General features: G+C 71.4%; 47 protein-coding genes (2 of these 47 only partly in view). 13 read left to right on the top strand and 34 right to left on the bottom strand.

The window, feature by feature from the left end:
- On the bottom strand, nucleotides 1-1265 hold the 5' portion of the coding sequence (locus ACWEVP_RS34465; protein WP_452066761.1) for a cytochrome P450. Its footprint begins 25 nt before the window's first position; 1265 of the gene's 1290 nt are visible here — the first part of the coding sequence; it begins with the start codon at nucleotides 1263-1265; the stop codon falls past the left edge of the window.
- A gap of 85 nt (nucleotides 1266-1350) precedes the next feature.
- Between ACWEVP_RS34465 and ACWEVP_RS34460 the strand changes: the two genes are divergently transcribed.
- Nucleotides 1351-1938: a TetR/AcrR family transcriptional regulator gene (locus ACWEVP_RS34460; RefSeq protein ID WP_452066760.1), complete on the top strand. Its 588-nt coding sequence runs from the start codon at nucleotides 1351-1353 to the stop codon at nucleotides 1936-1938.
- 7 nt (nucleotides 1939-1945) lie between these two features.
- Here ACWEVP_RS34460 and ACWEVP_RS34455 read toward each other — a convergent pair whose 3' ends face one another.
- The gene (locus ACWEVP_RS34455) at nucleotides 1946-2815 is read right to left on the bottom strand and encodes an NAD(P)H-binding protein (protein ID WP_452066759.1); all 870 of its coding nucleotides are present in this window, start codon (nucleotides 2813-2815) and stop codon (nucleotides 1946-1948) included.
- Nucleotides 2816-2894: 79 nt separating this feature from the next.
- Between ACWEVP_RS34455 and ACWEVP_RS34450 the strand changes: the two genes are divergently transcribed.
- Nucleotides 2895-3449, top strand: coding sequence for a TetR/AcrR family transcriptional regulator (locus ACWEVP_RS34450; protein ID WP_452066758.1), 555 nt, complete (start codon nucleotides 2895-2897; stop codon nucleotides 3447-3449).
- Between the two features lie 49 nt (nucleotides 3450-3498).
- On the opposite strand, the gene ACWEVP_RS34445 is transcribed toward ACWEVP_RS34450, so the two are convergent.
- Genes ACWEVP_RS34445 through ACWEVP_RS34425 form a run of 5 tightly spaced genes read right to left on the bottom strand, consistent with a single transcriptional unit; the run spans nucleotide 3499 to nucleotide 7391 of the window.
- Nucleotides 3499-3777, bottom strand: a complete 279-nt coding sequence (locus ACWEVP_RS34445; protein WP_452066757.1) for an HPr family phosphocarrier protein — start codon at nucleotides 3775-3777, stop codon at nucleotides 3499-3501.
- A gap of 11 nt (nucleotides 3778-3788) precedes the next feature.
- Nucleotides 3789-5237: a PTS fructose transporter subunit IIC gene (locus ACWEVP_RS34440; RefSeq protein ID WP_452066756.1), complete on the bottom strand. Its 1449-nt coding sequence runs from the start codon at nucleotides 5235-5237 to the stop codon at nucleotides 3789-3791.
- A 2-nt stretch (nucleotides 5238-5239) separates the two neighbouring features.
- Entirely contained in the window at nucleotides 5240-5692 is a 453-nt protein-coding gene (locus tag ACWEVP_RS34435; RefSeq protein ID WP_452066755.1) for a PTS sugar transporter subunit IIA, read from the bottom strand.
- A complete protein-coding gene (pfkB, locus tag ACWEVP_RS34430) occupies nucleotides 5689-6633 on the bottom strand; it encodes a 1-phosphofructokinase (protein ID WP_452066754.1) in 945 nt (314 codons plus the stop codon). The genes ACWEVP_RS34435 and pfkB overlap by 4 nt, the downstream gene beginning before the upstream one ends.
- Nucleotides 6630-7391 (bottom strand): DeoR/GlpR family DNA-binding transcription regulator, encoded by a 762-nt coding sequence (locus ACWEVP_RS34425; protein WP_452066753.1) that lies wholly within the window; start codon nucleotides 7389-7391, stop codon nucleotides 6630-6632. Before ACWEVP_RS34425 ends, pfkB begins: the two co-directional genes overlap by 4 nt.
- 103 nt (nucleotides 7392-7494) lie before the next feature.
- Between ACWEVP_RS34425 and ACWEVP_RS34420 the strand changes: the two genes are divergently transcribed.
- Entirely contained in the window at nucleotides 7495-9066 is a 1572-nt protein-coding gene (locus ACWEVP_RS34420; protein ID WP_452066752.1) for a phosphoenolpyruvate--protein phosphotransferase, read from the top strand.
- Here the strand turns inward: ACWEVP_RS34420 and ACWEVP_RS34415 are convergent.
- Nucleotides 9059-9613: an NPCBM/NEW2 domain-containing protein gene (locus ACWEVP_RS34415; RefSeq protein WP_452066751.1), complete on the bottom strand. Its 555-nt coding sequence runs from the start codon at nucleotides 9611-9613 to the stop codon at nucleotides 9059-9061. The genes ACWEVP_RS34420 and ACWEVP_RS34415 overlap by 8 nt on opposite strands.
- 854 nt (nucleotides 9614-10467) lie before the next feature.
- Here ACWEVP_RS34415 and ACWEVP_RS34410 point away from each other — a divergent pair.
- Complete coding sequence (locus tag ACWEVP_RS34410) at nucleotides 10468-12234, top strand: HEXXH motif domain-containing protein (RefSeq protein ID WP_452066750.1); 1767 nt, start codon at nucleotides 10468-10470, stop codon at nucleotides 12232-12234.
- A 25-nt stretch (nucleotides 12235-12259) separates the two neighbouring features.
- Here the strand turns inward: ACWEVP_RS34410 and fxsT are convergent, their stop codons facing one another.
- The 5 genes from fxsT to ACWEVP_RS34385 form a co-directional block, all read right to left on the bottom strand.
- Entirely contained in the window at nucleotides 12260-16696 is a 4437-nt protein-coding gene (gene fxsT / locus ACWEVP_RS34405; protein ID WP_452066749.1) for an FxSxx-COOH system tetratricopeptide repeat protein, read from the bottom strand.
- Nucleotides 16639-17682, bottom strand: a complete 1044-nt coding sequence (locus ACWEVP_RS34400) for an AAA family ATPase (RefSeq protein WP_452066748.1) — start codon at nucleotides 17680-17682, stop codon at nucleotides 16639-16641. Before ACWEVP_RS34400 ends, fxsT begins: the two co-directional genes overlap by 58 nt.
- On the bottom strand, nucleotides 17679-19217 hold the full coding sequence (locus ACWEVP_RS34395; RefSeq protein ID WP_452066747.1) for a VMAP-C domain-containing protein: 1539 nt from the start codon (nucleotides 19215-19217) through the stop codon (nucleotides 17679-17681). Before ACWEVP_RS34395 ends, ACWEVP_RS34400 begins: the two co-directional genes overlap by 4 nt.
- A 216-nt stretch (nucleotides 19218-19433) precedes the next feature.
- A complete protein-coding gene (locus ACWEVP_RS34390; protein ID WP_452066746.1) occupies nucleotides 19434-20387 on the bottom strand; it encodes a 3-oxoacyl-ACP synthase III family protein in 954 nt (317 codons plus the stop codon).
- Entirely contained in the window at nucleotides 20384-22192 is a 1809-nt protein-coding gene (locus ACWEVP_RS34385; protein WP_452066745.1) for a ThiF family adenylyltransferase, read from the bottom strand. The genes ACWEVP_RS34390 and ACWEVP_RS34385 overlap by 4 nt, the downstream gene beginning before the upstream one ends.
- A gap of 383 nt (nucleotides 22193-22575) precedes the next feature.
- On the opposite strand from ACWEVP_RS34385, the gene ACWEVP_RS34380 reads away from it, so the two are divergent.
- The gene (locus ACWEVP_RS34380; RefSeq protein WP_452066744.1) at nucleotides 22576-23139 is read left to right on the top strand and encodes a dihydrofolate reductase family protein; all 564 of its coding nucleotides are present in this window, start codon (nucleotides 22576-22578) and stop codon (nucleotides 23137-23139) included.
- Nucleotides 23140-23184: 45 nt separating this feature from the next.
- Here the strand turns inward: ACWEVP_RS34380 and ACWEVP_RS34375 are convergent, their stop codons facing one another.
- The 4 genes from ACWEVP_RS34375 to ACWEVP_RS34360 all read right to left on the bottom strand — a co-directional run bounded on the left by ACWEVP_RS34375 (nucleotide 23185) and on the right by ACWEVP_RS34360 (nucleotide 28633).
- Nucleotides 23185-23838: an Asp23/Gls24 family envelope stress response protein gene (locus ACWEVP_RS34375; RefSeq protein ID WP_452066743.1), complete on the bottom strand. Its 654-nt coding sequence runs from the start codon at nucleotides 23836-23838 to the stop codon at nucleotides 23185-23187.
- A 238-nt stretch (nucleotides 23839-24076) separates the two neighbouring features.
- Entirely contained in the window at nucleotides 24077-25294 is a 1218-nt protein-coding gene (locus ACWEVP_RS34370; RefSeq protein WP_452066742.1) for an SGNH/GDSL hydrolase family protein, read from the bottom strand.
- Nucleotides 25291-27588, bottom strand: coding sequence for a beta-xylosidase/alpha-l-arabinosidase (locus tag ACWEVP_RS34365; protein ID WP_452066741.1), 2298 nt, complete (start codon nucleotides 27586-27588; stop codon nucleotides 25291-25293). The genes ACWEVP_RS34370 and ACWEVP_RS34365 overlap by 4 nt, the downstream gene beginning before the upstream one ends.
- Nucleotides 27589-27622: 34 nt before the next feature.
- Complete coding sequence (locus ACWEVP_RS34360) at nucleotides 27623-28633, bottom strand: LacI family DNA-binding transcriptional regulator (protein WP_452066740.1); 1011 nt, start codon at nucleotides 28631-28633, stop codon at nucleotides 27623-27625.
- A gap of 133 nt (nucleotides 28634-28766) precedes the next feature.
- Between ACWEVP_RS34360 and ACWEVP_RS34355 the strand changes: the two genes are divergently transcribed.
- Genes ACWEVP_RS34355 through ACWEVP_RS34340 form a run of 4 tightly spaced genes read left to right on the top strand, consistent with a single transcriptional unit; the run spans nucleotide 28767 to nucleotide 34863 of the window.
- Entirely contained in the window at nucleotides 28767-30062 is a 1296-nt protein-coding gene (locus tag ACWEVP_RS34355) for an extracellular solute-binding protein (protein ID WP_452066739.1), read from the top strand.
- Nucleotides 30059-31030: a carbohydrate ABC transporter permease gene (locus ACWEVP_RS34350; RefSeq protein WP_452066738.1), complete on the top strand. Its 972-nt coding sequence runs from the start codon at nucleotides 30059-30061 to the stop codon at nucleotides 31028-31030. Before ACWEVP_RS34355 ends, ACWEVP_RS34350 begins: the two co-directional genes overlap by 4 nt.
- Complete coding sequence (locus tag ACWEVP_RS34345) at nucleotides 31030-31854, top strand: carbohydrate ABC transporter permease (protein ID WP_452066737.1); 825 nt, start codon at nucleotides 31030-31032, stop codon at nucleotides 31852-31854. Before ACWEVP_RS34350 ends, ACWEVP_RS34345 begins: the two co-directional genes overlap by 1 nt.
- 15 nt (nucleotides 31855-31869) lie before the next feature.
- Complete coding sequence (locus ACWEVP_RS34340) at nucleotides 31870-34863, top strand: glycosyl hydrolase 115 family protein (protein WP_452066736.1); 2994 nt, start codon at nucleotides 31870-31872, stop codon at nucleotides 34861-34863.
- 208 nt (nucleotides 34864-35071) lie between these two features.
- Here ACWEVP_RS34340 and ACWEVP_RS34335 read toward each other — a convergent pair whose 3' ends face one another.
- Nucleotides 35072-36133, bottom strand: a complete 1062-nt coding sequence (locus tag ACWEVP_RS34335) for a LacI family DNA-binding transcriptional regulator (protein ID WP_452066735.1) — start codon at nucleotides 36131-36133, stop codon at nucleotides 35072-35074.
- 70 nt (nucleotides 36134-36203) lie between these two features.
- On the opposite strand from ACWEVP_RS34335, the gene ACWEVP_RS34330 reads away from it, so the two are divergent.
- Entirely contained in the window at nucleotides 36204-37223 is a 1020-nt protein-coding gene (locus tag ACWEVP_RS34330; protein ID WP_452066734.1) for an endo-1,4-beta-xylanase, read from the top strand.
- On the opposite strand, the gene ACWEVP_RS34325 is transcribed toward ACWEVP_RS34330, so the two are convergent.
- The 7 genes from ACWEVP_RS34325 to ACWEVP_RS34295 form a co-directional block, all read right to left on the bottom strand.
- On the bottom strand, nucleotides 37210-37752 hold the full coding sequence (locus ACWEVP_RS34325; protein ID WP_452066733.1) for a polysaccharide deacetylase family protein: 543 nt from the start codon (nucleotides 37750-37752) through the stop codon (nucleotides 37210-37212). The genes ACWEVP_RS34330 and ACWEVP_RS34325 overlap by 14 nt on opposite strands.
- A 55-nt stretch (nucleotides 37753-37807) precedes the next feature.
- A complete protein-coding gene (locus tag ACWEVP_RS34320) occupies nucleotides 37808-38740 on the bottom strand; it encodes an acyl-CoA desaturase (RefSeq protein WP_452066732.1) in 933 nt (310 codons plus the stop codon).
- Between the two features lie 288 nt (nucleotides 38741-39028).
- Complete coding sequence (locus tag ACWEVP_RS34315) at nucleotides 39029-39232, bottom strand: cold-shock protein (RefSeq protein ID WP_086680104.1); 204 nt, start codon at nucleotides 39230-39232, stop codon at nucleotides 39029-39031.
- Nucleotides 39233-39331: 99 nt separating this feature from the next.
- On the bottom strand, nucleotides 39332-40627 hold the full coding sequence (locus ACWEVP_RS34310; RefSeq protein ID WP_452066731.1) for a class I SAM-dependent methyltransferase: 1296 nt from the start codon (nucleotides 40625-40627) through the stop codon (nucleotides 39332-39334).
- The gene (locus ACWEVP_RS34305) at nucleotides 40609-41991 is read right to left on the bottom strand and encodes an FAD-binding oxidoreductase (protein WP_452066730.1); all 1383 of its coding nucleotides are present in this window, start codon (nucleotides 41989-41991) and stop codon (nucleotides 40609-40611) included. Before ACWEVP_RS34305 ends, ACWEVP_RS34310 begins: the two co-directional genes overlap by 19 nt.
- A gap of 86 nt (nucleotides 41992-42077) precedes the next feature.
- The gene (locus ACWEVP_RS34300) at nucleotides 42078-42611 is read right to left on the bottom strand and encodes a hypothetical protein (protein ID WP_452066729.1); all 534 of its coding nucleotides are present in this window, start codon (nucleotides 42609-42611) and stop codon (nucleotides 42078-42080) included.
- Nucleotides 42608-43030 (bottom strand): DUF6292 family protein, encoded by a 423-nt coding sequence (locus ACWEVP_RS34295; protein WP_452066728.1) that lies wholly within the window; start codon nucleotides 43028-43030, stop codon nucleotides 42608-42610. The genes ACWEVP_RS34300 and ACWEVP_RS34295 overlap by 4 nt, the downstream gene beginning before the upstream one ends.
- A 184-nt stretch (nucleotides 43031-43214) precedes the next feature.
- Here ACWEVP_RS34295 and ACWEVP_RS34290 point away from each other — a divergent pair, with 184 nt between their 5' ends.
- Nucleotides 43215-43631 carry a DUF6292 family protein gene (locus ACWEVP_RS34290; protein WP_452066727.1) on the top strand — a complete coding sequence of 139 codons (417 nt, stop codon included), beginning with the start codon at nucleotides 43215-43217 and terminating at the stop codon, nucleotides 43629-43631.
- A 25-nt stretch (nucleotides 43632-43656) separates the two neighbouring features.
- Nucleotides 43657-45552 (top strand): S9 family peptidase, encoded by a 1896-nt coding sequence (locus ACWEVP_RS34285; protein ID WP_452066726.1) that lies wholly within the window; start codon nucleotides 43657-43659, stop codon nucleotides 45550-45552.
- Here ACWEVP_RS34285 and hpaD read toward each other — a convergent pair.
- The 6 genes from hpaD to ACWEVP_RS34255 all read right to left on the bottom strand — a co-directional run bounded on the left by hpaD (nucleotide 45535) and on the right by ACWEVP_RS34255 (nucleotide 52626).
- The gene (gene hpaD, locus ACWEVP_RS34280) at nucleotides 45535-46578 is read right to left on the bottom strand and encodes a 3,4-dihydroxyphenylacetate 2,3-dioxygenase (protein WP_452066725.1); all 1044 of its coding nucleotides are present in this window, start codon (nucleotides 46576-46578) and stop codon (nucleotides 45535-45537) included. The genes ACWEVP_RS34285 and hpaD overlap by 18 nt on opposite strands.
- Nucleotides 46575-48083 (bottom strand): 5-carboxymethyl-2-hydroxymuconate semialdehyde dehydrogenase, encoded by a 1509-nt coding sequence (hpaE, locus tag ACWEVP_RS34275; protein ID WP_452066724.1) that lies wholly within the window; start codon nucleotides 48081-48083, stop codon nucleotides 46575-46577. The genes hpaD and hpaE overlap by 4 nt, the downstream gene beginning before the upstream one ends.
- Nucleotides 48080-49027 carry a 4-hydroxy-tetrahydrodipicolinate synthase gene (dapA, locus tag ACWEVP_RS34270; protein ID WP_452066723.1) on the bottom strand — a complete coding sequence of 316 codons (948 nt, stop codon included), beginning with the start codon at nucleotides 49025-49027 and terminating at the stop codon, nucleotides 48080-48082. Before dapA ends, hpaE begins: the two co-directional genes overlap by 4 nt.
- 18 nt (nucleotides 49028-49045) lie before the next feature.
- The gene (locus ACWEVP_RS34265; RefSeq protein ID WP_452066722.1) at nucleotides 49046-49714 is read right to left on the bottom strand and encodes a GntR family transcriptional regulator; all 669 of its coding nucleotides are present in this window, start codon (nucleotides 49712-49714) and stop codon (nucleotides 49046-49048) included.
- Complete coding sequence (locus tag ACWEVP_RS34260) at nucleotides 49696-51117, bottom strand: fumarylacetoacetate hydrolase family protein (protein ID WP_452066721.1); 1422 nt, start codon at nucleotides 51115-51117, stop codon at nucleotides 49696-49698. Before ACWEVP_RS34260 ends, ACWEVP_RS34265 begins: the two co-directional genes overlap by 19 nt.
- Nucleotides 51118-51189: 72 nt before the next feature.
- On the bottom strand, nucleotides 51190-52626 hold the full coding sequence (locus ACWEVP_RS34255) for an aldehyde dehydrogenase family protein (protein WP_452066720.1): 1437 nt from the start codon (nucleotides 52624-52626) through the stop codon (nucleotides 51190-51192).
- 138 nt (nucleotides 52627-52764) lie between these two features.
- Between ACWEVP_RS34255 and ACWEVP_RS34250 the strand changes: the two genes are divergently transcribed.
- On the top strand, nucleotides 52765-54198 hold the full coding sequence (locus ACWEVP_RS34250; protein ID WP_452066719.1) for a GMC family oxidoreductase: 1434 nt from the start codon (nucleotides 52765-52767) through the stop codon (nucleotides 54196-54198).
- Here the strand turns inward: ACWEVP_RS34250 and ACWEVP_RS34245 are convergent.
- The 3 genes in view from ACWEVP_RS34245 to ACWEVP_RS34235 are tightly spaced (at most 8 nt apart) and all read right to left on the bottom strand, a layout consistent with a single transcriptional unit that may run on beyond the window.
- Nucleotides 54182-55018 (bottom strand): alpha/beta hydrolase fold domain-containing protein, encoded by an 837-nt coding sequence (locus tag ACWEVP_RS34245; protein ID WP_452066718.1) that lies wholly within the window; start codon nucleotides 55016-55018, stop codon nucleotides 54182-54184. The two genes, ACWEVP_RS34250 and ACWEVP_RS34245, sit on opposite strands and share 17 nt — an antisense overlap.
- On the bottom strand, nucleotides 55015-55962 hold the full coding sequence (locus tag ACWEVP_RS34240; RefSeq protein WP_452066717.1) for an aldo/keto reductase: 948 nt from the start codon (nucleotides 55960-55962) through the stop codon (nucleotides 55015-55017). The genes ACWEVP_RS34245 and ACWEVP_RS34240 overlap by 4 nt, the downstream gene beginning before the upstream one ends.
- Nucleotides 55963-55970: 8 nt before the next feature.
- Nucleotides 55971-56973: the 3' portion of a zinc-binding dehydrogenase gene (locus ACWEVP_RS34235; protein ID WP_452066716.1), read on the bottom strand. The gene runs 107 nt beyond the window's last position; 1003 of the gene's 1110 nt are visible here — the last part of the coding sequence; the start codon falls outside the window, past its right edge; its stop codon occupies nucleotides 55971-55973.

Below are 56973 nucleotides of genomic sequence, written 5' to 3'. Positions count from 1 at the left end.
CGGCGCACGACCGCGCGGCCGCCCTTGGCGGGTGCGTAGGCCACGCCCCGCGAATGCCAGCGTTCGCCGGGCTCGGTCGTCGGCACCAGCGTGAAGTCCCGCAGCAGGGTCCGTAGCACGACGGTCATCTCCATGGTCGCGAAGGCGGCGCCGAGGCAGCGGCGCGTGCCGCCGCCGAACGGGATCCACTGGTAGAGATCCGGGCGCGCGCCCGCGAAACGGTGCGGGTCGAAGGTGGCCGCGTGCGGGAAGACGGCGTCGTCGTCGTGGATCAGCGCGATGCTGACCAGCACGTTGTACCCCTTCGGCAGCGTCCAGCGGCCGAGCCGGAAGCCGTCCTGCTTGACCTGGCGGGCGGTGAGGTCGATGACCGGGCGGGTGCGCTGGACCTCGAGGATGGTGGCGTCGAGGAGTCCGTCGTCCGTGTGCAGCTCGTCCAGCAGCGCCGGGTGGCGGCGGAGCCGTTCGACGGCCCAGGCGAGCGTGGTCGCCGTGGTTTCGTGCCCGGCGGTGAGCAGGGTGAGCAGCTGGTCGGAGATCTCCTCGCGGCCGAGCCCGGAACCGTCGTCGTAGCGGGTCTGCAGCATCATCGAGAGGACGTCGTCGCCGCCCGCGCTCGCCTTCGCGATCAGCCGGTCCACGATCGCGTCGTACTCACGGCGCATCCGTTCGAAGCGGCGCCACGGGTTGAAGCGGCCCTTCTTGGTGATCGGCGCGACGGCCAGCCGGGAGCCGAGGGTGACGAACGGCGGCAGCAGCGCGCGCAGCTCGGCGAACTCGGCTCCCTCGGCGCCGAACACCGCGCGCAGGATGGCGTTGAGCGTGATCCGCATCATCGACGGCAGCGTGGCGAACGCTTTCCCGTCCGGCCAGCTCGCGAATTCCCGGACGGCTTCCTCTTCGACGATCCGCTCGTAGGCCGCCAGCCGCTTCCCGTGGAAGGGCGGCACCAGCAGCTTGCGCTGCCGTTTGTGCTCGTCGCCGGAGAGCGCGAACATCGAGTGGGGGCCGAGCACGCGGCCGAGGTTGACCTCGAGGTTGTCGACGAGGTCGGGGCCGGAGGTGAACAGCTGCTTGATCTCGGCGGGGTCGCTGAGCACCACGGCGTGGCCGAAGATCGGCACGTTCACGGTGAAGGCGTCGCCGTACCGCTCTCTGAGCCGCCGCATGCCCCGCAGCGGTTGCGTGAGCGCGTACGCGCCTTGGACGGCGCGGGGCGCGGTCGGTCCCGGCGGCAGCGTCACCGCGCTTGTCATGGTCGTCATCGACCCTCCCGAGAGGTGGTACGCGAGCGTACCGTCGGTACGGTACGCCGGTGTACCATCCCCGTTCAAGAGGGAGGGGTATAGCGTGACTTCCGTGGACGTCGACACCCGCCGGCACCGGCAGCGGCTGCTGGACGGCCTGGCCGAGTCGATCACCGAAGACGGCTTCCGCGACACGACGGTCGCCGGCATCGTCCGCAGGGCCCGCACGTCCCGGCGGACGTTCTACGAGCACTTCTCCAGTCGTGAAGAGTGTTTGATCGCGCTGCTGGCGGACGCGAACCGGTCGATGATCGAGCAGATCTCCGACGCGGTCGACCCGGGTGCGCCGTGGCGGGAGCAGGTGCGCCAGGCGATCGAGACGTGGATCGCGTGCGCGGAGTCCGAGCCGGCGATCACGCTGAGCTGGATCCGCGACCTCCCGGCCCTGGGCGCGGCGGCCCGGGAACTGCAGCGCGACGTGATGGAGGCGTTCATCGCGATGACGCAGCGGCTGACCGACACGCCGTCCCTGCGGGCGGCGGGAATCAGCCCGCCGTCCCGCCAGCTGGCGATCATGCTGCTGGGCGGGTTGCGCGAGCTGATCGCGACGACCGTGGAGGACGGCGGCCGGGCCGGCGACGTCACCGAGGTCGCGGTGCGGGCGTCGATCGCGCTGCTCGGCCCGGCCTGAACCCCGGTCAGAGCGCGGGCTGGAGGACCTCCCGGCACCACGCCCGGAAACTCGTCGGCGCGATCGCCGCCTTCGCCCAGTCCGCGTCGTAGATGCCCTCGTCCTGGGCGGCGAACATCGCGACGGCGTCCTCGACCACCCGCTCGCTCGCCCCCTGGGACCGGCGCATCGCGGCGAACTCGGCGAGCGGGATGCGCTGGTAGCGGATCGGCCGGCCGAGCTCCTCGCCCAGCACCCCGGCCATGCCGTCGGGGGTGAGCCGATCGGGACCGAACAGCGGCAGGTCCGCTTGTCCCGTCCAGGAGAGGTCCGTCAGCAGGCCGGCGGCGGTGCCGGCGATGTCCCGCGTCGCGATCGTGGCCAGGGGCCGGTCGCCGGCGCAGGTCAGGGAAAACACGCCCCGCTCGCGGATCGCGGGGAGCTGGCCGAGCAGGTTCTCCAGGTAGAACGGCGGGGACACCGCGCGGTAGGCCGCGCCGGACTCCTGTAGCTCGGCGTCCATGGCGAAGGCCGCGGACAGGACCCCCGCCGGCTTGGGCCAGCCGTGTCCGGCGCTGCTGACCGCCACGACGTGCCCGACGCCGTGGCGGCGGACGGCTTCGCCGCCGGCCCGGGCGAAGGTGCGGTAGTGCTCGTCGGCGCTCGCCGCGGCGGGGTTCGGCGGCACGAGCCAGAACAGCGCGGCGGCTCCGGGCAGTGCCGCGTCGAGCACGGCCGGGTCGGCATGGCTTCCCTCGACCACGTCGACCTGCTCGCGGACGTCGTCGTCCAGGCGCGCGGGGTCTCGGACGACGACTTTGACCTTGCTGCCCGCGGCCAGCAGGTCGCGGACGAGCCGGCGGCCGACCTGCCCGGTCGGGGTGGTCACGACGATCATGGCGGCTCCTAAAGTGAAGGTGAATTCCGCTTCCGAATATAGCGCGGAAGGCACCGCGGTCAAGTACGCTGAGGCGACCATGACCGCTTCCCGACGTGTGCTGCGCGCCGATGCCCGGCGCAACCGCGACGCCATCCTCGACGCCGCCGGCGAACTGTTCGCCCGGCGCGGCGACGCCGTCCAGATGGAAGAGATCGCCGACCGGGCCGGGCTGGGGGTCGGCACGCTGTACCGGCACTTCGCCGACAAGCAGGCACTGCGCGCGGCGATCATCGGCCGCCGGTTCGAGGAGATGACGTTCCTCGCCCGGGGTGCCGAGGAGGCCGGGGACCCGTGGGTGGCGTTCGAGACGCTGCTCTACGGCTACCTGGAAGCGGCGGAACCCGACGCCGCGTTCCGGTTCGCCCTCCTCGGCCCGGAAGAACCGAGCTGGGCCGACATCGAAGAGCAGAAGACCGCGTTCGCGGAGATCGTCGGCCGGATCGTGCGCCGCGCCGTCGAAGCCGGCCTGCTACGAGCCGACTTCGGCCCCGGGGACTTCGTCCTCGTCACCCGCGCGGCGATGGCCAACATGACCGGCGACGGCCAGTGGCGCCGCTTGATCGACCTCCAGCTGGCGGGAATCCGCGCCTGACCACGCGACGAGGGCACGGCACCCGGGGGTGCCGTGCCCTCGTCCATTGTCAGGCGTCGAGGTCCTGGGCGATCAGCTCGGCCAGCGCGTCGACCGCCGCCTGGGCGTGGTCGCCCTCGGCGGTCAGCTCGACCTCGTCGCCGAACCCCGCACCCAGGGTCATCAACCCCAGGACACTCGCGGCGTCGACCGGGTCGCCCGCGACCCCGCCGGTGATCTTGGCGATCTTCACCTTCGCCGGCTGGCCGGCGGCCGTCTTCGCGACCAGGCCCGCGGGCCGGGCGTGCAGCCCGACACTGCTGGCGACGAGCGTGCGACGTTGGTACACAGTGGACTCCTTCACGCGTTGACCGGCTGACCGGAGACGGCGGCCGACGCGGACGCCGCCCGGAAGCGCACCTGCTTGAGCGCGATCACCGAGCCGGCCGCGACCAGGGTCCCGGCGATCAGCGCCACGAGGAACAGCAGCGGGCTGCCGATCAGCGGGAGCACGAAGATCCCGCCGTGCGGGGCACGCAGCGTCGCGCCGAACGCCATCGACAGCGAACCCGTCACCGCCGAGCCGAGCATGATCGACGGGATCACCCGGAACGGGTCCGCCGCGGCGAACGGGATCGCGCCCTCGGTGATGAACGACGCGCCGAGCAGCCAGGCCGCGCGGCCGTTCTCGCGCTCGGCCTCGGTGAACAGCTTCTTCCGCACGGTGGACGCGAGCGCCAGGGCCAGCGGCGGCACCATCCCGGCCGCCATCACCGCGGCCATGATCTGCAGCGACCCGGTGGCGCCGGTGGTCAGGCCGCCCACGGCGAACGTGTAGGCCGCCTTGTTGACCGGCCCGCCCATGTCGAACGCCATCATCAAGCCCAGCAACGCGCCCAGCAGCAGCGCGCTGGCCCCGCTGAGGCTGTTGAGCCAGTTCGTCAGCCCGCTCGTCGCGGCGGCCATCGGCTTGCCCACCACGACGTACATCAGCACACCGACCACGATGGACCCGAGCAGCGGGTAGACGACCACCGGCATGATCCCGCGCACCGCCTTCGGCACCTGGACCTTCTTCAGCGCCATCACCACGCCACCGGCCAGCAGGCCGGCGACGAGACCGCCGAGGAATCCCGCGCCGACGGTGACGGCGATCGCGCCGCCCACGAAGCCGGGCGCGATGGCCGGGCGGTCGGCCATCGCGAAGGCGATGAACCCGGCCAGCACCGGCACCAGGAAGTCGAAGGCGGCGCTGCCGATCTGGAACATCAGCGCGGCCCAGCCGGCGACCGACCCCGCGTCGAAGTGCTCGGTGACCTTCGGCGCGTCGACGATCTGGTAGCCGCCCAGCGCGAAGCTCAACGCGATGAGCAGCCCGCCCGCGGCGACGAACGGGATCAGGTAGCTGACGCCGGTCATCAGCCACTGGCGGACCTTGGTTCCGGCCTTGTCGTTCGCGCCGACCTTCGAGGTCAGCTCCGGGGCGGCGGCGGGCGCTACCGGCTCGCGCGCCGCGGCCTTCGCGCGTTCGAACAGCCCGGCCGCGTCGTTGATCGCGGCCTTGACCGGCGCTTCGACGATCGGCTTGCCCGCGAAGCGGTCCCGGCCCTGCACGGCGAGGTCGGCGGCGAAGATGACGGCGTCCGCGCTCGCGATGTCCTCGGCCGACAGCGGTTCGGAGCCGGCCGAACCCTGCGTCTCGACGACGATCGTGTCGCCGTTGGCCTTCGCGGTCTGCTCGAGCGATTCGGCGGCCATGTAGGTGTGCGCGATGCCCGTGGGGCACGCGGTGATGGCGACGAACTTCATGGTCAGGACACCTCCTGGCGGATGTAGGCGGCGACGGCGACGGCGTCGGTGGCGTCCAGGAGGTGCTGCTTGAACTCCGCCCGGACGAGCCGGCGGGCGAGGGCGGCGAGCACCTTGAGGTGGTCGCTGCCGCCGCCTTCCGGCGCGGCGATGAGGAAGATGAGCTTGGCCGGGCCGTCCGGCGCGCCGAAGTCGACGCCGGCGGCGCTGCGGCCGAACGCCAGCGTCGGCGCGGTCACCGCGGCCGAGCGGCAGTGCGGGATGCCGATGCCGCCTTCGAGCCCGGTGGCCATCTGCTCCTCGCGGGCGGCGACGTCCTTGAGGAACAGGTCGAGGTCGGTCACCCGCCCGGCGTCGACGAGCCGCTGCGCGAGCGCGCGGGTGGCACCCGCCTTGTCGGCGGCGTCGAGGCCGAGGTCGACCAGGTCGGCGGTGATCAGGTCTGGGGTGGTCATGCGGCGGCTCCGCTGAGGGTGAGGGTGGGGTCGGCGTCGAGCACGCGCACCTGGTCGGGGTGCACGTCGTGGGGGGTGGGCATGCGGCTGCCCTCCTGCGTGACCGCGGCGGTGCCGTAGGCGACCGCGGTGCGCAGGGCTCGGGGGCCGGTCCCTCCCGCGTGGAGGAACCCGGCGAGTGCGGCGTCTCCGGCGCCGACGGTGCTGCGCACGGCGACCAGCGGGCCGAGCGCGTGGTGCGGTTCGGTTTCCCCGACGAGGACCGCGCCACGCGCACCCAGGCTGACCAGCACGGTGCCGACGCCCCCGGAGATCAGCTCGCGGCAGAAGGCGACGACGTCGCCGAGCAGCGGCAGTGGGCGGCCGGCGAGCTCGACCAGCTCGTCGAGGTTCGGCTTGAGCAGGTCCGGCCCACCTTCGCAGGCGGCGGCGAGTGGCGCGCCGGACGAGTCGACGGCGACCTTCGCCCCGGCGTCGTGCGCGAGCTTCGTGAGCCGCGCGTAGAAGTCGTCGGGGACCCCGGCGGGGAGGCTGCCGCAGCACACCAGCCATTCCCCGCGCGCGGCCAGCTCGACGGCGCGGCGTTCCAGGGTGGCCAGCTCGGCGGGGGAGATCTCCGGACCCGGCTCGTTGATCTTCGTCGTGGTCCCGTCGGCTTCGACGAGCGTGATGTTGCTGCGGGTCGTGCCGGCGATCGGCACGGCGACGACCGGGACGCCTTCGGGGGCGAGCAGGTCGGCCAGGCGGTCGCCGACGAGGCCGCCGGCGGGCAGGAGCGCGACGGTCGGGGTGCCGGCGGCGGCCAGCGCGCGGGCGACGTTGACGCCCTTGCCGCCGGGGTCCAGGCGCACGGCCTCGGCCCGGTTGACCTCGCCGCGGCGCAGGCCGGCCAGCCGCGCCGTCCGGTCGAGGCTCGGGTTCGGGGTGACGGTGACGATCACGCCAGCACCACCTCCGGGCCCGCTTCTTCGAGCTCGGCCACCGCACCGGCGTCGAGGCCGCTGTCGGTGACCAGGACGTCGATCTCGGCCAGCCGCGCGAACCGGCTGAGCTGGTCGGTGCCGTACTTGCTGTGGTCGGCCAGCAGCACCCGCTTGCGCGCGGCGGCGACCACCGCGGCCTTCACCGCGGACTCGGCCATGTCCGGTGTCGTGCAGCCGTGCTCGGCGGAAAAGCCGTTGGCACCGAGGAAAGCGACGTCGACGAGCAGGCCGTCGAGCGCGTGCAGCGTCCAGGCCTCGACGGCGGCGAGCGTCGTCCCGCGCACCCGGCCGCCGAGGATGTGCAGCGTGACGCCCGGGCGGGTGGCGAGGATCGAGGCGACCGGGATCGAGTTGGTGATCACGGTCAGCTCGCGGTCGGCGGGCAGCAGCGTCGCGAGCCTGCTGGTGGTCGTGCCGGCGTCGAGCAGGATCGCACCGCGGTCGGGGACCAGGTCGAGCGCGGCGCGGGCGATCGCGTCCTTCTCGGCGGCGTTCGTCCGGTCCCGTTGGGCCACTTCGGGTTCGAAGTCGAGCCGCTCGACGGCGACCGCGCCGCCGTAGACGCGGCGGACGACGCCCTGGCGTTCGAGGACGCCGAGGTCGCGGCGGATGGTCTCGGGGGCGACACCGAGTTCGCCGGCGACGTCGTTGACGTCGACCCGGCCGTCGCGCCGTGCGCGTTGTGCCAGGAGCTGATGCCGTTCGGCGGCGTACATGCCCGTTCCTCTCCGATGTTTGCCCGTTGCAGTTTGATTGTGCCCGTTGTTACCGTACTGTCAATCCCCAGTTACGAGATCTTTTGCGTCCGGAGGTTCCGCCATGCAGTTGTCCGGAGTCGGAGTAAGCCCCGGCCGGGTCGCCGGTCCGCGCGTAGTCGTGCTTGCCGACCTGCGAGAACCCGCTTCTTCGCCGGCTCCGGACGATCTTTCGGCGGAGGTGGGCAAGATCGGGCCGGCCGCCGAATCGGTCGCGGCGGCGCTGTCCGATCGTGCCCGTTCCGTGTCCGGAGATGCCCGGTCGGTCCTGGAGACGACGGCGGCGATGGCGTCGGACCCGGCTCTGGTCGCGTCCGCTTCGGAGCTGGTCCGCACGCGGTCGTTGCCGGCGCCGCGTGCGGTGTGGGAAGCGGCGGGGGAGTTCATGACGGCGTTGCGCGCGGCCGGCGGGTACCTGGCCGAGCGCGTCGCGGACGTCGCCGACGTCCGCGACCGGATCGTCGCTTCGCTGCTGGGGCTGGCCCCGCCGGGCGTCCCGGAGCTGACGGCGCCGAGCGTGCTGGTGGCCCGTGATCTCGCGCCGGCCGACACGGCCGGCCTCGATCCGGACCTCGTGCTCGCGCTGGTGACGGAGGAAGGCGGCCCGACGAGCCACACGGCGATCCTGGCGCGGGCCCTCGGGATCCCGGCCGTGGTCGCGTGCGCGGGTGTCCTCGCGGTGGACACGCCCGGGCTCGCGGTCGACGGTTCCGCGGGCACCGTTTCGCCGTCCGACGGCGCGGTTTCGGCACCGGCCCGAGCGGCACGCGCGTCGTGGGACGGCGTCGGGCGGCTCGCGGACGGCCACCGCGTGAAGCTGCTGGCGAACGTGGGATCGCCCGCCGACGCCCGTGCGGCCCTCGCCGCGGGCGCCGAGGGAATCGGCCTGTTCCGCACGGAGTTCTGTTACCTGTCGGCGAGTGCCGAGCCGAGCGAGGCCGAGCAGCGGGCGGCGTACGCCGAAGTGCTGGCGCCGTTCGCTGGGAAGCCGGTGGTGGTCCGGACCCTGGACGCGGGGTCCGACAAGCCGCTGGCGTTCCTGCCGATGGGCGCGGAACCGAACCCGGCGCTGGGCGTCCGCGGCCTGCGCGTCGCGTTCGACCGGCCTGACCTGCTGGACCGCCAGCTGGCCGCGATCGTGTCGGCGGCCGGCGACGCGGGAGCGGAGCTGTCGGTGATGGCCCCGATGGTGGCGACGGCTGCCGAGGCGGCCTGGTTCGCGTCACGGGCCCGCGCGGCGGGCGTCCCCCGGGTGGGCGTGATGATCGAGATCCCGGCGGCGGCGCTGTGCGCGGAGGCGATCCTCGCGGAGGTCGATTTCGTTTCGCTGGGCACGAACGACCTGGCGCAGTACGTCTTCGCGGCGGACCGCCAGCTCGGCGCGGTGGCGACGTTGAACGACCCGCACCAGCCGGCGTTGCTGAGGTTGGTGGAAATGGTGGCATCGGCGGGCGAGGCGGCGGGGAAGCCGGTGGGGGTGTGCGGCGAGGCGGCCGCGGACCCGTCGCTGGCGCCCGTCTTGGTCGGTTCGGGAGTGACGTCGCTGTCGATGAACGCGGTGGCGCTGGCCGGCGTGGGGGCGGCGCTGCGGTCGGTGGACCTGGCCGGGTGCCGCCGCTCAGCAGGCCTCAGGTGACGGTCGGATCCCCGAGGCCCAGCTCGGGCGGCCGCCCCCGGCGCGTGACGACGACGGCGGCGGACCCGAAGGGCGAGGCGGGAACGCCGGGCCGTGACATCTCGAGCCGCAGCACCCGAGCCCCGGTGACATCGAGGTCGATCGTCGCGGGCTTCCCGGCGGCAACCTCGTGTTCGGACCGCGGCGTCCCGTCGAGCACCACACGGAACCGCCCGACCTGGAAGGGGTCCCGGGCATCGTCGAGGACGCCGGCGACGGTGGTGAACCGCCGGTAGCGGCCGCCCAGGTCGAGTTCGACGAAGCCCGGCCCGCCGGCGGTGGGGGTCGTGGGCCGCAGGAGGATGCTGTGTTCGTAGCGGCTGCCGTCGATGGAGGCCGGGCCGCGCCGGATCCCTTGGCTGGTGCAGGTCCACGGTAGTTCGCTCGCTCGCACCGGCTGCGGCTCCCGGGTTCCTCCGCCGCGCCAGACCCCGCGGCGGGGCATCGGGTACTGCCCCTGGCCGGTGAACTGGTGGGCTTCACGCTCACCGGCAAGGAACGCACGCAACTGAAGGACACCGGGTAAATCTCGAGCGAGAAGGTCGGCCGCACGTTCGTCTGGGAGTTGACCGACGGCGGCTGGGCGTGGTGCGAGAAAGAGATCGGACAGGGGACCCCATCGCCGCCCCGGACGTTAAGCAGTCTTTGCTCGGCACTGTGTGGTGCGCGGCGGCTTCGACGAGTTCCTCCGCCGGAAGAACTTGCGCCTGGCCGATGTCTTCGCCCCGCACGGGTCGTAGGTCGAGCCGACGGCCGCTGACGACCTTGAAACTCGTATCCACGTCGTCTACCGGGGCGAATAGGAGATTCATCTGCTCTGGGTGCCGGCTCCAGGCTCGGTAGCCGGCCAAGTGGAAATTCCCCGTCTGAGGTACCTCGTCCAGCACAGGTCGAGCCCACGGAGTCATACAGCGAGTGTTGCGACGGCCCGCTGGACCCGACCGAGCGACCTTTCGATCGAACGCTCCCGAGACCTCGGCGCTCACCAGCACCACCGGACCGTGCTCCTCCGTCTTCTTGCCACTTCTGGGCTCTCCCCTGACAAAGGAGGGAGGCGTCGCGTGGCGCCGGGCTCTCGGGCATAATGCTGGAGAACTTGAACGCGACGGAGAGGCTGGTCCAGGTGAGGCTGCCCGATGTGGAGGTCCAGGGAGATCTGATCGATCTCACCCGAGTACCTCTCGGTGAACTTCGTGGGCTCCGCACACCGGAATTGAAATCCGCGATAGCCGTCGTTCTCGAACGTTCGAAACGGGCCGAACTGGATGACATCCAGGGGCAGGGGCAGGTATAGCGGGTGAGGATCTTCTGCGGGGTGATCGGCGCAGCCGGGGTCCGTCTGGTGGCCGAGGAGCCAATCGGATGATTCCGACGATTTCTCGGCATCGCCTCATGTCGTCGTCCTTCACCGAGTTCTGCTCTGGGCCTGTCGGTAGGCCGGTGATGGAAGACCTCCGGGCGATGCAGCTCAGTCGTCGCAAACTGTTGTTGCGGTCGCTCGCCGAGATCGCGGGAGACGCTTCGGGTGTGCCCGAACTGTCTTCGAGTTTCGGGAACGCGTGGGACATCCTCGCCGCCGCCGAGCGGTGCGACCCGTCCGTGGTGGAGGAATTGCTGCTGCATCCGTCTGTGGGGGTGTGGCTGGCCGGCGCCCTGCGCGCAGCGGCGGCGGACCGGCTGTGTCTTGCGGACATCGGCTATCTGTCATCGGTGGCGGCGGCCGCCGCCGTCCGGTGCGAGATTCCTTGCACGGTGGATGTTCCCGTGGTCGATGACACGATCACCTTGCCGACCGTTGGCCAAGCCCGGCTGAACGGGGATACCGGTGTCACGAGCACTGTGGTGCGTGTGTCCGAGGCGGGGACGGTGATCCATGTCGGACGCACCCGGCGACTGCCGATCGGTGGTTCGCCGCCGGATGCGGTCCTCGCCATCGAGCCGGCCGATTCGATCGAATGCGAGCGCGACGGAGTCCGGCTCCGTGTCGAACTTGACGACCGAGGACCGTATCGCGAATTCTCCGAGCCCATCCCGCCGCGTCCACTCGACTCCGGTGAACGGCAGGCGTGGGAGAGTCAGACGGGTGAAGCCTGGGATTTGCTTGTCGCCGATTACCGTGGATTCGCCGAAGAGCTTTCGCAAGGCATTTCGACGATCGTCCCCCTGGGCCTGGGGAGTCCGATACTCGGAGCCTCGTCGTCGGTGGCATATGGTGCCGTAGCTGTCTCTCGCAGAAGTTCTGCTCCCGAGCTCGCGGAAGCACTCATTCACGAAATGCAGCATTCCAAGCTCAACGCTCTGTTCGATTTTACCGAGCTATCATTTCCCGGAACTGAGGATCTGGGTTATGCCCCATGGCGTGATGATCCGCGCCCGATCGGTGGTTTGCTTCACGGCGTTTTTGCTTTCACCACGGCGGTCGAGTTCTGGCGGGGGCAGCGAGGCCCGGCAGGTAATGGGCGTGGCCTGGCCGACTTCCATTACGCGTACCGAAGGTGGCAGGTCCGGCACACGCTCGACTCGCTGGCCGGGGCGGAGGGCCTCACCGCGTTGGGACGGGAGTTCGTCGACGCGGTGTCCGGCCGGCTCGACCTCGTCGAACACGACGATGTGCCGGGCGACGTACTCGACGGCATCCGCAAGATGACGCGCGAGCATCGAGCGTACTGGCGGGCCCAGCACCTCCGCCCTGATCCCCGCCGGGTGATCAGGTTGGCCGCGGCGTGGACCGTCGGCGACCTGGCCTCGGACGTCTCGTCCGTTCGTCCGGAGGTCGTGCCGTGTCATCGACACATTCCAGCGTCGAAACGCCTCGGCATGCTGAAGACCCTCATCATCGACGGCATCGATCCAGCCGAAGGACGTGGCGAGTCCGATGCCGACTCGGCCTACGTCAACGGGGACACCATGGCGGCCCGCAACGCGTACGAGGCCGAAATCCGCTCGAGCCCTGATGACGACCGAGCGTGGCTGGCGTTCGGTCTCGCCGGAGCCACCTCGGAGGAGAACGCACTGGTCCTCGTCCCGGAGATGGTCCTGGCCGTCCGCGACCGGCTGCTCGCCGGGGGAGAGCGGATCGACGAGCCGGCGAAGCTGGTGGCCTGGCTGGACACCGCTCTCGACTGCTAGACGCAGTCGAGGTCTCACCGGGCGGTTACAGCTGCATCGTGTCGGTATCGCAGTTGGCGCGCTCTGACCTGACGGCCGCCAAGACGGCGGGGTGTCCCTCGCCCAACGCGGCCCGCAGCTGCACGAGGGTATTCCCGTGCAGAATCGCGGCTTCATCGTCGCGCCCCATGGCACGCAGGTCGATCGACAGGTTCACCGCGATCGCCAGCGTCGCGGGGTGATAAGGGCCGAGCACCCGGGCCGACCGCTCCAGGCCGGCGACGTCGAGGTCGTGCGCTTCGTGGATCCGGCCCAGCGCCGCCAGGTCGCTTGCCAGGTTGGTCACGCACACCATCGTCGACGGGTGGTCATCCCCGAAGACCTGCCGCAAAGAGGCGGTTGTCTGCTTGTCGAGCTCGTAGGCCTTCTCCAGGCTACCGATCAGCCGCAGGATGATGCCGAGGTTGATGGCCGCCACGAGCGTGAACGGGTGCTCCGCGCCGTGCGTTTCGACGAACAACCGGTGGCTCGACTCGCCGAGGTCGAGTGCGCTGGCGAGATCGCCCTGGTGCCGCAGGTCGGCGGCCATGCACATCCTCGACGTGATCGTGTCCAGGTGCCGGTCACCGTGCCGCCGCCGGTAGCGCTCGACGCACTCTTTCGAGAGTTCGTACGCACCGTGGTGGTCACCCGCTTTGCGTCGCGCGACGGCGAGGTTGCGCATCGCGCCGATTGTCCTCGGGTGGTCCGCACCGATGACTTCCCGCTGCCGGATCAACGTCTGTTCCTGGAGATCGCAGGCATCCATCCAGTCGCCACACTCCCGCAGGTCCATCGCCCAAGCGTTCAAGGTGAGGAACGTGTCGACGTGTTCCTCACCGAGCACGATCTTCTTGCGCCGCCAGACGTCTTCGTCCAGATCGCGGGCTTCGAAGAACTTGCCGACCAGGCGCAACGTGCCGGCCAGGTTGTTGCCCGCGGCCAGCGTCGCGGGGTCGTCTTCACCGAGGACTCGCTTGGACCGTTCGAAGATGTCCTCGCCCATCTCCAGTTCGCGGTCGAACCGGCCCAGCGACCGCATGTCCTGGCGCACCGCGTTGGCGACGGCGAGGAAGAGTTCGTTCTCCTCCCCCATCGTCTCCTTCACCAGCTCATACGTGCGGGTGTTGAGCTTCCGCGCCTCCTCCATCCGGCCGAGCCGCCACAGCGAGACCCCTTGCAGACGGGCCATCGACAGGGTGTCGGGGTCGGTCTCGCCGAACATGTCCTGCCACTTCTCCAGTGCCTCGCGCGACGTCTCCCGGGCACCTTCGTAGTCGCCGGAGCTGACGAGGTAGCGGACCAGGTTGACCATCATCCGGCGCACCCAGGCGTCGGACTGGCACTCCATCATCCGCGACACCATCGCGTGCGGGAGCAGCTCGGAATATGTCTTCCAGTTCGCCGAGTTCTCCGGGTCGTTGGGGTCGCCGTGCACCAGCAGCACGTGCACCGCGTGCCGCATTTCGTTCTGCTCCGTCTCGGTCAGCTGGTTCTTCAGCACCGTCTGGACCAACCGGTGCAACTGGAGGGTGTTGCTCCGGTGGTCCAGCCTCGCCAGGCTGTACCGGCTGATCTCCCGGATCGCGAGGTTGAGCTTGATCGGCTGACTCAGCGCCTCGGCGAGAGCGTCCGGCACCGGCGCATTGCGCACGGCGGTGAAGAGACTGCGCGAAATAGGCTCCGGCCCGAAGAAGGCGCAGACCTGGAGCAACTGCAGGGCAGCCGGATGCGAATTCCGGAGCCTGGCCAGCGGGACGTTCCACGCCGCCGCGACGGAACGCTGATAGTCGGGGGACTCGAACTCCGCCGTCAGCTCGGCGAGGTTCTGATCGAGCAGCTGCAGGTATTCGGCCACCGGCATACCGGTCTGTGCCCGCCACGCCGCGGCCTGTTCGACGGCCAAGGGCAGGTCACCCAGTGCTTCGGCGAGGACGTCGGCCTCCTCGTCCGTGATCTGCCCGCTTGCCTTGCGGAGCAGCTCTTTGCTCTCCTCGCGGGTGAAGAGATCGACCTCGACCGTCCGTGCCACTCCGGACCACTGTGAGTTCCGTGACGTGACGATGATGTGCCCGCTGTCGCCGGAGATCGCCGGGAAGAAGGGGCTCACGATGTCCGGCCGGTCCGCGTTGTCGAACACCAGCAGCCAGCGCGAGTACGGCTCACCTTTCCGCAGTGCTTCCAGCACTCCCGGAACGGCCGCATCCGCGGTGCCCGGTACCTGAAGGCCGAGACGTTTCGCCAATTCGACGAGGCTGCTCGCGATCTGCGAGGGCTGTTCGGCGGGAATCCACCAGATCACGTCGTATTCGTTCGCGTGTCGGTAGATGTACTCGACCACCGTCTGCGACTTACCGACGCCGCCCATGCCGTGCAAGGCCTCCGGGAGCACCGCCATCGCCCCGAATCCTCGGACGAGCCGGTCCCGGAGCTGCTCCAGTAGCTCGATCCGGCCTACGAAATCGGGATTGCGCAGCGGGATCGAGCCCCAGATCTGCGGCCGGACGCGCGCTACTTGCCGGTTCTCGTCCGGTGACGTGGCAGCTGGATTCGTCACGGCTTCCTCTCCTCTGGACGAGAACCTGCTGCTTGGAGTTCGCTCACGCGTTCCTCGTCCGGCCGCGGGCGTCCGGCCCGGGCCACCTCGACCTGCGGACGTCCCCGGGCTTTCGTCTCGTCTCAAGGAGTATCGCCGGGTGCGGAGGTGACCGCTCGTCCAGGCCGCCGGTTGCAGGTCCACTTCAAGTTGTTTGGCACGAAGCATGTACCGCCCGGACAGGGCGCGGAACACTGCCTCCTGCACTCGCAGGTAGGGAACATTCTCCGGTGACGGGAAGAGGTGGGCTGTTGTGTCCGGGTCGTCGACAGCGGCTCGGTAGTTCCGCAGGGCCGGGATGTCCTCGCCCGCCAAGTCATCGAGGACACGGACAACGCGCACCGTCGTGTCGCGGCGCCCTCCGGAGAGTAGTTCCGCGCGGATCCCGTCGCGGAACTCGAAGGTCACCTCGGCGGGATCGGCTGAGCGTTCGGTGCCCGGCAACCGGCGGAGCAAGTTGCCGAGCAACACTTCCGCGAGAACCGAGAGGCCGGCACCGGGCAGGAGCACCCGGTGGACGAGCCGCATCATCGGCAGGTTCAGGGGTGCGGCCGCCAGCAGACCGGCGAGCTGGAACGCGGAGGCCGAAGCGTACGTGCGGAACTGCAGCACCTGTTCCCGTGGCGTGAGCTCTGGCGGCGGAGGCGCTGGGTCCTCTTCGGCAGGCGGCTGCCGGCCGGGTCCGCGGCGAGCGAGCACCGCGGTCGTCTCGAGCGATCCGCCAGTGGAAATGAACTCCGCCCAGCCGGCCAGCCATTCCTCGGAGAGCCCGAGCACCGGTACAGCGACAGCGTCTCCGGGGGACCTCTGAGCCTCGTCCTCGCCGTGCCCGCGGTACCGCACCTGAAACAGGCGGTTGGGCGCGGCCGGCGTCGGCGCAGACAGGCGCATCCGGCTCGGTGAGAGCCCGCCCCAGGTCCACAACCGCTGCGGCAACACGTGTAGCACTGCGACCGGCATGGTCGTCGTCCACCCAGCCAGCATCTGCTGCGCGGTACCGTCTCGCCAGCTCGCACCGATGGCGTCGGTCAGGACCAGGATGAGCCTTCGGCCGGTGGGGTCCGTCAAGTCCTTCGGGCGGTAAGTCGCTTCAACCGCGCCTTCGGCGCGAAGGCGCAGCTGGCCGGCCGACGGTCGCGAGCTGTCGAAGAGGTAGGTGCGCACGTCGCGGAACGCGCCCTGCCGCCGGGCCAGGTTCCGGAACTCCTCCACCGTAGGCCGCCAGATCTCCATCGAAGGAGCGGCGTCGACGACGAGCACGAGTTCGAGCCGGTGCCACGGTACGGGCTGCCACACCGGCAGCCACATGCCGTCCTCCGCCGCGCGGACAGCGGTGGCTTCTTCGTTGAGCGCCTGGTCCCACGGCGACGGCGAAGTTCGCATCAGGGGCCGCAGTGCTCGCGCGATCTCCCGGGCTTGGGGCAGGGCGGGCGCCGCAGGCCACTGCTGGGTGGCCGTGGCGCTGCCGGCGTCGGCATGGACGCCGATGGCCCGCAAGAAGCGATCCGATTCGAAGGTGCCGCTTCCGCGGTCGATCGACGGGCCCGCGGGCCCAGTGCGCTCGCCGGCGGTGGGCGGAGCCGGGCTGGTGGCCGAGAACGACGAGTCGTCGGCGGAAAGGGGAAACGGTGGTTCGCCACCTCGGCCGGCTTCTCCCGGGGCCGGGCTCAACCGGGTGGCGAGCCACAAGATGTCCCGCACTTCGCGCCAAGTGAGATCACCGGTGCGCAGCGAACCGGACTGCTCGAAGAGCTTGTGCGCGCCGGGCGGCTTTTCCGCCGCTGCGCCGGTCACTCCGGTTCCAGTGACGCCAGCGGGTGCCACACGGCCTCCAGCAACTCCCGCCATTCTTTTTTGTCGGTCTCGTACGCGCCGGAAGTGGCGAGCTGACCCGCGAGGTGGACCGCGTTGAGCAGTTGATCCGAAGCGAGACCTCCGACTTGGTCACTGCGTTCGAGGAACGCACGAACGAGCTTCGTGACGTCCAATCCGGACGTGTCACCGAACTGGGCGGCCACCATCATGCCCAGCTGTTCGGCGGTCGGAGGCCGCATTTCCAGTTGCAGGCAGCGGCGGAGGAAGGCCGGCGGGAACTCCCGTTCTCCGTTGCTCGTGATGATCACGACCGGGAACGCGCGCGTGCGTACGCGGCCGTCAGTCACCTCGGCCGTTCCGCCGCGGTCGTGCGTGTATACGGTGACGGTCGGCCGCTGCTTCGCCACCCTCACCAGCTCCGGAATCTCGTAGTCGCCGTCCTCGAACACGTTGAGCAGGTCGTTCGGTAGGTCGATGTCGCTTTTGTCGAGTTCGTCGATGAGCAGGACACGCGGCAACTCGAACGGTAGTAGCGCGGTGCCGAGAGGCCCCAAGCGAACGAAGTCGCCGATGTCAGCTTGTTCGTCGAAAGGTGTCCGTGCTGCCTGGACCCGTCCGATGGCGTCGTAGAGGTACAGTCCGTCCTTGAGCTGAGTCCGGCTCGATATCGGCCACTTCAGCACCGGACCGAGTCCGAGCTCGGTGGCGACGAGGTAGGCGAGGCTCGACTTCCCGGTACCCGGGCGTCCGGTGACGAGGAGGGGACGTCGGAGGTACAGTGCGGCGTTGACCATCAACACCTCACGCGGGTCGGGCACGCGGGGAACCGTCCGTTTCCCGCCGATTCGCCTGATTCCTTCGCCCCCGTCGTCCGCGGGAATCTCGACCGTGCCGCGGCCGTCGAAGGTCCGCCAAGGCGGCGGAGCCGGCAGTGCTGTCACCGGTTCCTGGGCCGTCAGCCCGGTTCCGCGGTACACCGGCCAGTCACCAGCCCACTCCGGCGTCCTCGGCTCGGTCATGCGCTCGCCACCACCTCAGGCGCAGCGGCTGATCCCGGTACGACGAGGCGTTCGGGGTCATCCCACATCATGACCAGGCGGTTTCCGATGTGGTCGGCCGAGGGACCTCGGCCGAACGCGGCCAACCTGACCAGCCGCAGGCGTTCGAGCAGGTGGTTCGCGTCGTTGGCGTGCAGTATCTCGTTCACGGTTTGGAAAAACTCCTCTGAACGGCAGTTCTCACGGTGCCAGATCATGATCGGGAACCCGGCTCGGAGGCCGACTGCGATCTCGTCGTCGTCGCTGTTGCCGGCGATCGGGCGGGGCGGGTCGCCGAGGACGAACGCGATCAGCTTGGGAAGGGATTCGAACCGCGACGTCAGCTCGTGGAGACTGGGTGGCTCTCCGCGGCAGTTCCAGAAGCCGGACTCGACGGCGATGGGGCCGCCGGTGCCGGCCTGGTCCACCAGTTCGCTCCAACGGGCGTACCACGCGCGGTGCCACTTGCGGAGCTTCATCCGCTCGAGGCTGCGCACGGCCACGGGGAAGTGGCAGCCGAGTGGTAGTGGTGTGCGCGCGTCCGCCTCCCACGGCCACTGGTCGACATCCAGATGCAGAAGGTCTCGAGAGAGCACGAAGTCGATGTGGATTGCCGGGCCGTGGTGTGCCCAGTCCGATTCCACTTTCTCGGCCAGGACCGCGACCCGGTGGCGGATCTCGTGGTAACCGCCGACGAAGTCGTCCCCTGGTTCGGGGAACCACCCTTCGGAAACGTCGAGCTGGCGCCAGTGCGAGAGCCGGAAACGATCACCGGTCGGACCTTCGGGCTGCAAGAGGAATACGAGGTAGGCTTCGGTTTTCCGCTTCGTCTGGACGACGGACCGGCGAAGCGCCATTTGAGCTCGGAACGTGCGCAGCTCCGCCGTCAAGTTCATCCGGTCGGTCTTCTCCTCTACCCACAAGCGCATTTTGGCGGCGAGGTCCGGCCGGGTTTTCGTGGCCAAGTGCTCGATGAACATGAGACTCTTCGGCAATCCGTCCGGCCCGGAGTTGAGCGTTTCCAAGATCAGGAAAGCTTGAGTGGCCGAGACGCCAGGGGAGACCGGCGGGCAATCAAGTCCGGCGACGTCGTGGTAGATGGCGGCTGTCCCCGCGAAGCTGACCCCGGAAAGCAAGCTGAACAACTGGTTGCGCTCCTCGTCCGACCAGGTCTCCAGGGCGGTCATGTCGAGGATGATCTGACGGACGGACGCCAGCGCCGTCGTGCCGGGCTCGATCTGGCTCAGGATGGCCAGGAGCTTGACCAATCCGTCCGGTCGCCGCCGGCAAGCATCGACGATCGCGAGCAAATGCAAGGTCGTCTGCGGGTACTCGGTTACGGGTAACAGGTGGTCGAACTCATCGGAGAGCAGCGCCAGAACCAGTCGCCTGCTGTTGAGGTCGGCGAGACAGGACATCTGGTGCAAAGCCCGGACGAGTGACCACAGCACGCCCCCGCTGGGTGCGCCACCCGCCATCGCAAGCCCTCCACCGTACTTTTGGGGACAGAGCGTCATCTTAGCGAGAATCGCGCACGGAGGCGACTGAACGGACGGCCTAGGCTGAACGGGTTAATTCAGTTGTCGCGCGTTGCTGTGGCGGTGAAGATCGATTGACGGTATCGAGATGTTATCGGTGATTTCCACCGAGCGTGAAACCTCGACGGTCTTCCGGGGAAATGCCTCGGCGAACGGGAGTAGCGGCCCCGGCGGGGGACCGGGGCCGCCGTCAGCTCACGCGTGGCGGAAGCACAACGTTCCCCACTGGAAGCCCGCTCCGATCGACGACACCACGTACGTGTCGCCCTGGCGGACGTCTCCGGCCGCGAACCGGGAATGCAGTGCCGTGAACACCCCCGCCGAGCCGGTGTTGCCGAGCCTGTCCACCGTGATCGGTGCCCGGGCGCGGGGGATGCCGAGCTTGTCCAGGGCCGCCGTGATGATGTTCAGGTTCGCCTGGTGCAGGAAGAAGTGCGTCACCTCCTCCACCGGCACCCCCGCCTCGTCCGTCGCGCGGAGGATGCTGTCCGGCAGGCACCTCGTCGCCGTCTCCCACACCGCGCGGCCGTTCATCTTCAAATACGCGCCCGGTGACGGGATTTCGACGTCGTAGGACAGCTCCGCGCCGAAGTCCCAGCCCAGCAGACCGCCCTGCGGCGAGGACGCGCGCGTCAGCACCGCCGCTCCTGCCGCGTCGCCGAAGAACACCCTCGTCGTGCGGTCCGCCGGGTCCGTCACGCGGGACGCGCAGTCGGCCGCCAGGACCAGCACCGTCCGGGCCGCCGACGTCTGCAGCAGGTGCGCCGCCAGGAACAGCGCCTGGACGCCGTTGGCGCACGCCGCCTGCGTGACGTCCAGGGTCAGCGCGCGGTCCGCGCCGAGCAGCTCCTTGACGATCAGCGCCGTCGACGGCAGCGGCTGGTCGTAGGTGTACGTGCCGACGATGACGGCATCGACGTCGCGGGCCGTCAGCCCGGCGGCCGCCAGTGCCGGACGGGCCGCCGCCGCGCACATGTCCGACGTCGACCGGTCCGGGGCCAGCCGGCGCCGGACGCGGATGCCGGTGCGGCTGACGATCCACTCGTCCGAAGTGTCCAGTGTGGACGCGAGCTCGGCGTTGGTCACCACGTCGGGCGGCAGGTGGACGCCGGTGCCGGCGATCGCCACGGGGACGGACAGGGCGCTCACCGGACACCACCGGCGTAGACGTCGCGCGACGGGTGCAGCTGCTCGGCGAGGTCGGTGTAGAACCGGCCGGACGCGCAGGGCCGGCCGAGCAGGACGCGCCGGGCCGCTTCGCCGCAGAGCGCGCCACCGAGCGCGACGCCGGACGCCAACTGTGGCCAGCTGCTGAGCGTCCGGCCCAGCTCGCCGAACGACGCGGCCAGCTCCGGGCTGATCCGCTCGGCGTCGACCATCGCCAGGATCAGGTCCGCCTTGTCCTCGGGACCGAGGTCGAGCAGGTCCACGGACTTCACGTCGCCGAGCAGCCCGTGCAGCAGCGGCCGGCCGGGCTCGGTGTCGAACCGCTCGACGTCGAGCATGCCGCGGTCGTTGCAGTCCATCACGACCGGGATGCCGAGGTCGCGCGCGTACTCGCGGGCGGCGATCTTCACCCACGGCGTGTCGCACTCCTCGACGAGCAGGTCGAGGCCGCCGCCGAAGAAGTCCTCGATGGTGTCCGGGTTCAGGCCGTCGCGCTGGATTTCGATGTCGAGGTACGGGTCGATCTCGACCATCTGGCGAGCCGTCAGCACCGCCTTGTTGACGCCGAGGTCGTGCACCCCGGCGCGCAGCCGGTTCAGGTTGGACAGCCCGAACGCGTCGAAGTCGGCCAGCTTGAACGCGCCGCCGATGCCCTCGAGCGCGAAGGTCAGCGCCGCGCTGTTGCCGACCGACAGGCCGATGACCCCGATCTTCTTGCCGAACAGCCGGCGCTGCTCGGGCCGTTCGATGCGGCCCCGGTTGCGGTCGGTGCGCACGAGCCGGAACTCCTCGCGCGGCAGCAGGTGCACCAGGCGGCCCGACCACGGGTACCACGCCCAGGTCCCGTACGCCCACTGCGGTACCCCGGCCAGCTGGTCCCGCTTGAGGCGGGCGATTTCGGTGTCGTCCCGGCAGGACGGTTCGCGGCTGCGGACCAGCTCGGTCAGCTGCTCGTCGATCGTGTCGTGGACTTCGCGGACGTCCCCGGAGGCCAGCAACGCGTCCAGTGCGTCGTCCGCGGTGTGGAGCACCGGACGCCAGACGTCGCGGTCCGGCGCGCTGGTCGGCGTGATCGGCGCGCGCCGGCCGGCCGGCGGCACGGCGACCGGCTCGGCGGCCCGGCCCGCGGCGATGACGGGGAACTCGTCACGCAGCCGGGTCACGAGGTCGTGGTGGCGGCCGGCGCCGTCCGCCACGCGGTGCAGCAGGATCACGACGTCTTCGGTGTACCGCGGGACGTACCGGCGGGTGCCGCGCACGGGCCGGAACCCGAACCGCTCGTGGAACCTGTCCTGGCCGTCCTTGGTGCCGGACGTGCCGATCATCGCCTGAGCCCCGAGGTGGTGGGCGGCGCCGATCGCCAGCGCGTTCAGGTACGACCCGAGGCCGAGTTTCCGGGCGCGGTGCTCGACGACGAGCCTGCTGTGCTCGAACACGGCCTCCTCCGGAAGACCTTCCGCGGCCAGCAGGTCTTCGTACCGTTCGTCCCCGAGGAACTCCCGTGACTGGAAGGGGACACCCGTGTCCGGTGTGGACAGCCGGATGTACCCCAGCGGCGGCCCGGCGGGACTGCGGCGGGCGATGAAGTGCCAGGCACCGAAGTCGAGGGCCTGGTCGTCGGTGTGGCCGCCGTCGGCGCGGCGGAAGGCCGGGCGGCGGCCGTGGTCGAACAGGATCCGCGCGCGGAGTTCACGGACGGCGCCGAGCATCGAGGGGTCGCCGGTGCCGGGGAACGCGGTGACGTGCCAGTCCGGCGCGGGCGCGCCGGGGTGGTCCAGGTGGGTCAAGTGTCGCCTTTTCTCCAGGAGGTGCGGGCGGAAGCGCCCGGGCAGAGACCCGGCCGGAAACGTGGTCCGGACCAGGGCGGGCGGAACAGTAGCAGCGGCCGCGAGCCCCGGTCCGGCGACGTCGTTCGCCTGGGAAATCCTTTACTCACAAGGATTCTGACGCCTGGTGATGATCGCTACCCGCCGGGGACGGTGGTCGGCACCGGTTGTTGACTCGATGGGGTGGCGGTCCGTTTCGGACAGCGACGGGCGCGTGCACGGCCTTCCCGCGGTTCGTGGCGAGGCTTCACCCCGGCGGGGGAGAGATGATCCCGCGCGGGCTGTCGATCCGGCCGTGTCCCGTTCGACGCACCGGTGTAGCCCACCCGAGGAGGGAGTCCGCGATGACCGGACCGATCAGGCTGTACATGACGACGTCGCTCGACGGCTTCGTGACCGGGCCGGACGACCGGCCGGGCCAGGAGCTGGGCCGCGGTGGCTTCCGGTTGTTCGACTGGCTCGACGACCGGCACGGCGACGGGCCGAGCGCGGGGGTGTACGCCGAAGCCATGGCGACCGGGGCGATCATCTCCGGACGGCGGACCTTCGAGCTGGCCGGCCGGTGGGGCGGTGACCACCACGACGGCGTCCCGATCCACGTGCTGACCCACCACGTCGACCCGTCCGACACCCCGCCGGGGAGCGCGCGGTTCTTCACGGATGTGGTGGCGTGCGCGGAAGAGGCGCGCGCGGCGGCCGGTGGCCGCGCGGTCATGGTGCACGGTGCGGCTGCCGCGCGGGCGTTGCTGAAGGCCGGGCTGCTGGACGAGCTGGAACTGCACGTGGTGCCCGTGCTGCTCGGCGGCGGCCGCCGGTTGTTCGGGGCGGGGGATCGGGTCGAGCTGGAGCTCGTCCGGCAGCTGACCGACCGCGACGTGCTCCACCTGCGCTACCGCGTGCGCCGGTGAGCGGCGCCCGGTCCCGGGTGCGCGGACCCGGGACCGGGCCGGTCGTCAGCCGGCGTCCGGGAAGTGGATGTCGGCGACGTGGACGTCCACCGTGGCCACCTCGAGGCCGAGGTACTCCTCGACCGCCTCGATCACCTGGACGCGGATCTGCTCGGCGAGGGTCTTGACCGCGCGGCCGAACTCGACCACCAGCGTGACGGCGATCGTCGCGACCTCGCCGTCGACCTCGACCGACGTGCCCGCCTCGTCGAGCTCGTAGACGCCCTCGGCGCCGCGGGCGACCCGGATGACGATCTTGCTGACGACGCCGTCGGCGACCGTCGTGCTGCCGCGGGTGCCCGCGGCGGGCCGCGCGGCTTCTTCGGCAGGTGCCTCGACCTCTTCGACCGCCGGCGCCTCGGCTTCTTCGGAAACCGCTTCCCCGGTGTCCTCGCCGGACTCGCCGGCCTCGTCGGTCTCTTCCGCCTCGTCGGTGTCTTCGGCGGTGTCCACTTCCGACCCGGCCTCGTCGCCGTCCCCGGTCTCGGCGGCGTCGTCTTCGGTCTCAGCCTCGGCGGTGTCCTCGACCGGCTCGGCGGCCTCGGTCTCCGTCGTGCCGGCGTCCACCGTCTCCGTGGCGGTGGTCCCGTACTCGTAGCTCTCTGAACTGGGCGTTTCGTTCTGGGCGCGACCGAAGATGCTGTTGATGACGTCGGACATGATTTCCCCTTTTCGGGATCGTCGACTGCGGATGGGGGACGAGCAGACGGCGACATGATAGGGGCACGCCGGTGACCGGGGTCACCGGGTCCGGAGTTCGAGACTCGCTTGTGTCCCAACGGATACCCGTTGACTGGACCACTGATCACCCTGCGTCAGGCCGGGTTCGCCGGACCGTGATCGCGAGCCGGAAATGGCGTCCCGGAATTGTCCACTTTCCGGCGGGCGGACAATTCCTTCACCCCGCCCGGAATAGGCCGGGCGGAATGCTCGACCCCAGCGCCCGGTAACCCGCGGGGTTGAGGTGCAGGTGGTCGCCGACGTCGTAGGCGGGCAGCAGGCGGGCCGGGGCCGCCGGGTCGCGGGCCACCCGGTCGAAGTCCAGAACCGCGTCGAAATGCCCGCGGATCCACTCGTTCACCGACGTCCGGGCCGCTTCGCGCGCGGGGTCGTCGTAGCCGGTGTTGCCGCCGAACGGGGTCAGCGTCGCTCCGTACACCCGGATGCCGGCCGCGTGGGCGCGCGTCAGGATCTGGTCGTACCCGTCGATCAGCTGCGACGCCACGTCCGCCGCGGCGGACGGCGGTGCCGTGCCGATGTCGTTGACGCCCTCGAACACGATCGCCCACGACACGCCGCTCGTCGCCAGCAGGTCGCGGTCCAGCCGGGCCAGGACGTTCGGGCCCAGCCCGTCCTGCAGCACGCGGTTGCCGCCCGCGGCCTGGTTCACGACGGCCGCCGGGACCCGCGCAGCCAGCACGTCCGGCCAGCGGTCGTTCCCGTTCGTCGTCGAGCCGCGGCCGTCGGACAGCGAGTCGCCGATCACCGCGACCGCCGAGGCCGGGGACAGCACCTCGACGCCGCTCAGGAAGTACCAATGGTCCACCGGGGTCGCACCCGGGAGGTCGGGCGCGGCCACCTGGTCGCCCGCCACCAGGTAGGACGTCGTGCGCGAGCCCGGGTGCGACGTGATCGACAGCGACGCCTGGCCGTGCGCCAGGTACGTCGTCACCGTGATGTTCTCGAAGGGACGGACCGGGAACGGCAGCGGGTCGGACACCACCTGCGCGCCCACCGGGACCGTCGTCGACGGCTTGCCGTGGAACGTCACCGGGACGACGCTGCCCGGCACCACCGCGGACACTCCGGCGGCACCGCCGGCCGGCCGGGCCACCGAAACCGCGGTGAGCGGCAGGGCAGCACCGCCGAAGGCGTTCGAAAACCGCAGCCGGATCCGGGCTCCGCCGGCGGAAACGTGCGCCGTCTGCCGCAGGGAAGCGTTGTCCAGCACCCGGTCGGCACCCGTGAAGGGCGCCGGCGGCATGTTGGCCGGTTCCGTCAGCTGCGGCATCGACGTCCACGTCGCCACCCAGTGCGACGCGGGCGGACGCCCGGACGCGCCCACGAACAACGCGGTCAGGACCGCGAGGCAGAAGACCGCCGCGGTGCGCTTCACGAGCCGAACTCCGGCGTCATCACCCGCTCGACACCGACGTACCGGCGCTCGCCGGTCAGCGTGCAGTGCAGGGTCGCGACGATCTGCTCGCTCGAGGTGCCGACCCGCAGTTCGACGTCACCGGGCTCGACCAGGCGACGGCCCGCCCGGCCGGTGTAGGACGTCAGATCCGCGTGCAGCCCGATGTCCACGACCACCGTCGACCCCGGCTCGACCGAAACCCGCCGGGCCGCGATCAGCTGGCGCTCGGGCCGCGCGACCTCCGCGACCGGGTCGTGCAGGTACACCTGGACCACTTCGGACGCCGTGCGCGCGTGGTCGTTGCGCAGGGTCACCCGGACCCGGCAGACGCCGTCGGTCGGCCACAGCGAGCCGGTCGCGCTCACGTCGGACCAGGTCACCGGCGTGTAGGAAAGCCCGTGCCCGAACGGGAACAGCGGCGAGGGGTCGACCGTGCTGACCTCGCTGCGGCGCCCGAGCGGCGCGGCGAGGTACGTCGACGGCTGGCTCGCGCCGGCCGCCGGGAAGCTCACCGGCAGCCTGCCGGCCGGGTTGATCCGTCCACTGAGGACACCCGCCAGCGCCGGGCCGCCCTCCTCGCCGGGGTAGAACCCGCAGACCACGGCCGCCAGGCGGTCGATCTGCCGCGAAAGCTCGTACGGCCGCCCCGACAGCAGGACCACCACGACCGGCTTCCCGGTCGCGAGCAGGGCTTCCAGGAGCTCTTCCTGGCGGCCCGGCAGCCGCAGGTCGGCCGCGTCGCAGCCTTCGCCGGACGTCCCGCCGCCGAACAGCCCGGCCAGGTCGCCCAGCACCGCCACGCACACCGACGCCGAAGCGCACGCCGCGACGGCTTCGGCGATCCCGTCGTCGTCGCCACCGGTGACCGGGCAGCCCAGCGCGTAGGTGACTTCGAAGGACTCCCGCAGCGCCTCGACCACGGTCGGCACCGAGACGCCGAACGGGACGTCGGGGTGGTGGACGCCGACGTGCAGCGGGAAGGAGTAGCAGCCGAGCATCGCGCCGGGCTCGTCCGCGCGCGGGCCCACCACGGTGATCCGGGCGTCCGCGGCCAGCGGGAGAGTCCCGTCGTTGTGCAGCAGGACGATGGACTTCTCGGCGACTTCCCGGGCCAGCGCCCGCGAACTGGCGTCGTCGAGGTCGATCTCCTCGGGCACCTCCGGCGCCCAGTCCGCGTCCAGCAGGCCCAGCTCGCACTTCTGCCGCAGGACCCGTTCGAGAGCGCGGTCGACGGCGGCGGCGTCGACCGCGCCCCCTTCCACCGCGGCGAGCAGCGGCTCGCCGTAGCAGTCCATGGTGGGCAGTTCCACGTCGATGCCCGCGGTCAGCGCCTGCCCGGCCGCGTCGCCGCGGTCGGCGGCGACGCCGTGCAGCCGGTGCAGGAACGCCACGGAGAAGTAGTCCGAGACGACGGTGCCGGTGAACCCGTAGGTGTCGCGCAGCAGCTCGGTCAGCAGGGCCGGGTCGGCGGCGCCGGGGACACCGTCGATGTCGGTGTAGGTGTTCATCACCGACCGGGCGCCCGCGCGCAGCGCCAGCTCGAACGGCGGGAGCAGCACGTCGGCGATCTCCCGCGGCCCGGCCGAAACGGGCGCCAGGTTGCGCCCGGCGCGCGAGGCGGAATACCCGATGAAGTGCTTCAAGGTCGCGATCACGCCGGCGGACTCGAGCCCGGCGACGTACGCGCTGCCGATCGCCCCGACCAGGTACGGGTCCTCGCCGATGGTCTCCTCGACCCGGCCCCAGCGCAGGTCGCGGGCGACGTCGAGAACCGGCGCCAGCCCCTGGTGCACGCCCAGCTCGCGCATGGTCCGCCCGATCCGCTCGCCCATGCGGCGCACCAGGTCCGGGTCGAACGTCGCGCCCCAGGACAGCGGCGCGGGGTAGATCGTCGCCTGCCACGCGGCCAGCCCGGTCAGGCATTCCTCGTGGACGACGGCGGGGATGCCGAACCGGTTGCTGGAGACGATCTGGCGCTGCGTGCGGGCGAGGCTGCGCGCGCCGATCAGCGGGTCGACCGGGCGGGTGCCGAAGACACGGGTCAGCTGGCCGATGCCGTGGCGGACCAGGTCGTCGAAGTCGACCGCGGGGTCGTCGAAGTCGTGCTGGTGCGGCGCCACCTCGCCGCCGGAGTCGATGCCGACCCAGATGCCGTAGAGCTGGCCGAGCTTTTCGCGCAGGGTCATCCGGTCGAGCAGGGCGCGGACGCGCTCGCTCGCGTCGGCCGCGGGGTCGCGCCACGGCTCGGGAGCCGTGGTGGGCTGCGTGGTCAAGGCTTTCCGCCCTTCGTCGGGAGGGTAGAGGAGTTCAGGAAAGAGCCCGGGTCGAGTGCCGCACCACGAGGCCGGTGTCGAGGGTGACGTGGGTGCGCTCGACCTCGTCGCCGTTGATCAGGGCGATGAGCATGCTGATCGCCCGGTGGCCCATCTCGCGGATCGGCTGGTCCACTGTGGTCAGTGGCGGGCTGCAGAGCGCGGATTCGGGGACGTTGTCGAAACCGACCACCGAAAGGTCGTCGGGCACCGAGAGCCCCAGCTCCCGTGCGGCGCCGACGGTGGCGATGGCCGAGATGTCGTTCGCGGCGAACACCGCGGTCGGCCGGTCCGGGCCGGTCAGCAGGGCGTGGGCCGAGGCGGCGGAGACCTCCGGGTCGTACGCGCCGATCCGGATCAGGTTCTCGTCGGCCGGCACGCCCGCGGCTTCCAGGGCGCGCAGGTAGCCCGCCTTGCGCAGCGAAGCCGATTCGAGGTCGGGGCGGCCGGCGAGGAACGCGATCCGCCGGTGCCCCAGATCGAGCAGGTGCTCCGTGGCCAGCTGCGCGCCCCGCAGGTTGTCGGAGTCGATCGTGGGCAGGTGCGAGGGCCCGGTGTGCGGGTCGACCGCGACGACCGGCGTGCCGGGCACGGCCTCCAGCGAGACCGCCGGCGTGACCAGCACCGCCCCGTCGACGAGAGTGCCGGAAAGCCGTGACAGGTAACGCTTTTCCCAGCCCGACGGGTCGCCGGTGCGGCCGCCCGCGGAGTAGACGACCAGCTCGAACCCGCTGCCGCGGATGGCGTCCGCGGCTCCCTTGAGCAGCTCGGTGGAGAACGGTTCGAGGTCGGCGACCAGGATCCCGATCACGTTGGTCCGGTGGTTTCTCAGGCTCTGCGCGACGAGGCTCGCCTCGTAGCCGAGTTCTTCGATCACCGCGCGGACCTTCGCGAGCGTCGCGGCGGAGACGCCGTAGCGCTCGTTGATCACTTTGGACACCGTGGCCACCGAGACGCCGGCCCGGGCCGCGACGTCACGGATGGTCACCCTCGAACTGGGCTGCATCGGCTCAGACTAACCATGGAAAACGTTATCGACAACGATTGACATCCGATTTGCCCCGGAGCAGACTCTTCGCCAACCCGGGCGCAGTCGCGCCCCGTCCAACTCGGCCGAAGTCGTCAGGAGTGGACCCACGATGTCTGTCAAACGCCGGATCCCCGTTCTCGCCGCCCTGGCGGCCGTCGTCCCGCTCGCGCTGTCGGCGTGCAGCGGGGGGAGCGAAACCCCCGCCCAGCCGAGCGGCCCGGTCACCCTCACCTGGTGGCACAACGGCACCACCGACCCGATCAAGTCGATCTGGGAGAAGGTCGTCACCGACTACCACCAGGCGCACCCCGACGTCACGATCAAGGCGCAGCCGCTGCAGAACGAGGACTTCCCCACGAAGGTGCCCCTCGCCCTGCAGGGCGCCGAGCCACCGGACGTCTACCAGTCCTGGGGCGCCGGTGACCTGGCCTCGCAGATCACCTCGGGCAAGGTCGCCGACATCACCGACGCCACGAAGTCGTGGATCACCCAGACCACCGGCAAGTTCGGCGAGAACTGGCAGGTCGACGGCAAGCAGTACGGCGTGCCGTTCGAGCAGCACTTCGTCGGTTTCTGGTACCGCAAGGACCTGTTCCAGCAGGCGGGCATCACCACCCCGCCGAAGACGATGGACGAGCTGAACACCGCCGTCTCGCAGCTGAAGGCCAAGAACATCGCGCCGATCTCGGTCGGCGGCAAGGACCGCTGGCCCGATGCCTTCTACTTCAACTACTTCGCGATCCGGGAATGCTCGGTCGACGTGCTCAAGCAGTCGGTGAAGGCGGTCAAGCTCGAAGACCCGTGCTGGACGAAGGCCGGGCAGGACCTGAAGAGCTTCCTGGCCACGCAGCCGTTCCAGACCGGGTTCGCCGGCACGCCGGCGCAGCAGGGCGCGGGCAGCTCCGCCGGCCTCGTCGCCAACGGCAAGGCCGCGATGGAACTGCAGGGCGACTGGGAGCCCGGCACGATGTCGGCGCTGACCGACGACAAGCAGCTGGACTCGAAGGTCGGCTGGTTCCCGTTCCCGTCCGTGGCGGGCGGTCAGGGCGACCCGGCGGCCGTGCTCGGCGGCGGCGACGGTTTCGCGTGCACCACCCGCGCGTCGAAGGCGTGCGCGGACTTCCTGCAGTACCTGGGCAGCGAGCCGGTGCAGACGCAGCTCGCCGCGCAGGGGGCCGGCCTGCCCGTCAACACCGTGGCCGCGAAGTCGCTGAAGACCGACACGCTGCGGGCCGTGTACGACTACGGCACGAAGTCGCCGTACCTGCAGATGTACTTCGACCGGGCGTTCCCGACCGCGGTCGGTGCGGCGCTGAACGACGCGGTGGCGAACATGTTCGCCGGCCAGGGCACCCCCGAAGGCATCGTGACCGCCGTCAACCAGGCCGCGGCGGGCAACAAGTGACCACGGCGACGACCCCGGTGCGGACGGCGCAGCGCCCGTCCGCACCGGCGGTCAGCGCCCGCAGGAAGCGTCCGAGCCTGCGCAAACGGCTCGAGCTGGCGCTCCTGCTCGGGCCGGCGCTGCTGCTGTTCGCCGGGTTCGTCCTGGTGCCGATCGGGATCGCCGCCTTCTACAGCCTGTTCAAGTGGAACGGCTTCGGCCCGCTCGACGACTTCATCGGCTTCGACAACTACGCCGACGCCTTCAGCGGGTCGGTGTTCCAGGGCGCCATCGTGCACAACCTGATCATCGCGGGGCTGTCGATCGTGGTTCAGCTGCCGCTGTCGATCGGGCTGGCGATGCTGCTCAACCGGAAGCTGAAGGGCCGGGCGGTGCTGCGCGCCCTGGTGTTCGCGCCGTACGTGCTCTCGGAGGCGATCACGGCGGTGATCTGGGTGCAAATGCTGCAGCCGAGCGGGTTCGCCGACCAGGTCCTCAAGGGTGCCGGGCTCGGCGGGCTGATCCACCAGTGGGTGGCCGATCCGGGCATCGTGCTCTACACGATGTTCGCGGTGGTCACCTGGAAGTACATCGGCTTCGGCATCATCCTGCTGCTCGCCGGTCTCCAAGGGGTGCCGGCCGAGCTGCGCGAAGCCGCCGCGCTCGACGGCGCGTCCGCGTGGCAGACCACGCGCCACGTCGTGCTGCCGCTGCTCGGGCCGACGATCCGGATCTGGATCTTCCTTTCGGTGATCGGCTCCCTGCAGCTGTTCGACGTCGTGTGGATCATGACGTTGGGCGGCCCGGCGAACGCGTCGACGACGATGGCGACCTACCTGGTCGACCACGGCTTCAAGCGCTACGAGTTCGGGTTCGGCTCCGCCGTCGCGGTGATCCTCTTCGTCATCTGTTTCGTGTTCGCCCTGCTGTACCAGCGGTTCGCGCTGCGCCGCGACACCGAGGGCGCCCTGACCAGGATGGTGGGCTGATGCGTTCGCGCAGGTTCGGCATGGCGACGGGGTACCTCGCGGCGATCGTCGTGCTCGCCGTGACCGTGGTGCCGCTGCTGTTCGTCGTGCTCGGCGGGTTCCGCACCAACGCCCAGATCAACAACGACCCGGCCGGGCTGCCCGGCCCGTGGGTCACCGACAACTACGCCTCGGTCATCGGCTCGAGCGCGTTCTGGACCTTCCTCGGCAACAGCGCGCTGATCGCCGTGATCGCGACCGGGGTCGCCGTCGGCCTGGGCTCGATGGCCGGGTACGCGCTGTCGCGGTACCAGTTCAAGGGCCGCGAAGGCTTGTACACGCTGTTCACGCTCGGCTTGCTCTTCCCGCTCACGGTGGCGACGCTGCCGCTGTACCTCTGGCTGCGCCAGCTGGGCATGCTCGAGAGCTTCTGGGGCGTGGCGATCCCCGAGGCGGCGTTCTCGCTGCCGGTGACGATCGTGATCCTCCGCCCGTTCATGCACGCCATCCCCGGCGAGCTCGAAGACGCCGCGGTGCTCGACGGTGCGAGCCGGCTGGGGTTCTTCTGGCGGATCCTGCTGCCGCTGTCGACGCCCGCGCTGACCACGGTCGCCGTGCTCGCCTTCGTCACCAGCTGGAACGCCTACCTGCTGCCGTTGCTGGTGTTCAACGACTCCGCGCACTTCACCCTCCCGCTCGGCGTCGCGCAGTTCCAGTCCCAGTTCTCGCAGGACACCGCCCGGGTGCTCGCGTTCACCGCGCTGTCGATGATCCCGGCACTCGCGTTCTTCGTGCTCGCCGAACGGCGCATCGTCGGCGGGCTGACCGGATCCGTGAAGGGCTGACTCAGGAGGTCTGCCGTGCCGTCCGAGGTCCATCGTCGTGCCTTCCTTCGGCTGCTCGCGCTGGCGGGGGCCGGCACCGCCGCCCTGCCGGGGCTCGCCGAGGCCGGAACCGGTTTTCCGCTGGTGTCAAGGGGAAGGGCCGCGACGATCGTCGTCGGCTCGGGTGACCTGCCGGGAGTGCGGCGGGTGGTGGGGGATCTCGCCGCCGACGTCGAGCGCGTCACGGGTGTCCGGCCCGCCGTGTCGGACGTGGTCCCGGACCACGGGCCGGTGGTGCTGGTCGGCACGCTCGGCCACAGCCCGCTGGTCGATTCGCTGGTGTCGTCCGGCCGCCTGGACGTCCGCGGCGTCGCCGGGAAGTGGGAGACGTCGCTGAGCCAGGTCGTCGACGGCAAGCTCGTGCTGACCGGCAGCGACCAGCGGGGCGTGATCTACGGCGTCTACGAGGTGTCGCGGCGGATCGGTGTGTCGCCCTGGTACTGGTGGGCCGATGTCCCGCCGGCGCGAGCTTCGGAGCTGCACATCCCCGGTGAGCGGTTCAGCCTGGGCACGCCGCGCGTGAAGTACCGCGGGTTCTTCATCAACGACGAGAACCCCGCGCTCGGCACGTGGGCGCCGGAGTACTTCGGGCCGGGTCTCGCGCCGGGCTATCCCGGCGGGTTCACCCGCCTGTTCTACGCCAAGGTGTTCGAGACCATGCTGCGGCTGCGGGCCAACTACCTGTGGCCGGCGGTCTGGGGCCGCGCGTTCGCCGAGGACGACCCGCTCAACCACGCCACGGCCAAGGAGTACGGCGTCGTGATGGGCACCTCGCACGAGGCGCCGATGATGCGCGGCATCGAAGAGTGGAACCGGCACGCGTCACCCGGGCACGACCCGTACGGCGGCACGGGGGAGTGGAGCTTCCGGCGCAACGGCGACGCCATCAAGGCCTACTGGACCGACGGCATCCGGCGGATGGCCCGCGAGGGGTTCGAGGGCGTCGTCACGCTCGGCATGCGCGGCAACGGCGACGTCAGCCTGCCCGACGGCGACGGCATCGAGCTGATGCGGGAGATCATCGCGGCCGAGCGGGAGATCCTCGCGCGCGAGCTGAGCACGGACGTCCCGCAGGTGTGGACGCTGTACAAGGAGGTCCTGCGGTACTGGGCGCAGGGCCTGCGCCCACCCGACGACGTCATCGTCGTGTTCACTGACGACAACTGGGGCAACGTCCGCAAGCACCCGGACCTCTCGCTGCCGCCGCACCCGGGCGGGTACGGGCTGTACTACCACTTCGACTACGTCGGCGGCGGCCGCAACTACAAATGGGTCGACACCGCGCTGCTCGCGAACACGTGGGAGCAGCTGCACCAGGCCGCTTCCTACGGCAACGACCGGTTGTGGGTCGCCAACGTCGGCGACATGAAGGGCAACGAGCTGCCGCTGCAGTTCTTCCTCGACTACGCCTGGGATCCCGCGTCGCTGCCGGCCGAACGTCTGTCCACCTGGGAGCGGTCGTTCGCCGCGGAGAACTTCGGTTCCGCTCTCGCGTCGGACATCGCTTCGGTCCTGCACGACTACGGGCGGCTGCAGTCGCGCCGGAAACCGGAGCTGCTGAACCGGCGGATCACGGTGGACGGCGCCGGGGTGATCACCTACGACGACCAGATGACGCCGTTCAGCCTCGTCGACTACCGCGAGCTGGACCGCGTCACCGAGGAGTGGCAGGACCTCGCGGCGCGGACGGACCGTCTTTCGGCCCGGGTGCCGGTCGCCTGCCGGGACGCGTTCTACGAACTGGCCGGGTACGCCGTCACGGCGTCGGCGAACCTCTACGCGTTGCGGCGGGCCGAGTTCACGAACCTGCTGTACGCGGCGCAGGGGCGCGCGTCGGCCAACGGGCTCGCGGCGGAAACGGAGGCCCGCTTCGCCGACGACCTGGCGCTCGCGGAGAAGTACAACACCGCCATCGCGGGCGGCAAGTGGCAGGGCTTCCAGACCCAGCCGCACATCGACTACGGCGACGTCGCCCGCTACGGCCCGAACGCGCCGTGGCAGCAGCCGGAGCTGAACAACGTCGCGCTGCCGGACGTCATCTTCCCCGCGGTGCGGCGGATCGAGCTGCCCGCCGGGCCTTCCCTGGGCGTCGCGGTCGACGGGTCCGCGCAGGCGTGGCCGGGCGCCGCGGGGCGTCCGGTGCTGCCGGAGTTCAGCCCGTTCCAGAGCGCGCCGGCGCAGTACATCGACGTCTTCAACCGGGGCCGGGCGCCGTTCCGTTGCCAGGTCTCCGTCGCGGGCGCGCCGTGGGTCCGGGTCGAGCCGCGCGGCGGCCGGGTGGAGGAGGAGCTGCGGATGACCGTGCGGATCGACTGGAGCCGGGCGCCGAAGGGCACCACGACCGTGCCGATCACGGTGTCGGGAGCGGGGCAGTCGGTGGTGGTGGACGCGGTCGTGCGGCAGGTGGACCTGCCGGCCCCGTGGCGGCGCGGGTTCGTCGAGGCGGGCGGGTACGTGTCGATGGAGGCCGCGCACTGCAGCGCGAACGTGCCCGCCGGGCCGGTTTCGTGGCGGGCGATCCCGGACCTGGGCCGGACGGGCGCGGGGATGACGCCGTTCCCGGTGACCGCGGCGAGCCGCCCGGCGGGCACCGGGCCGCGGCTGGAGTACCGGATGACGCTGGTGACGCCGGGGCCGGTGACGGTGTGGGCGTACTTGTCCCCGCGCAGCAACGTGTTGCAGGGCGACGGGTTGCGCTACGCGGTGTCGTTCGACGACGCGGCACCGCAGGTCGTGAACATCACGAAGGCCACGGGCGCCGACGACATGACGATGAACCGCCAGTGGGAGCGGACGACGTCGGACAACGTGAACCTGACCTCGACGCGGCACGAGGTGGGGGCGGGCCCGCACGTGCTGAAGGTGTGGATGGTCGACCCGGCGGTGGTGGTCCAGAAGCTGGTGGTCGACACCGGCGGGCTGCGGCCGAGCTACCTGGGGCCGCCGGAGAGCATGCGGTGGCCGGGATGAGCGGGCTCCGGAAGCGGCGGGGGTTGGGGTGGCCGCGGGGTCGAGCCGCTGGGGGTTGGGCTGCCGCGGGGCCGAGCCGCCGGGGGCGCCCCCCGTCTTCCACTCTACCGGCGGGCACCGACAATTCCGGCGCCCGGCAGTCCGGGAACCGGGCCTGGCCTTTGCCGGTCGCTCACGCCCGGAAGCCCGGGAACGGCCGGGCGGTCGCTCACGGCCGGCCGGCCGCGACCACCTGGTGCGCCGGGGCGGCGGTGCTCTGCCGGACCACCAGGCTCGTCGCCAGCTCGAGCCGGTGGCTCTCCGGGTGCGTCCCGCGCGCCAGCGAAATCGCCAGCCGGGCCCCCGCCGCCGCCATCTCCTGCAGGGGCTGGCGAATCGTCGTCAGCTCCGGGGTCAGCCAGCGGGCCACCGGCAGGTCGTCGAAGCCGACCACGCTCAGGTCGTCCGGGATGCGCAACCCCGCGTCGCGTGCTGCTTCGTACACGCCCAGGGCCTGCAGGTCGCTGCCCGCGAACACCGCCGTCGGACGATCCGGGAGGGTCAGCAGTGACGCCAGCTCCCGGTAACCCGACCGGACGTGGAAGTCGCCCCGGCGGACCAGCGCCGGGTCGAACGCCAGCCCCGCGGTTTCCAGCGCCGTGCGGTAGCCGTCGATTCTCGCCCGGCTGCACAGCACCCCGTCCGGCCCGCCGATCATCGCGATCCGGCGGTGCCCCAGCTCCACCAGGTGCCGGGTCGCGGTCAGGCCGCCCTGCCAGTTCGTGGCCCCGATCGAGGGCGTCTCCGGTCCCGGCGCGCCGGCCGGGTCGACGACGACGAGCGGGATGTCGCGGGCCCGGAGCTTCGCCAGCTGGCCGCCGGTGAAGTCGGAGCACACCGAAATGATGCCGACCGGCCGCCGCGCCAGCACGCTTTCCAGCCAGCTCTGGCCGGGCGTGTGCCGGCCCGACGATTCCGCGAGGACGACCGCCATCCCGTTTTCGCGGGCGACGTACTCGACCCCGCGGATGATTTCCAGCGCCCACGTGCTTTCGAGTTCGTGGAACATCAGTTCCAGCAACCGGGAACGGCGGGACCGTTCGTCGGCCCGGCGGCGGTAACCGTATTTCCCGATGACGGCTTCCACCCGTGCGCGGGTGCTTTCGGCGACGTCGGGGCGGCCGTTCAGGACTTTCGAAACGGTCGGAACGGAAACCCCGGTTTCGGCCGCGATCCGGGCGATGGTGACCCGGGACGCGCAGGGCTCGGGATCGTCGGACTTCGTTGTCATGGAGGAGATTCTAGGTCATCGAAACCCGATTTGACACTCCTCGAAACTTTCGGACAAATGGAGGAAGCAGATGCTGCGGAGAATTCCGATTAAACGCGCGCTCATGACGGCGGCGCTCGTCGCGGGCATTGCCGGGTGGCAGGCGCCCGCCGCGGCGGCGTCCGTTCCGCTGAAAGCCATCACCCACAAGTACGTGGGCAGTGCCGTGGCGGCCGCCTACCTGGCGGACGAACCCGACTACCGGGCCGTGCTCACCCGTGAATTCGACAACGTGACGCCCGAGAACGAGATGAAATGGGGGACGGTCGAGGCCGTCCGCGGCCAGTACGACTGGTCGGGCGCCGACGCGATCGTCCGGTACGCGCAAGCGCACCACAAGACCGTCCGCGGCCACACCCTGGTCTGGCACTCCCAATTGCCGGACTGGGTCGCCGCGCTGCCCGCCGACGAGCTGCGCCGCGTCCTGCGCGAGCACATCACCACGGAAGTGAAGCGGTACCGAGGAAAGATCCGCGCCTGGGACGTCGTCAATGAAATTTTCAACGAGGACGGCACCCGCCGCGACACCGTCTTCCGGCAGAAGCTCGGCGACGGCTTTGTCGCCGACGTCTTCCGCTGGGCGCACGCGGCCGACCCGTCGGCGACGCTCTACATCAACGACTACAACATCGAAGGGATCAACCCGAAGAGCGACGCGGTGTACGACCTGGTGAAGACGCTGCGGCGGCAGGGTGTCCCGATCGGCGGCGTCGGCGTCCAGGCGCACCTGTCGATCCAGTACGGCTTCCCCGGCCAGTACCGCGAGAACCTCGCCCGCCTGACGAAGCTCGGCGTCGACGTCGCGGTCACCGAGGCCGATGTCCGGATCCCCACTCCGCCCGACGCGGCGAAGCTCGACACGCAGGCGAGCTACTTCGACCAGCTCTGGGACGGCTGCCAGGCGGTCCGGCGGTGCGTCGAGTTCACGACGTGGGGCTTCACCGACCGGCACTCGTGGGTGCCGGACGTCTTCCCCGGCGAAGGAGCGGCCTGCCTGTTCGACGAGAACCTGCAGCCGAAGCCGGCGTACCTGCGGATCAACCCCTGGTGAGTCCCGGCCGCAGGCCGCGGGCGGCGAGTCCCGCGAGGATCCGCGGGACCGCCGCCACGGTCGCCGGGCGGCCTTCGTGCATCAGCACGACGCCGCCCGGCGCGACGCGGCCGGCCGCCGCGACGATCTCGTCCTCGGAAGCGCCATCCCAGTCGCGGGTGTCGACGGTCCACAGCACCTCGGTCAGCCCGTGCCCGGCTGCGGTCGCCCGGACGGCGCCGTCCGTGTCGCCGTAGGGCGGCCGGAACAGCACCGGGCGCTGCCCGGTCAGGGCCACCAGGAGGTCCTGCGTCCGCCGGACCTCCTGGTCGCGCACCCGCGCCGGCAGACCGGTCAGGTGGGGGTGGGTCCAGGTGTGGTTGCCGAGCACGTGGCCGGCGGCCGCGATCTCCCGGACCAGCTCCGGGTGCGCGGCGGCGTGTTCGCCCCACAGGAAGAACGTCGCCCGCACTCCGCCGAGCGCCGCCAGCAGCGCCGGCGTCGTCGAGGGGTACGGGCCGTCGTCGAAGGTCAGCGCGACGGTGTCCATCCGGCCAACATCACCCGGCGGGTCACGACGGGCAAGGACTTTCGGCGGGCTTTCGTCAGCGGGCGAGCGCGGCCAGCCGCTTCGGGGTGGGCCACCGCACGTTCCACGCCCAGCCCAGCTTCTCGAACGCCCAGATCACCCGCGCGGAGACGTCGATCTGGCCGCGCAGCACGCCGTGGCGGGCCGACGTCGGGTCGGCGTGGTGGGTGTTGTGCCAGGACTCGCCCATGGACAGGATCGCCAGTGGCCAGAAGTTCGCCGACCGGTCGCGGCTGGCGAACGGGCGCTCGCCGATCATGTGGCAGATCGAGTTCACCGACCAGGTCACGTGGTGCTGGAACGAGATCCGCGCCAGCCCGGCCCAGAGGAACGCGGTCAGCGCGCCCCACCACGACAGCGTGATCAGGCCGCCGAGCAGCGGCGGGAGCAGCAGGCTCAGCACGACCCAGAGCGGGAAGAGCCGGTCGACGACGCGCATGTCGCGGTCGCCGGCCAGGTCGGGGGCGAAGCGGTCGACGTTGGTCTTGTCGCGGCCGAAGAGCCAGCCCATGTGCGCGTGCCAGAAGCCGCGGGCGAGCGCCACCGCCGAGGTGCCGAACAGCCACGGCGAGTGCGGGTCGCCTTCGCGGTCGGAGAAGGCGTGGTGGCGGCGGTGGTCGGCGACCCAGCCGATCACCGGGCCCTGCGCGGCGAGGCCGCCGGCGACCGCCAGCGCGATCCGCAGCACCCGCTTCGCGCGGAACGCGCCGTGGGTGAAGTAGCGGTGGTAGCCGACGGTGATCCCCAGCGTCGACACGACGAAGAACGCGCCGCCGATGGTGAGGTCGAGCCAGCTGACGCCCCAGCCCCAGAACACCGGGACGGCCGCGGCGAGCGCGAGGAACGGGACCAGCAGGAACGTCCGGATGGTGATCAGCTCGGCCACCGTCTGACGGCCGGAGAGCACCGGTTTGGGAACGGGACGGGAAGCCTTCACGGAGGCTGTCATGCACTACTCGTTTCGAGGTCGACACGCGGCGGAGCGAATCCACGCGCGGGCGGCCGGGGAGCGGGAACACCCGGCGGTCAGCGGTCTGCGGCGGGCCCGGCGCGTCGCCGCTCCTTGCCGGCGATCGGCCTGGACGGCCCGGTGTCGGGAGTGAGACCGGCGGGACGCCGGCATCCGAGGGGAGCTCTCGACCCGGCCCACGTTACCTGATCGTTGTGAATCCGCAGTGTGGCCGGACACGAGAAAGGCCCCCGCCCCGGAGGGCGAGGGCCTTCGGTGCCTCGTGGCTCAGATGACGCTCACGCGCTGGGCCTGCGGGCCCTTCTGGCCCTGGCCGATCTCGAACTCCACGCGCTGGCCCTCATCGAGGGACTTGAAGCCGGTGCCCTGGATCTCGGAGTAGTGGACGAACACGTCCGGACCCCCGCCATCCTGGGCGATGAAGCCGAAGCCCTTTTCGCCGTTGAACCACTTGACACTGCCCTGAGCCATACCCATACCTACTCTTTGTAGTGAGCCGGGATGTCCCGTTCGGACACCCTGGTCTCCCCACCATCCTCCCATCAACGCCCGCGCGGGGCACGCCCGGTCTCAAACTCCCCAATCGGGGCGCAACGGCATGCCCATTCCACCCTCGCTGTCGGTCCGCACGCCGAGGATCTGGTGCAGCTCGATCTCCCGGCGTTCGAAGGCGAGCCGGCAGGCCGCGAGGTACAGCGCCCAGACGCGGCTGCGCCCGGCACCGGCCTCGGAAACGGCCTCGTCCCAGTGCTCGTCGAGGTTCGCGCACCAGCCCGCCAGCGTCAGCGCGTAGTGCTCGCGGAGGTTCTCCGAGTGGCGGACCTCCAGCCCGGCGTCGTGCATGGCCGTCATCAGCTCGCCGGGGGCTTCGAGTTCGCCGTCGGGGAAGACGTAGCGGTCGATGAACCCGCGCGAGCGGTGCGCGACGCTGGTGTCCGGGTTGGTGATGCAGTGGTTGAGCAGCCGCCCGTGCGGCTTCAGCTTCCCCGCGAGGAACCGGAAGTACCCGGGCACGTTGCGGGCGCCGATGTGCTCGGTGAGGCCGATCGAGGAGATCGCGTCGAACCCGGTCTCGGTGACGTCCCGGTAGTCGAGGTGGCGGATCTCGGCGCGGTCGGCCAGCCCGAGGGCGACGATGTTCTTCTGCGCCCACTGGGCCTGCTCGCGCGAGAGCGTGACCCCGAGCGCCTCGACGCCGTAGTGCCGGACGGCGTGCGCGACCATGCCGCCCCAGCCGCAGCCGACGTCGAGCAGCTTCATCCCGGGCCGGAGGCCGAGCTTGCGGCAGACCAGGTCGAACTTGTGGTACTGCGCCTCCTCCAGGGAGGAGCCGGCCTCCGGGAACACCGCGCACGTGTAGGCCATGGACGGCCCGAGGACCAGCTCGTAGAACCGGTTGGACACGTCGTAGTGGCTGGCGATGGCTTCGCTGTCGCGGCCCTTCGAGTGCCGCAGCGCGGTCAGCCCGCGCCGGAACCGGCTGGGGTGCTCCTCGGCGGGCGGCTTGACCACGCGCAGGTGGCGCGGGCCCAGCTTGCGCAGCAGCCACAGCCGGTCGGCCGGGCTGAGCTGGTCGACCTGCGCCGACAGGGCGTGCAGTGCCGTGTAGAGGTCGCCGGTGACGTCGAGCGCGCCGGCGACGTACGCGCGGGCGAGGCCGAGGTCGCCCGGCGAGGACATCAGGTAGTCCAGGGCCAGCGGCGAGCGCACCTGGATCGCGACCGGCGCGTCGGCCGGGCCGCTGCTGCTGCCGTCGTAGGCGGTGATCGACACGGTCGCGCGGGGGCCGAGCAGGCGCTCGAAGACTTCGCCGACCGGGGTGCTTGCCTGGTTCACGTTCGTTCCTTTCACCGGCGGCGGACGCATTTCTCGTAGAGGCCGAGCAGCCGCCCGGCCGGGTCGTAGGTCCGCTTGAGGTCCCGGTAGGCGTCGCCGTTGTAGAGCCGCCAGAACTCGTCCTCGGCGTAGAAGCTGTCCGAGTACAGCGACTTGTGCCCGCCCAGCCGGGTGACCTCGGCTTCGATCATCCGGTTGTGCACGCCGTCGCGCTCACCGGGGTCGAGCGGGACGGCCGACCAGAACCCGAAGTTGACGTACAGCGCTTCGGGGTCCAGCTCGTAGAGCGGCCAGCGCACACCGCCGGGGCGCTGCCGCAGCGGGCAGATCCACACGGGGCTGATCGGGATCTCCCGTTCGAAGAACTCGAGGAACTCCGCGGCGCGCCCGATCGGGACCTCGATGTCCTGCACGATCGTTTCCTCCGGGGGGAGGCGACGCAGCTTGAGCAGCCGCTGCGCGATCTTGAACCGCCGGTCGAGCGCCACGGCCTTCCAGTAGACCGACGACCGCAGGAACCGGCGGCCGAGCAGCAGCCGCGGCAGCCGGTGCTGGACGCCGAACGCGCGCGAGCACCAGAACCAGTCGGTGTCCCAGCGCCAGAGGTAGTCGCGGACGGTGAGGTGGTCGGTTTCCCGTCGCCGGATCGAGCGGTAGTAGATGTCCAGCCAGGTGTAGTCGCTCGTCGCGGGCGCGGTGTCGGTGAACTTCGCCAGCGTCAGGTACAGCTCGTCGGGGCCGAAGACCGTGCCGTCGACGAAGTCGTGTTCGCCGCTGTCGCAGGCCTCCGCCAGGGCGCTGAAGTAGCTGTCGCGGTCGTGGTGGCGGACGTGGCGGAGGGCCACGAACGGCTTGACCGGTTCGAGGGCGATCTTCAGGCGCAGTGCGTACCCGAGGGTGCCGTAGGAGTTCGGGAAGCCGCGGAAGAGGGCCTGGTGCTCGTTGTCCGGTGTGGCGACGACGATCCGGCCGTCCCCGGTGAGCACTTCGAGTTCGAGCACGGACTCGTGCGGCATGCCGTTGCGGAACGACGAGGACTCGATGCCGAGGCCGGTGACCGAGCCGCCGAGGGTGATGGTCTTCAGCTGCGGGACGACCAGCGGCATCAGGCCGTGCGGCAGGGTGGCGTCGACGAGCTGTTCGTAGGTGACCATCCCTTCGACGTCGGCGGTGCGGCTCGCGGGGTCGACGCGCAGCACGTGGGTGAAGCCGGAGACGTCCAGCCCCGGGTGCTTCGCGGCGGCCCGGGAGCGGAAGAGGTTGGAGGTCCGCTTGGCGAGCCGGACGGTCGCTTCACCGGCGATGGCGGTGAGCTGCCGCCGCAGCGCGTCGACGCGGGCTTCGTGTTCGGGGAACGGCGGGGCCTGCGGCACCCCGGCCTGATCGATGGTCACGAACCCGATCCTGCCTCACGCCGACGGCGGGCGCACCGTGCCGCCCGGACCCGGTTTTCCGGCGCGTCCCGGGTGGTGGGATCGGTTCAGGCGACGGCGTGCAGCGGCGTGTCCTCTTCGAGCAGTTCCGCCGCTTCGGCGAGGAACGCGTCGATCTTCTCCAGCCGGCGGGCGATCCGCCGTTCGAGGGCGGCGAGGTGCTCGGCGCGGCGCCGGGCGTACTCGGCCTCCGCGGCCGCGCGGGCCCGGGCGTCCTCGAGCCTGCGGGCCGCCGTTTCCTCCGCTTCGCCGACGATCGCCGCCGCTCGCTGCCGGGCCGCCGCGACGACGCCGTCGGCTTCGGCGTGGGCCAGTTCGAGCAGGTGCCGCACGCGGTCGCCGACCGCGGCCGGATCGGCGGGGCTCCGGCACAGGCGGTCGGCGCGGGCCCGCAATGCGGCGTTGTCGGAGCGGGCCTGTTCGAGGCGCCGCGCGAGGTTCTCCGCTTCGGCGACCGCGGCGTCGCGGTCGGCCGTGAGCAGGCGGATCTCGGTGAGCAGCTCGTCGATCCGCTCGTCGACCTGCTCCCGGTCGTAGCCGCGCAGGGTGAGCGCGAAGCTCTCCGGCAGGGGGAGCGTCATGACCGGCGCAGCAGGTCGGCGAGCCCGGCGTCGCCGGCGGACCGCAGCAGGACGGGGTCGGGCCGGCCGACGGTGTGGTCGTCCTCGTGCAGCGCGGTGACGAACCGCGCGACCCGCCGCGGCGCCGGAGCCACCGCCGGGCCGCCCAGGTAGCGCAGCACGATCAGGTCCTCGCCGGAGTGCGTCTCGATGGCCGCCGCCCAGCCGCGTTCCTCGTCCCAGAGGAGCGCGAGGTCGCGGTCGGGGTAGTGCGGCAGCCGCGTGTCCAGGGCGACGTACGCCGACAGCGGCGCGTCGTGGTCGAGGGTGCACGACTCGAGGCCGATCCCGAGCTCGGCGGTGACGTCGCGCAGGTAGTCGAGCAGCGCGGGGACGGCGGGGTGCTGGTAACCGGTCGGCAGCGCGATCGATGCGGTCACGGGGGACTGGACCTTTCTCGGTGGTCGTTCTGGTACCCCCGTTCTAACATGTCATCGAAACGACGACAAGTGTGATGTCGCCGGATCGATGACACGGCAGCGCCGGGATTGATCGCGGCGGCGGCCGGGTACCCGGCGCTCGGACCGCGGGGATCCCGCGGCGGACGGGGAAAGCGAGGCGGCGTTGAGCATTCTGATCGATTTCGGGCGTGACACGGAGTTCTCGTTCGAGCGGGGCCTGCGCGGGTACGTCGCCGCGGTGGCCCGCGCGGTGGGGGTCGGACCGGAGTCCTGCACGCTGGACGCGGGCACGCCCGCGGCGGCGTACATCGCGCTCGACTGGCGCCTGAGCCGGTTCCCCGACCATGACCTGGCCTTGGTCTGGGACGAGGCGAACGGCTGGGCGGCGGCGATCGAGGACGCGGGCGGCGCGACGGTGCTGTCCTACCTGGGCGGCGAAGTGCTCCCCGAACCCCGCGCGGTGGTCCGCTTCCTGGCCGCCGTCCGCGCCGGCGACCCGGACGCCGGCCCCCTCGAAGCCCCGCACCTGCGCGAACCGGGCCGGCACGAGGACCTGCTGGGGACGCTGGCCCCCGGCTGATCCGCTGTGCGGCACACTGGGCCGGGTGCTGACGGCGGAAGCGGTGGTGGACCGGAACGTGCCGCGCGAGCCGCGGATCTCCCCGGACGGCCGGTGGGTGGTCTACGCGACGGCGCCGGTGGGACGAGTCGGGAAGTACCGGGTGAGCGAGCTGTGGCTGGCCCCGTCCGACGGCGGTGCGGCGCCGCGGAAGCTGGCGGCCGGTGCGGCACCCCGGTGGGCCCCGGACTCCGGCTCGGTGTTCTTCCTGTCGGAGGGGGAAACGGCGCAGCTGCACCGGATCCGCCTCGGCGGCGGTGCTCCCGAGCAGCTCACCGAGTGGCCGGCGGGCATCAGCGGTCAGGTCCCGCTGGCGGATTCGGTGGTGGTGATCGCCCCGGACCCGGAGGATCGGCCGGCGGATCCCTGGGTGCGGGCCGTGGGGCCTGGTGGCCGTGCGCAGCTGCAGGCGGGTTCGCGGGGCGGCTACGGCGAAGCCCGCCCCGAGCGGCCTGGCGGCCTGGGCAGCCAGACACCCCCGGAGCGGCCGGACGGCCCGGCCACCCGGTCGTGTCCCGATCGGCTCTGGCTGCTCGACCTCCGCACCCTCGCCGTCGAACCCCTCGGCGACCTCGGCCGCCGGCACGTCCGCGAAGCCGCCGCCCGGCCGGACGGGACCACCCTCGCCGTCCTCACCTGGTCCTGCGCCGATCGCGAGCCCGGCGTCTTCGAGCCCGGCCTCCACTTCGTCGACCTCGCCACCGGCGAGACCCGTGACCAGCCCACCCCGGCGCTCGAAGCGTCCGACCCGGCCTGGTGGCACGACGGCACCGACTGGCACCTCGCCTACCTGGGCCTGACCCCGCCGGGCCTCATCGGCGGCACCGCGGTCTTCGCCGACGGCCTCAACCTCACCGCCGGCCTGGACAGCTGCCCGATCGAACTCACCCAGGTCGGCACCGGCCCACCCCTCGCCCTGTTCGCCGAAGGCCTGGACACGACGCTGCGCCGCCTCGACCCGGGTGCGCAGACCTTCACCGGGCTCACCGAGGTCCACGGCACCTCCCTCACCGCGAGCCGGGACGGCGGCACGATCGCCCTCGTCGTGAGCACCGCGGCCGTGCCCGAGGAAATCCACGCCGGCGCGCCACACACCCTGAAACGCATCAGCGCGCCGGCGCCGCGGCACACCTGGGGCGCCCAGCACCGGCTGGCCTACCGCGCGCCGGACGGCCTCGACCTCGACGGGCTCCTGGTCCTGCCGCCCGGCCGGACGACGGCCGACGGTCCGTTCCCGCTCGTCACCCTCGTCCACGGCGGTCCGCACGACCGCTACGCCGACCGCTTCCACCTCGGCTGGTACCCCTCCGGCCAGTGGCTCGCCGCGGCCGGGTTCGCGGTGTTCCTCCCGAACGCGCGCGGTGGCCTCGGCCACGGCCACGCCTTCGCCGAAAGCGTCGCCGGGGACGTCGGCGGTGCCGAGTACACCGACGTCCTGGCCGGCATCGACCTCCTCGTCGGGGACGGCGTCGCCGACGAAGCCCGGCTCGGCATCGGGGGCTGGAGCCACGGCGGGTTCTTCGCCGCCTGGGCCGTCACGCGGACCGACCGGTTCAAGGCGGCCGTGGTCGGCGCCGGCGTCACCGACTGGCCGCTCCTGGCCGCGACCGGCGACCACTCCCGCTTCGAAGCGGCGCTGGGCGGCCGGGAGAACAGCCCGATCACCCACGCCGGCCGCATCCGCACGCCCGTGCTGATCCTGCACGGCGCCGACGACACCAACGTCCCGCGGTCGCAGGCCGAACTCCTGCACCGCGCCCTCGGTGACCGTCCCCACGAGTTCGTCGTCTACCCGCGCGAGGGCCACTCGATCCGCGAACGCGACCACCAGATCGACGTCCTGAACCGCACGCGCGCGTGGTTCTCAGACCTGCTCGCCTAACTTGAACTCCGCCTCCCCGCCGGCGAAGGAGAACCCGTCGGCGCCGATGGTGACGTCGGCTTCGCGGGGTTCGGCGCGTTCGACGACCGCCTGGACCGCGCCCTCGAGGTCCAGCACCACCGACGCGTCGGTGTACCAGCTCGGCACCACCGGGTTGCCCCACCAGTCGCGGCGCTGGTTGTCGTGGACGTCCCACGTGATCACCGGGTTGTCGGGGTCGCCGGTGTAGTAGTCGTGGGTGTAGATCTCGATGCGGTGCCCGTCGGGATCGCGCAGGTACAGGTAGAACGCGTTGGAGACGCCGTGGCGGCCGGGGCCGCGCTCGATCGCCCCCGGCTTGCGCAGCGCGCCCAGGTGGTCGCAGATGTGCAGGATCTGGTGCCGTTCGTGCGAGGCGAACGCGATGTGGTGCAGCCGCGGGCCGTTCCCGCCGGTCAGGGCGACGTCGTGGACCGTCGGCTTGCGGAACATCCACGCCGCGTACACCGTGCCCTCGTCGTCCTGGATGTCCTCGGACACGCGGAAACCCAGGCCCTCGTAGTACTTCCGGGCCGCCGGGACGTCGGGGGTGTCGAGGTTGAAGTGGTCCAATCGCGACAGTGCGCCGGCGCCGTGGACGTCGTAGCGCTGCGTGAACCGTTCGACGTGCCGGGCCTCGTGGAAGAACTCGACCGGGAACCCGAGCGGGTCGACGACCCGCACCGCCTCGCCGATCCCGCGCGTCGCGCCCGGTTCCCGCCGCTCGACCCGGCAGCCCAGCGAGCGGTAGTACTCGTCGGCCAGATCGAGGTCGGCGGCGCCGCGGACGCGGTAGGCGAGCACGGCGAGCGCGGGCGTGGACCCCTTGCGCAGCACCAGAGAGTGGTGCAGGTACTCCTCGAACGCCCGGAGGTAGAGCGCTTCGGGGTCTTCGTGGGTGACGACGAGGCCGAGCACGTCCACGTAGAAGGCCCGGGACGCGGCGAGGTCGGTGACGACGAGTTCGGCGTAGGCGCAGCGGAGCACGTCCGGCGGGGTGGTGGTCATGACTGTCCCTTCCGGACACTGCCGAACCGGGCCGTGTGCACCGGTCCGAGCGAGACGTGGATCGCCTGCTGGTGGGTGTAGAAGTCGAGCGAGCGGTAGCCGCCTTCGTGGCCGAGGCCGGAGGCCTTGACCCCGCCGAACGGCGTCCGCAGGTCGCGGACGTTGTGCGAGTTCAGCCAGACCATCCCGGCTTCGACCGACTGCGCGAAGGTGTGCGCCCGCTCCAGGTTCGACGTCCAGAGGTATGCGGCCAGCCCGTACTTGACGTCGTTGGCCAGGGCGAGCGCCTCGGCTTCGGTGTCGAACGGGGTCAGCGCGACGACCGGCCCGAATATCTCCTCCTGGAAGATCCGCGCCGACGACGGCACGTCGGCGAACACGGTCGGCGCCACGTAGTTCCCGGTGTCCGAACCGGACGGACGGCCGCCGCCGGCGAGCAGCCGCCCCTCGGACTTGCCCAGCTCGACGTACCGCATCACCTTCTCGTGGTGCTCGGGGTGGACCAGCGCGCCGACCTCGGTCGCCGGGTCGTGCGGATCCCCGACGACGATGTTCGCCGCCCGCTCGGCGTACCGCGTGCAGAACTCCTCGTAGATCGGCCGTTCGACCAGGATGCGGCTGCCCGCGGTGCAGCGTTCGCCGTTGAGGGAGAACACGCCGAACAGCGTCGAGTCGAGCGCGGCGTCGAGGTCGGCGTCGGCGAAGACGATCGCCGGGGACTTGCCGCCCAGCTCCATCGACATGCCCTTGAGGTGCGCCGCGCAGTTGCGGTAGATCGTCTGCCCGGTCGTGGTCTCACCGGTGAACGAGATCAGCGGTACGTCCGGGTGCTTGACGAGCGCGTCGCCCGCTTCCTCACCGAAGCCGTTGACCAGGTTGAACACGCCGTCGGGCAGCCCCGCGCCGGCGAAGATCCCCGCCCACAGGCTCGCCGACAGCGGCGTGAACTCGGCGGGCTTGAGCACGACCGTGCAGCCCGACGCCAGCGCCGGCGCGAGCTTCCAGCTCTCCAGCATGAAGGGCGTGTTCCACGGCGTGATCAGCCCGGCGACGCCGACCGGCTTGCGGTGCACGTAGTTCACCTGCCGCCCGGGCACCTGGTAGGTGTCGTCGGCCTGCGCGACGACGAGGTCGGCGAAGAACCGGAAGTTCTCGGCCGCGCGCTGCGCCTGCCCGAGCGCCTGGCTGATCGGCAGCCCGGTGTCGAACGTCTCCAGCTCGGCCAGCCGCTCGTCCTGGGCTTCGACCGCGTCGGCGATCTTGTTCAGGATCCGGGCGCGGGCCCGCGGCGGCATCCGCGGCCACGGCCCGTCGGTGAAGGCCGTGCGCGCCGCGGCGACCGCGCGGTCGACGTCCTCGGCCTGGCCCGCGGCCGCGGTGGCGTAGGGCGTGTTGGACACCGGGTCGAGCACGTCGAACGTCTTGCCCGAGACGCTGTCGACGAGCTCGCCGCCGATGTAGTGCTTCAGCTCGCCCGGCAGTCCTTCCGGGACGTAGTGGCTCATTGCTTCCCTTCCACGGTGAAGCCGTCGGCCGGCGTGAGGTACTTCGCGCCTTCGGCCAGCAGTTCGGTGATCCGGGCGACGCCGGATTCGGTCGGCGGGATCAGGGGTGGCCGGACGTGCCCGGAGGCGATCAGCCCGCGCTGCTCCAGCACCCACTTGCCGGGCGCCGGGTTGGTTTCCACGAACAGCAGGTCCACCAGCGGGTGCAGGCCGTAGTGGAGCTCCCGGGCGCGCTCGTGGTCGCCCGACTGCCACGCGGTGTACATCTCCGCGCACGCGGCCGGGGCGATGTTGGCCGTCGCGCTGACGAACCCGGCGCCGCCGAGGGCCAGCAGCGGCAGGCAGAGCAGCTCGATCCCGGACCACACCAGCAGTTCGCGGCCGCAGAGGTGCAGCACCCGGGAGAAGTGCTCGAAGTCCTTCGTCGTCTCCTTGATCCCGACGAAGTTCTCGCACGAGCGGTACAGCCGCGCGACCGTCTCCGGCGCGAGGTCGACGGCGGTCCGGCTCGGCACGTTGTAGGCGACGATCGGCAGGTCGGGGAACTCGCGGCAGACCGTGCGGTACCAGACGAACAGCGCGTCCTGCGTCGGCCGCGCGTAGTACGGGGTGATGACCAGCGCCGCGTCGATGCCGGCGTCCCGCGCCAGCGCGGTCAGCTCCAGGGTTTCGTCGAGCTTCGCCGAGCCGGTGCCCGGGACGAACGGGACGCGGTCGCCGACCTCGGCGGCCACCGTCCGGATCGCCTCGGCGCGCTCGGCGACCGTCTGCGAACCCGGTTCGCCGGTGGAGCCGCCGATCGAGATGCCGTGCGAGCCCGAAGCAAGCTGCCAGCGCACGAGGTTCGCCAGGCCGTCGTGGTCGACGGCGCCCTCGGTGGTGAACGGCGTCATCAGCGGCGCGATCGACCCGCGGATGGCCTGGGGGTCGGAGCGGAAGCGCATGGGGTTCCTTCCTGGAGGTCAGGGGTGGCGGTGGGCGAGGAAGGCGTCCAGGGTGGCCAGCCGGTGGGCGCGGACGGCCTGCTCGACGTCGGCGGCGGGGGCGCCGGCGCCGAGCAGGCCGAGGATGTGCTCGTGCTCGGCCACGGACTGCCGGGCGCGGCCGGGGACGAAGCTGAACGTCGAGGTGCGCAGGCCGCTGAGGCGGTCCCAGCCGCGCCGGACGAGGTCGAGGACCTGCGGGTTGGGGCAGGCGCCGAACAGCACGGCGTGGAAGTCGCGGTTGAGCGCGGTGAACCGGGCCGGTTCGAAGTGCCCGAGGCAGTCCGCCAGCTCGGCGTTCAACGCCCGGGCCGCGGCCAGCGCGCCGGGCGGCAGCAGGGGCGCTGCGAGCGCGGCGGCGTACCCCTCGACGAGCGCGAGGGTCTGCATCGTGTGCTGGTACTCGCGTTCGTCGACCATAGCGACCTGCGCGCCGACGTTGCGCTCGAAGGTCACCAGCCCTTCGGCTTCCAGCAGCCGGATGGCTTCGCGGATCGGGACGACGCTGACGCCGAGCTCCTGGGCGAGCTGGCCGAGCACGAGGCGGTAGCCGGGGGAGAAGGTGCCGTCGGCGATCCGCGCCTTGATCCACTCGTAGGCGATCCGCGACTTGCTCATCGCGGTGCCGTTCACCGTTTCGCGAGCCATGCGGCGTACCTCCCGCGCCAGTGCTCGTCCATCGGGTAGAGGCCCTCGACGCGCTCGCCCGCGGCGACCTGCTCGGCGATGAACGTCTCCTGCAGCTCCTGCTCGATCGCCGCCTCGACGACCTCCTCGACGAGGCCCGGCGGGATGACGAGAACGCCGTCGCCGTCGCCGGCGATCACGTCGCCGGGGCACACGGCCGCGCCGCCGCAGGCGATCGCGACGTCGACGTCCCACGGCACGTGCCGCCGGCCGAGCACCGCCGGGTGCGGCCCGGCGTGGTAGGTGGGAATGTCCAAAGCGGACACCGCGGCCAGGTCGCGGACCCCGCCGTCGGTGACGATCCCGGCGGCGCCGCGCACCTGCGCCCGCAGCGCCAGGATGTCGCCCACCGTGCCGGTACCGCGCTCGCCGCGGGCCTCCATGACCAGGACGTCACCGGGGCCGAGGCCGTCGATCGCCCGCTTCTGCGCGTTGTAGCCGCCGCCGCGGGACGTGAACAGGTCCTCGCGGTAGGGCAGGTACCGCAGGGTCCGCGCGCGGCCGGTCAGCCGGGTACCGGGCCGGGTCGACGTCAGCCCGTCGATCGACACGGCGTTGTGGCCGCGCTTGCGCAGCTGGGCCGACAGCGTCGCGGTGCCTACGGATTCGATGCGCCGCTTCAGGTCCGCGGTCAGCACGAAGTCCGGAGTGGACGTTCCGTACGCGTCTGCCCGCTGCTGCTCGTCCACACGGGGGAGCGCGCCGTACGGTCCGAAGGGGACGGTCCCCGCGGTGATCGGCGTGACCAGCCGGCCGGTGGTGTGCCCGGCGGTGTCGACCTCGACCTCGACGACGTCGCCGGGGACGGCGACCGACGCGCCCGCGGGCGTGCCGGTCAGGACGACGTCGCCGGGGTCGAGGGTGATCAGCTGCGAGAGGTCGGCGACCAGCCTGCCGAAGCCGAACAGCAGGTCGGCCGTGGTGTCCTCCTGGACCAGCTCGCCGTTGAGCCAGGTCCGCAGCCGCAGCGCGGCCGGGTCGACGCCGGCGGCGGACAGGACCGCCGGGCCGAGCGGGGTGAAGCCGTCGCCGCCCTTCGACCGCAGGTTGCTGCCCTTGTCGGCGTAGCGGAGGTCGTAGACGCCGAAGTCGTTGGCGGCGGTGACGCCGCCGACGTACGACCAGGCGTCGGCGGGGGAGACCCGGCGGGCGGTGCGGCCGATGACCAGCGCGATCTCGCCTTCGAAGCCCAGCAGCTCGGTGCCCGCCGGCCGTTCGAGCGCGGCACCGCTCGCCGCGACGGACGTCGAGGGCTTGAGGAAGTACGACGGCTGCTCCGGTACCCGGCCGCGCTGTGCGGCGCGGGAGCGGTAGTTGAGATGCAGGGCGATGATCTTGCCGGGCCGCTGCGGGAGGGTCGTCATCCGTGGTCCTGCCTGCCGGTTCGGAGAAGGTATTTCAAATAATATACGATCTGCGACGTGGGGAAACCCCTTTCACCCGCCGTAGTGGAGCCAGACGGACTTGACTTCGGTGTACGCGTCCAGCGCCCACGGGCCCATCTCGCGGCCCCAGCCGGACGCCTTGTAGCCACCCCACGGCGCCGCCATGTCCGGGATCGGCGGCATGTTGACGAAGACCGCGCCGGCCCGGATGCCGTCCGCGTAGCGCTGGGCGGTGCGCAGGTCGCGCGTCCACACCGTCGCCGCGAGGCCGTACTCGGTGTCGTTGGCGCGGCCGAGGAGCTCGTCGCCGTCGTCGTAGGGCGTCACGGCGAGGACCGGGCCGAAGATCTCCTCGCGCATGATGGTCATGTCGTCGCGGACGCCGGCGAACAGCGTCGGGGCGTAGAAGTAGCCGTCGCGCTCGACCGGGGCGCCGCCGGTGATCAGGTCGGCGCCCTGCTCACGGCCGGTGCCGACCAGGAAGTCGACGTGTTCGCGGTGCTTCTCGGACACCAGCGGGCCGAGCTGCGTGGCCTCGTCCGTGCCGGGGCCGAGCCGCAGACCCTCGAGACCGCGCGCCATTTTCTCGACGAACTCCTGCTCGCGCTTGCGATCGACGTAGAAGCGCGTGTACGCGGCGCAGACCTGGCCGGTGTTGAGCGTGGCGCCGGCGAGGTTGCCCGCGACGGCGGCGTCGATGTCGGCGTCGGCCGCGATGACGCTCGGGGCCTTGCCGCCGAGTTCCAGGGTGAGGCGCTTGAGGTTGGACGCCGCGCTCGCCGTGGTGATCAGCTTCCCGACCGCGGTGGAGCCGGTGTAGGAGACATGGTCGACGTCCGGGTGCCCGGTCAGCAGCGCGCCGACCGCGCCGTCGCCGGTGACGAGGTTGACCACGCCCGCCGGGATGCCGGCTTCGTGGACCAGCTCGACCAGGCGGATGCTGGTCAGCGGCGTGACCTCGCTGGGCTTGATCACCACCGTGTTGCCGGTGGCGAGCGCCGGGGCGAGCTTCCAGGCGAGGATCATCAGCGGGAAGTTCCACGGCGTGATCAGGGCGTTCACCCCGACCGGCTCGCGGCGCGTGTAGTGCAGGGTGTCCGGGAAGGACACCGGGTTGGTCGTGCCCTGCAGCTTCGTGACCCAGCCCGCGAAGTAGCGGAAGTGCTCCGCCGCGCCGGTCACGCTCACCCGCCGGGACACGCCGATCGGCTGGCCCTGGTCGAGGGTTTCCAGGCGGGCCAGCTCTTCGTGGTGCCGCTCGACGAGGTCGGCCAGCCGGAACAGCAGCGCGGCCCGCTGCACCGGAAGCAGCCCGGCCCATCCGGGCGCGGTGAGCGCGCGCCGGGCGGCCGCGACGGCGGCGTCGACGTCGGCCCCGACCGCCGTGCCGACCTCTTCGAGCACCCGGCCGGTGGCGGGGTCGCGCGTCGGGAGGGCACCGCCGCCGGCTTCGGTCCACTGTCCGTCGATGCACAGGCGTGTCGCCATTCCGGGTTCCTCCTCGGCCTTCGGTGAGCCGAGTATCGGGCGCCGCGCGGCCGCGGGTCTTGTCCGCTCACGCAGGCCCGTTGACCGACCGCGAAGGGATGCCTCCGGTGCGGCCGAGCGCGAGCCAGGCTGGGGCGCATGGACGTGATCGTGGTGGGTGCCGGCTCGGCCGGTTCGGTGGTGGCGCGGCGGCTGGCCGACGCGGGTGCGGCGGTGACGCTGCTCGAAGCGGGCGGTCCCGACGGGAACCCCGCCGTCCACGACCCTGCCCGGGCCGGGGAACTGTGGCACGGGCCGGAGGACTGGGACCTGTACACGGTCCCGCAGCCGCACGCGGCCGGCCGGCGCCTGCACCTGCCGAGGGGGCGCGTGCTCGGGGGTTCGCACGCGCTCAACGCGATGATCTGGGTCCGCGGCGCACCGGCCGACTACGACGGCTGGGACCTGCCCGGCTGGACCTGGGCCGAGGTCGAGCCGGTGTTCGCGCGGATCGAGGAAGACCTGCTCGACGTCGTGCCGAACGAACCACTGCACCCGATCCAGCGGTCCATAGTGGACGCGTGTGTCTCGGCCGGGGTGCCGCTGAACCCGGACTGCACCAGCGGAACCCTGGACGGCGTGTCCGTCGAGCGGATCACCGTGCGGGACGGCCGGCGTCTCACCACGTGGCAGGCGTACGGCCTGCCCGCGGCTTCCCGGATGACTGTCCACACCGGAGCGCTGGTCGACCGCCTGGTCGTCTCGGGCTCCCGGGTGACCGGGGTGGTGGCTTCCTTCGGCGACGAGGTGCGCTCCCTTTCGGCGGACCTGGTGGTCCTCGCCGCGGGCGCGCTGGCCTCGCCCGCGATCCTGCTGCGCAGCGGCGTCGGCCCGGCCGACGAGCTGCGCGCGCTCGGCGTCGACGTCGTCGCGGACCTGCCGGGGGTCGGGCGGAACCTGCACGATCACCTGCTTTCCCCGGTGATCTTCACGACCTCGCGGGAGGTCGGGCCGCCGGCTTCCGGCCGGTCGGTGACGCAGGTGCACTGGTTCTGGCGCAGCCGCCCGGGGCTGGCCGTGCCGGACACGCAGCCGATCTGCTTCAGCGTGCCGATGTACGAGCCGTGGATGTCCGGGCCGCCGACCGGGTTCTCGCTGATGGCCGGGATGGTGGCCCCGGCGAGCCGGGGCAGCCTGCGGCTGGCCCCGGACGGCTCGCCGCTGATCGACCTGGGCGCGTTGTCGTCACGGGCGGACTTCGAGAGCCTCGTGGCGTCGGTGGAGCAGTGCCGGGCGGTCGGCCGGGCCCCGGCGCTGGCCTCGGAGTGGGGCGCGAAACCGTTGTACCCGGGGCCCGCGGACGACGTCGGCGAGTACGTCCGCCGGACTGCCATCAGCTACCACCACCAGGTCGGGACGTGCCGGATGGGAACGGACTCCTCGGCGGTGGTGGACCCGCGGCTGGCGGTGCACGGTCTCGAAGGGCTGGTCGTCGCGGACGCGTCGGTGCTGCCCCGGGTGACGACGGGCAACACCAACGCACCAGCGGTTCTGGTGGGCGAGCAGGCGGCGAAGTTCATCCTGGGGAGCTGAGCAGCCGGCGCAGCCACGAAGACCGCGCCGCCAGGGCCGCCCGGGTCACCTCCGCTTCCGGGGCGGACCGGTCGAAGCCGTGGTGCGCCTGCGCCCACACGTGCAGTTCCGTCGGCACTCCCGCCCGCGCGAGCCGCTGGGCGTAGGCCACGTCCTCGTCGCGGAACAGCTCCGCCCCGCCGACCTCGACGAACGCGGGCGGCAGGCCGCCGAGATCCGCCATCCGCGCCGGCGCCGCGTACGGGGACGTCTGCCCGGCCAGCAGGCTGCGCCAGCCGAAGTCGTTGGCCTCCCGGGTCCACACGAGATCCGGGAGGTCCGCCGACGTCCGGTCGTCGAGCATCGGGCACAGCAGCAGCTGCCCCGTCAACGCGGGGCCGCCGCGATCACGCGCCAGCAACGCCACGCCCGCGCTCAGCCCGCCGCCCGCGCTGCCGCCACCGACGATCAGCCGCGGGAAACCGTACGTCGAGGCGAACCACACGAGACCCGCATAGCAGTCTTCGAGGGGTGCCGGGTGCGGGTGCTCCGGGGCGAGCCGGTACTCGACCGTCGCGCAGACGAACCCGAACTCCTCGATCAAGGCCACCAGCCGCGGGAGGTCGGCGAACCGGTCGTCCATGACCATCCCGCCGCCGTGGATGCTGTACAGCCCGGGCGCGTCCGGTCGCGCGAGCCGCGGCCGCAGGACCGTGACGACGACGCCGCCGTCGAGGACGTGGTCCGACCACACGATGTCCCGGTCGCCGATCGCTTCCCCGGGTGTGAGGTTGCGCAGCGACGCGCGGACGGACGGCAGCGTCTCGGCGGAGAGGTTCACGGCCCCTCCGGGTCGACGGCACCGCGGTCCGCCCAGAACGGTTCCACCAGCGCGCGCAGGTCGGCCGCGCCCACCCGGTCCACCAGCGCGACCGCCGCGAGGTCGTCCTCCAGTTGCGAGACGCTGGTGGCGCCGAACAACGTCGTCGTGGTCGCGGGGTGGGTGAGGGTGAACGCCAGGCACAGCTGCGCCGGCGTCGCCCCGACGCTCGCGGCGACCTTCGCGAGCCCGGCCGCCGAGTCCGCGATCCGCTGCCGGACGTCGCCGGGGTCGCGGCCGACCGGGCGGCCGCCCTTCCCGAGCAGCACGCCCCCTTCGAAGACGTCCGACGCCTGGAGCGAGACACCGAGGGAGAACACCGACGCGAACGGGTCGCCGTCCGGAATGGACCGGCGCGCGACGCTGTACTTGAGCTGCGCGATCGCCGGCCCGGGCACTCCGTCGGCGGCGGCGAAGCCGTGCACCGCCCGGATCGCCGAAGCCGACCAGTTGTTGACGCCCCACTGCCCGATCAGCCCGGCCGAGTGCAGCTCGGCGAGGTCGGTCACGAGGGTGTGCAGGTCGGTGTCGTCGCGGCGCAGGTCGCCGAGGATCACCAGATCGGCGTGCGCGACGCCGGCGCGGAAGAAAGCGTTCTCCAGCTGGGAACGCAGGTTGTGCTCCGGATAGCCTTCGAGCCACAGCTTCGCCGACAGCAGGTAGTCCTCCCGGCGCAGGCCCGCGGCCCGGACCATGGCGGAGAACAGCACGTCGGTGAACACCGGCGGACTGCCGGGCAGGCCGTACACGCCGACGTCGAAGAGGCTGATCCCGGCCTCGACGGCGGTCCGCAGCAGGGTGACGGCCTCGCGGAAGTCCATCCGGTCGTAGGTGTGCCACGAGCCGAGGGACAGCACGCCGGTGAGCGGGCCGTCGCGGCCGATGCGGCGCTGGGGGATGCGCACGGGGTCTCCTAGGGCAGTCGGGGGTCGATGACGGCTTTGAGCTCGCCGAGCCGGGACATCGACTCGACGGCGGCGGACGCGCCGGCCAGCCCGACCGGCGCGCTGAACAGCTCCGCCCACGGCATCCGGCCGGCGAAGGCGCGGAAGAACCCGACCGCGCGGTGGTAGTCGGCGATGTCGCCGTTGAGCGAGCCGGCGATGGTCAGCTCCTTGCCCATCACCGTGCCGAGCGGCACGGGGGACGGTGATGGGCCGGTCGACCCGACGACCGCGACCGTCCCGCGCTGGGCGGCGAAGGCGACGGCCTCCGCGCCGACGGTCGGGCCGCCCGCGAAGTCGAAGACGTGGTCCGCGCCGCGGCCGCCGGTCAGCTCGCGCACGCGCTCGACGCGTTCGTCCGGTGTGGACTCGACGGACACGGTCGCGGTGGCCCCGAAGCGTTCGGCCGCCGCCAGCCGGTCGCCGGGGCCGCCGACCGTGATCACCGTGCCGGCGCCGCAGAGCCGTGCGACCGCCGTGGCGAACACGCCGAGCGCGCCGGCGCCCTGGACGACGACTGTCGCGTTCGGACGGATCCCGCCGGACCGCGCGACCGCGCGCAGCACCGTCTTGCCCGCGCAGCCGGACATGGCCGCCCACGTGTCCTCGACGTCGTCCGGCAGGAGCAGCTTCGCCGCCCCCGGTGTCACGTAGCAGTACCGCGCCAGCCCGCCGGTGGCGTAGGGGAACCGGTCGGCGCGCTGCAGGAAGCCGTAGCCGCGGCTTTCGCACGCGACCGGCTCCCGCAGGATCGCGCAGCCGTAACACTTCCCGCACGTGGACTCCGACCAGCCGATCCGGTCGCCGGGCCGGAGTTCGCGGCCGAGCGTGTCGGTGGTGCCGGAGCCGGTGGCGACGACTTCGCCGACCATCTCGTGGCCCAGCACCATCGGCAGCATGCCGGGCAGGCTCAGCTGCCCCGACCACAGGTGGACGTCGGTGCCGCACAACGTCGTGCAGGTGAGCTGGACG

The organism is Amycolatopsis sp. NPDC003865 (assembly GCF_053605345.1).
This window is presented reverse-complemented; position numbering and strand designations above follow the sequence as displayed.

Excerpts from the sequence above, each read along its gene's own strand:
- ACWEVP_RS34455 (WP_452066759.1), bottom strand. The coding sequence starts at position 2,815 with ATGATCGTCGTGACCACCCCGACCGGGCAGGTCGGCCGCCGGCTCGTC.
- ACWEVP_RS34450 (WP_452066758.1), top strand. The coding sequence starts at position 2,895 with ATGACCGCTTCCCGACGTGTGCTGCGCGCCGATGCCCGGCGCAACCGC.
- ACWEVP_RS34440 (WP_452066756.1), bottom strand. The coding sequence starts at position 5,237 with ATGAAGTTCGTCGCCATCACCGCGTGCCCCACGGGCATCGCGCACACC.
- ACWEVP_RS34435 (WP_452066755.1), bottom strand. The coding sequence starts at position 5,692 with ATGACCACCCCAGACCTGATCACCGCCGACCTGGTCGACCTCGGCCTC.
- ACWEVP_RS34425 (WP_452066753.1), bottom strand. The coding sequence starts at position 7,391 with ATGTACGCCGCCGAACGGCATCAGCTCCTGGCACAACGCGCACGGCGC.
- ACWEVP_RS34420 (WP_452066752.1), top strand. The coding sequence starts at position 7,495 with ATGCAGTTGTCCGGAGTCGGAGTAAGCCCCGGCCGGGTCGCCGGTCCG.
- ACWEVP_RS34410 (WP_452066750.1), top strand. The coding sequence starts at position 10,468 with ATGATTCCGACGATTTCTCGGCATCGCCTCATGTCGTCGTCCTTCACC.
- fxsT (WP_452066749.1), bottom strand. The coding sequence starts at position 16,696 with ATGGCGGGAGTTGCTGGAGGCCGTGTGGCACCCGCTGGCGTCACTGGA.
- ACWEVP_RS34400 (WP_452066748.1), bottom strand. The coding sequence starts at position 17,682 with ATGACCGAGCCGAGGACGCCGGAGTGGGCTGGTGACTGGCCGGTGTAC.
- ACWEVP_RS34395 (WP_452066747.1), bottom strand. The coding sequence starts at position 19,217 with ATGACGCTCTGTCCCCAAAAGTACGGTGGAGGGCTTGCGATGGCGGGT.
- ACWEVP_RS34380 (WP_452066744.1), top strand. The coding sequence starts at position 22,576 with ATGACCGGACCGATCAGGCTGTACATGACGACGTCGCTCGACGGCTTC.
- ACWEVP_RS34375 (WP_452066743.1), bottom strand. The coding sequence starts at position 23,838 with ATGTCCGACGTCATCAACAGCATCTTCGGTCGCGCCCAGAACGAAACG.
- ACWEVP_RS34360 (WP_452066740.1), bottom strand. The coding sequence starts at position 28,633 with ATGCAGCCCAGTTCGAGGGTGACCATCCGTGACGTCGCGGCCCGGGCC.
- ACWEVP_RS34355 (WP_452066739.1), top strand. The coding sequence starts at position 28,767 with ATGTCTGTCAAACGCCGGATCCCCGTTCTCGCCGCCCTGGCGGCCGTC.
- ACWEVP_RS34345 (WP_452066737.1), top strand. The coding sequence starts at position 31,030 with ATGCGTTCGCGCAGGTTCGGCATGGCGACGGGGTACCTCGCGGCGATC.
- ACWEVP_RS34335 (WP_452066735.1), bottom strand. The coding sequence starts at position 36,133 with ATGACAACGAAGTCCGACGATCCCGAGCCCTGCGCGTCCCGGGTCACC.
- ACWEVP_RS34330 (WP_452066734.1), top strand. The coding sequence starts at position 36,204 with ATGCTGCGGAGAATTCCGATTAAACGCGCGCTCATGACGGCGGCGCTC.
- ACWEVP_RS34325 (WP_452066733.1), bottom strand. The coding sequence starts at position 37,752 with ATGGACACCGTCGCGCTGACCTTCGACGACGGCCCGTACCCCTCGACG.
- ACWEVP_RS34320 (WP_452066732.1), bottom strand. The coding sequence starts at position 38,740 with ATGACAGCCTCCGTGAAGGCTTCCCGTCCCGTTCCCAAACCGGTGCTC.
- ACWEVP_RS34315 (WP_086680104.1), bottom strand. The coding sequence starts at position 39,232 with ATGGCTCAGGGCAGTGTCAAGTGGTTCAACGGCGAAAAGGGCTTCGGC.
- ACWEVP_RS34310 (WP_452066731.1), bottom strand. The coding sequence starts at position 40,627 with ATGCGTCCGCCGCCGGTGAAAGGAACGAACGTGAACCAGGCAAGCACC.
- ACWEVP_RS34300 (WP_452066729.1), bottom strand. The coding sequence starts at position 42,611 with ATGACGCTCCCCCTGCCGGAGAGCTTCGCGCTCACCCTGCGCGGCTAC.
- hpaD (WP_452066725.1), bottom strand. The coding sequence starts at position 46,578 with ATGACCACCACCCCGCCGGACGTGCTCCGCTGCGCCTACGCCGAACTC.
- hpaE (WP_452066724.1), bottom strand. The coding sequence starts at position 48,083 with ATGAGCCACTACGTCCCGGAAGGACTGCCGGGCGAGCTGAAGCACTAC.
- dapA (WP_452066723.1), bottom strand. The coding sequence starts at position 49,027 with ATGCGCTTCCGCTCCGACCCCCAGGCCATCCGCGGGTCGATCGCGCCG.
- ACWEVP_RS34265 (WP_452066722.1), bottom strand. The coding sequence starts at position 49,714 with ATGGCTCGCGAAACGGTGAACGGCACCGCGATGAGCAAGTCGCGGATC.
- ACWEVP_RS34260 (WP_452066721.1), bottom strand. The coding sequence starts at position 51,117 with ATGACGACCCTCCCGCAGCGGCCCGGCAAGATCATCGCCCTGCATCTC.
- ACWEVP_RS34255 (WP_452066720.1), bottom strand. The coding sequence starts at position 52,626 with ATGGCGACACGCCTGTGCATCGACGGACAGTGGACCGAAGCCGGCGGC.
- ACWEVP_RS34250 (WP_452066719.1), top strand. The coding sequence starts at position 52,765 with ATGGACGTGATCGTGGTGGGTGCCGGCTCGGCCGGTTCGGTGGTGGCG.